This window comes from Microlunatus speluncae (genome assembly GCF_009299835.1).
Classification (GTDB): Bacteria; Actinomycetota; Actinomycetes; order Propionibacteriales; family Propionibacteriaceae; genus Microlunatus; species Microlunatus speluncae.
In genome coordinates this window covers 1-55,045 of record NZ_VKCZ01000003.1, presented here as the reverse complement: position 1 = coordinate 55,045, position 55,045 = coordinate 1, and the positions used below count along the sequence as shown (strand labels likewise).

At 69.8% G+C, this 55,045-nt stretch carries 59 protein-coding genes, 1 tRNA gene and 1 pseudogene (1 of these 61 cut by a window edge); 30 read left to right on the top strand and 31 right to left on the bottom strand.

Annotated features, from left to right (window positions below):
- Positions 1-2,536 carry the 5' portion of a tubulin-like doman-containing protein gene (locus FNH24_RS03825; protein ID WP_161605972.1) on the bottom strand. 1,040 nt of this gene lie to the left of the window's left edge, so only the first 2,536 of its 3,576 coding nucleotides appear in the window; the start codon lies at positions 2,534-2,536; its stop codon lies off the left edge, out of view.
- Between the two features lie 255 nt (positions 2,537-2,791).
- Between FNH24_RS03825 and FNH24_RS03820 the strand changes: the two genes are divergently transcribed.
- Both FNH24_RS03820 and FNH24_RS03815 read left to right on the top strand, forming a co-directional pair.
- Positions 2,792-3,184: a helix-turn-helix transcriptional regulator gene (locus FNH24_RS03820; protein ID WP_152360826.1), complete on the top strand. Its 393-nt coding sequence runs from the start codon at positions 2,792-2,794 to the stop codon at positions 3,182-3,184.
- A 32-nt stretch (positions 3,185-3,216) separates the two neighbouring features.
- A complete protein-coding gene (locus FNH24_RS03815; protein WP_152360825.1) occupies positions 3,217-3,663 on the top strand; it encodes a hypothetical protein in 447 nt (148 codons plus the stop codon).
- A 91-nt stretch (positions 3,664-3,754) separates the two neighbouring features.
- Here FNH24_RS03815 and FNH24_RS03810 read toward each other — a convergent pair whose 3' ends face one another.
- A complete protein-coding gene (locus FNH24_RS03810) occupies positions 3,755-6,676 on the bottom strand; it encodes a vWA domain-containing protein (RefSeq protein WP_152360824.1) in 2,922 nt (973 codons plus the stop codon).
- Positions 6,673-7,227 (bottom strand): hypothetical protein, encoded by a 555-nt coding sequence (locus FNH24_RS03805; protein ID WP_152360823.1) that lies wholly within the window; start codon positions 7,225-7,227, stop codon positions 6,673-6,675. Before FNH24_RS03805 ends, FNH24_RS03810 begins: the two co-directional genes overlap by 4 nt.
- Before the next feature lie 180 nt (positions 7,228-7,407).
- Here FNH24_RS03805 and FNH24_RS03800 point away from each other — a divergent pair, with 180 nt between their 5' ends.
- The 4 genes from FNH24_RS03800 (at position 7,408) to FNH24_RS31330 (ending at position 10,808) form a co-directional block, all read left to right on the top strand.
- Positions 7,408-7,857 carry a hypothetical protein gene (locus tag FNH24_RS03800; protein ID WP_152360822.1) on the top strand — a complete coding sequence of 150 codons (450 nt, stop codon included), beginning with the start codon at positions 7,408-7,410 and terminating at the stop codon, positions 7,855-7,857.
- A 111-nt stretch (positions 7,858-7,968) separates the two neighbouring features.
- The gene (locus FNH24_RS03795; RefSeq protein WP_152360821.1) at positions 7,969-9,087 is read left to right on the top strand and encodes a lipid II:glycine glycyltransferase FemX; all 1,119 of its coding nucleotides are present in this window, start codon (positions 7,969-7,971) and stop codon (positions 9,085-9,087) included.
- 10 nt (positions 9,088-9,097) lie between these two features.
- Entirely contained in the window at positions 9,098-10,153 is a 1,056-nt protein-coding gene (locus FNH24_RS03790; protein WP_246186738.1) for an alanine racemase, read from the top strand.
- 124 nt (positions 10,154-10,277) lie between these two features.
- A complete protein-coding gene (locus tag FNH24_RS31330; RefSeq protein WP_161605971.1) occupies positions 10,278-10,808 on the top strand; it encodes a DUF4190 domain-containing protein in 531 nt (176 codons plus the stop codon).
- A 2-nt stretch (positions 10,809-10,810) separates the two neighbouring features.
- On the opposite strand, the gene FNH24_RS03775 is transcribed toward FNH24_RS31330, so the two are convergent.
- From FNH24_RS03775 to FNH24_RS03745, 7 genes are all read right to left on the bottom strand, one after another.
- Positions 10,811-11,614, bottom strand: coding sequence for a tyrosine-protein phosphatase (locus FNH24_RS03775; protein ID WP_152360818.1), 804 nt, complete (start codon positions 11,612-11,614; stop codon positions 10,811-10,813).
- 428 nt (positions 11,615-12,042) lie between these two features.
- The gene (locus tag FNH24_RS03770) at positions 12,043-12,756 is read right to left on the bottom strand and encodes a GAF and ANTAR domain-containing protein (protein WP_175047859.1); all 714 of its coding nucleotides are present in this window, start codon (positions 12,754-12,756) and stop codon (positions 12,043-12,045) included.
- Positions 12,757-12,837: 81 nt separating this feature from the next.
- Positions 12,838-13,479 (bottom strand): GAF and ANTAR domain-containing protein, encoded by a 642-nt coding sequence (locus FNH24_RS03765; RefSeq protein ID WP_161605970.1) that lies wholly within the window; start codon positions 13,477-13,479, stop codon positions 12,838-12,840.
- 214 nt (positions 13,480-13,693) lie between these two features.
- Complete coding sequence (locus FNH24_RS03760) at positions 13,694-14,806, bottom strand: mannosyltransferase family protein (protein WP_152360816.1); 1,113 nt, start codon at positions 14,804-14,806, stop codon at positions 13,694-13,696.
- Positions 14,799-16,253, bottom strand: coding sequence for a glycosyltransferase family 87 protein (locus FNH24_RS03755; protein ID WP_152360815.1), 1,455 nt, complete (start codon positions 16,251-16,253; stop codon positions 14,799-14,801). The genes FNH24_RS03760 and FNH24_RS03755 overlap by 8 nt, the downstream gene beginning before the upstream one ends.
- A gap of 181 nt (positions 16,254-16,434) precedes the next feature.
- Entirely contained in the window at positions 16,435-18,963 is a 2,529-nt protein-coding gene (locus FNH24_RS03750) for a transglycosylase domain-containing protein (RefSeq protein ID WP_152360814.1), read from the bottom strand.
- Complete coding sequence (locus FNH24_RS03745; RefSeq protein WP_152360813.1) at positions 18,956-19,375, bottom strand: DUF5318 family protein; 420 nt, start codon at positions 19,373-19,375, stop codon at positions 18,956-18,958. The genes FNH24_RS03750 and FNH24_RS03745 overlap by 8 nt, the downstream gene beginning before the upstream one ends.
- Before the next feature lie 334 nt (positions 19,376-19,709).
- Between FNH24_RS03745 and FNH24_RS03740 the strand changes: the two genes are divergently transcribed.
- Genes FNH24_RS03740 through FNH24_RS03725 form a run of 4 tightly spaced genes read left to right on the top strand, consistent with a single transcriptional unit; the run spans position 19,710 to position 22,736 of the window.
- On the top strand, positions 19,710-20,504 hold the full coding sequence (locus tag FNH24_RS03740) for a CPBP family intramembrane glutamic endopeptidase (protein WP_161605969.1): 795 nt from the start codon (positions 19,710-19,712) through the stop codon (positions 20,502-20,504).
- A gap of 17 nt (positions 20,505-20,521) precedes the next feature.
- Complete coding sequence (locus tag FNH24_RS03735; RefSeq protein WP_152360811.1) at positions 20,522-21,646, top strand: L-talarate/galactarate dehydratase; 1,125 nt, start codon at positions 20,522-20,524, stop codon at positions 21,644-21,646.
- Positions 21,639-22,310 carry a FadR/GntR family transcriptional regulator gene (locus tag FNH24_RS03730; protein ID WP_152360810.1) on the top strand — a complete coding sequence of 224 codons (672 nt, stop codon included), beginning with the start codon at positions 21,639-21,641 and terminating at the stop codon, positions 22,308-22,310. Before FNH24_RS03735 ends, FNH24_RS03730 begins: the two co-directional genes overlap by 8 nt.
- A 39-nt stretch (positions 22,311-22,349) precedes the next feature.
- Positions 22,350-22,736, top strand: coding sequence for a nuclear transport factor 2 family protein (locus FNH24_RS03725; protein WP_152360809.1), 387 nt, complete (start codon positions 22,350-22,352; stop codon positions 22,734-22,736).
- Here the strand turns inward: FNH24_RS03725 and FNH24_RS03720 are convergent, their stop codons facing one another.
- On the bottom strand, positions 22,737-23,255 hold the full coding sequence (locus tag FNH24_RS03720; protein WP_152360808.1) for a CGNR zinc finger domain-containing protein: 519 nt from the start codon (positions 23,253-23,255) through the stop codon (positions 22,737-22,739).
- Positions 23,256-23,280: 25 nt separating this feature from the next.
- Between FNH24_RS03720 and FNH24_RS31690 the strand changes: the two genes are divergently transcribed.
- Together FNH24_RS31690 and FNH24_RS03715 are read left to right on the top strand one after the other, a co-directional pair.
- Positions 23,281-23,433, top strand: coding sequence for a hypothetical protein (locus FNH24_RS31690; RefSeq protein WP_170304473.1), 153 nt, complete (start codon positions 23,281-23,283; stop codon positions 23,431-23,433).
- A gap of 86 nt (positions 23,434-23,519) precedes the next feature.
- Positions 23,520-23,592 (top strand) — tRNA-Ala (locus FNH24_RS03715).
- 55 nt (positions 23,593-23,647) lie between these two features.
- Here FNH24_RS03715 and FNH24_RS03710 read toward each other — a convergent pair.
- The 3 genes from FNH24_RS03710 to FNH24_RS03700 form a co-directional block, all read right to left on the bottom strand.
- On the bottom strand, positions 23,648-24,160 hold the full coding sequence (locus tag FNH24_RS03710) for a hypothetical protein (protein WP_152360807.1): 513 nt from the start codon (positions 24,158-24,160) through the stop codon (positions 23,648-23,650).
- Positions 24,157-24,489 (bottom strand): hypothetical protein, encoded by a 333-nt coding sequence (locus FNH24_RS03705; protein WP_152360806.1) that lies wholly within the window; start codon positions 24,487-24,489, stop codon positions 24,157-24,159. Before FNH24_RS03705 ends, FNH24_RS03710 begins: the two co-directional genes overlap by 4 nt.
- A gap of 87 nt (positions 24,490-24,576) precedes the next feature.
- Positions 24,577-25,551 (bottom strand): helix-turn-helix transcriptional regulator, encoded by a 975-nt coding sequence (locus FNH24_RS03700; RefSeq protein ID WP_152360805.1) that lies wholly within the window; start codon positions 25,549-25,551, stop codon positions 24,577-24,579.
- A gap of 96 nt (positions 25,552-25,647) precedes the next feature.
- Here FNH24_RS03700 and FNH24_RS03695 point away from each other — a divergent pair, with 96 nt between their 5' ends.
- From FNH24_RS03695 to FNH24_RS03680, 4 genes are all read left to right on the top strand, one after another.
- A complete protein-coding gene (locus FNH24_RS03695) occupies positions 25,648-26,043 on the top strand; it encodes a RidA family protein (RefSeq protein ID WP_152360804.1) in 396 nt (131 codons plus the stop codon).
- A 37-nt stretch (positions 26,044-26,080) separates the two neighbouring features.
- Positions 26,081-26,557, top strand: a complete 477-nt coding sequence (locus FNH24_RS03690) for a DUF488 domain-containing protein (protein ID WP_246186773.1) — start codon at positions 26,081-26,083, stop codon at positions 26,555-26,557.
- Between the two features lie 90 nt (positions 26,558-26,647).
- Positions 26,648-27,424, top strand: a complete 777-nt coding sequence (locus FNH24_RS03685; protein ID WP_152360802.1) for an SDR family oxidoreductase — start codon at positions 26,648-26,650, stop codon at positions 27,422-27,424.
- Positions 27,421-28,053, top strand: a complete 633-nt coding sequence (locus FNH24_RS03680; protein ID WP_152360801.1) for a histidine phosphatase family protein — start codon at positions 27,421-27,423, stop codon at positions 28,051-28,053. The genes FNH24_RS03685 and FNH24_RS03680 overlap by 4 nt, the downstream gene beginning before the upstream one ends.
- Here the strand turns inward: FNH24_RS03680 and FNH24_RS03675 are convergent.
- The 3 genes from FNH24_RS03675 to FNH24_RS03665 all read right to left on the bottom strand — a co-directional run bounded on the left by FNH24_RS03675 (position 28,037) and on the right by FNH24_RS03665 (position 30,348).
- The gene (locus tag FNH24_RS03675; RefSeq protein ID WP_152360800.1) at positions 28,037-28,873 is read right to left on the bottom strand and encodes a class I SAM-dependent methyltransferase; all 837 of its coding nucleotides are present in this window, start codon (positions 28,871-28,873) and stop codon (positions 28,037-28,039) included. The genes FNH24_RS03680 and FNH24_RS03675 overlap by 17 nt on opposite strands.
- 65 nt (positions 28,874-28,938) lie before the next feature.
- Positions 28,939-29,550, bottom strand: coding sequence for a TetR/AcrR family transcriptional regulator (locus FNH24_RS03670; protein WP_152360799.1), 612 nt, complete (start codon positions 29,548-29,550; stop codon positions 28,939-28,941).
- Between the two features lie 54 nt (positions 29,551-29,604).
- Positions 29,605-30,348 carry an SDR family oxidoreductase gene (locus tag FNH24_RS03665; protein ID WP_152360798.1) on the bottom strand — a complete coding sequence of 248 codons (744 nt, stop codon included), beginning with the start codon at positions 30,346-30,348 and terminating at the stop codon, positions 29,605-29,607.
- Between the two features lie 139 nt (positions 30,349-30,487).
- On the opposite strand from FNH24_RS03665, the gene FNH24_RS03660 reads away from it, so the two are divergent.
- Positions 30,488-30,877, top strand: a complete 390-nt coding sequence (locus FNH24_RS03660) for a VOC family protein (protein ID WP_152360797.1) — start codon at positions 30,488-30,490, stop codon at positions 30,875-30,877.
- Between the two features lie 16 nt (positions 30,878-30,893).
- Here FNH24_RS03660 and FNH24_RS03655 read toward each other — a convergent pair whose 3' ends face one another.
- The 3 genes from FNH24_RS03655 to FNH24_RS03645 are packed head-to-tail and all read right to left on the bottom strand — an operon-like array spanning position 30,894 to position 32,637.
- The gene (locus FNH24_RS03655; protein ID WP_152360796.1) at positions 30,894-31,184 is read right to left on the bottom strand and encodes a hypothetical protein; all 291 of its coding nucleotides are present in this window, start codon (positions 31,182-31,184) and stop codon (positions 30,894-30,896) included.
- Positions 31,185-31,204: 20 nt separating this feature from the next.
- Complete coding sequence (locus FNH24_RS03650; protein ID WP_152360795.1) at positions 31,205-31,918, bottom strand: CPBP family intramembrane glutamic endopeptidase; 714 nt, start codon at positions 31,916-31,918, stop codon at positions 31,205-31,207.
- A 32-nt stretch (positions 31,919-31,950) separates the two neighbouring features.
- Positions 31,951-32,637 carry a GOLPH3/VPS74 family protein gene (locus FNH24_RS03645; protein WP_152360794.1) on the bottom strand — a complete coding sequence of 229 codons (687 nt, stop codon included), beginning with the start codon at positions 32,635-32,637 and terminating at the stop codon, positions 31,951-31,953.
- Positions 32,638-32,763: 126 nt separating this feature from the next.
- On the opposite strand from FNH24_RS03645, the gene FNH24_RS03640 reads away from it, so the two are divergent.
- Positions 32,764-33,390, top strand: coding sequence for an FMN-binding negative transcriptional regulator (locus FNH24_RS03640; protein ID WP_152360793.1), 627 nt, complete (start codon positions 32,764-32,766; stop codon positions 33,388-33,390).
- A 95-nt stretch (positions 33,391-33,485) separates the two neighbouring features.
- Here the strand turns inward: FNH24_RS03640 and FNH24_RS03635 are convergent, their stop codons facing one another.
- A complete protein-coding gene (locus tag FNH24_RS03635) occupies positions 33,486-34,226 on the bottom strand; it encodes a helix-turn-helix domain-containing protein (RefSeq protein WP_152360792.1) in 741 nt (246 codons plus the stop codon).
- 145 nt (positions 34,227-34,371) lie between these two features.
- Between FNH24_RS03635 and FNH24_RS03630 the strand changes: the two genes are divergently transcribed.
- The gene (locus tag FNH24_RS03630; RefSeq protein WP_152360791.1) at positions 34,372-35,358 is read left to right on the top strand and encodes an ABC transporter substrate-binding protein; all 987 of its coding nucleotides are present in this window, start codon (positions 34,372-34,374) and stop codon (positions 35,356-35,358) included.
- Between the two features lie 20 nt (positions 35,359-35,378).
- Entirely contained in the window at positions 35,379-37,148 is a 1,770-nt protein-coding gene (locus tag FNH24_RS03625) for a siderophore-interacting protein (RefSeq protein ID WP_152360790.1), read from the top strand.
- A 60-nt stretch (positions 37,149-37,208) separates the two neighbouring features.
- On the opposite strand, the gene FNH24_RS03620 is transcribed toward FNH24_RS03625, so the two are convergent.
- Together FNH24_RS03620 and FNH24_RS03615 are read right to left on the bottom strand one after the other, a co-directional pair.
- Positions 37,209-37,412 carry a cold-shock protein gene (locus FNH24_RS03620; RefSeq protein ID WP_152360789.1) on the bottom strand — a complete coding sequence of 68 codons (204 nt, stop codon included), beginning with the start codon at positions 37,410-37,412 and terminating at the stop codon, positions 37,209-37,211.
- 268 nt (positions 37,413-37,680) lie between these two features.
- Positions 37,681-38,307: a hypothetical protein gene (locus FNH24_RS03615; protein WP_152360788.1), complete on the bottom strand. Its 627-nt coding sequence runs from the start codon at positions 38,305-38,307 to the stop codon at positions 37,681-37,683.
- Between the two features lie 200 nt (positions 38,308-38,507).
- Between FNH24_RS03615 and FNH24_RS03610 the strand changes: the two are divergent.
- The 3 genes and pseudogenes from FNH24_RS03610 to FNH24_RS03605 form a co-directional block, all read left to right on the top strand.
- A pseudogene (locus tag FNH24_RS03610) lies at positions 38,508-39,485 on the top strand (SulP family inorganic anion transporter); the annotation flags it as partial.
- Positions 39,486-39,588: 103 nt separating this feature from the next.
- Entirely contained in the window at positions 39,589-40,020 is a 432-nt protein-coding gene (locus FNH24_RS31905; protein ID WP_217428028.1) for an STAS domain-containing protein, read from the top strand.
- A 10-nt stretch (positions 40,021-40,030) separates the two neighbouring features.
- The gene (locus FNH24_RS03605) at positions 40,031-40,621 is read left to right on the top strand and encodes a DinB family protein (RefSeq protein ID WP_152360787.1); all 591 of its coding nucleotides are present in this window, start codon (positions 40,031-40,033) and stop codon (positions 40,619-40,621) included.
- A 452-nt stretch (positions 40,622-41,073) separates the two neighbouring features.
- On the opposite strand, the gene FNH24_RS03600 is transcribed toward FNH24_RS03605, so the two are convergent.
- Entirely contained in the window at positions 41,074-41,586 is a 513-nt protein-coding gene (locus FNH24_RS03600; protein ID WP_161605968.1) for a GNAT family N-acetyltransferase, read from the bottom strand.
- A gap of 121 nt (positions 41,587-41,707) precedes the next feature.
- On the opposite strand from FNH24_RS03600, the gene FNH24_RS03595 reads away from it, so the two are divergent.
- Positions 41,708-42,328 carry an AAA family ATPase gene (locus tag FNH24_RS03595; RefSeq protein WP_161605967.1) on the top strand — a complete coding sequence of 207 codons (621 nt, stop codon included), beginning with the start codon at positions 41,708-41,710 and terminating at the stop codon, positions 42,326-42,328.
- A gap of 94 nt (positions 42,329-42,422) precedes the next feature.
- Here the strand turns inward: FNH24_RS03595 and FNH24_RS03590 are convergent, their stop codons facing one another.
- Together FNH24_RS03590 and FNH24_RS03585 are read right to left on the bottom strand one after the other, a co-directional pair.
- Positions 42,423-42,845 (bottom strand): organic hydroperoxide resistance protein, encoded by a 423-nt coding sequence (locus FNH24_RS03590; protein WP_152360784.1) that lies wholly within the window; start codon positions 42,843-42,845, stop codon positions 42,423-42,425.
- A gap of 71 nt (positions 42,846-42,916) precedes the next feature.
- Positions 42,917-43,351 carry a MarR family winged helix-turn-helix transcriptional regulator gene (locus FNH24_RS03585; protein WP_217428027.1) on the bottom strand — a complete coding sequence of 145 codons (435 nt, stop codon included), beginning with the start codon at positions 43,349-43,351 and terminating at the stop codon, positions 42,917-42,919.
- A 189-nt stretch (positions 43,352-43,540) separates the two neighbouring features.
- Between FNH24_RS03585 and FNH24_RS03580 the strand changes: the two genes are divergently transcribed.
- The 6 genes from FNH24_RS03580 (at position 43,541) to FNH24_RS03555 (ending at position 50,126) form a co-directional block, all read left to right on the top strand.
- Positions 43,541-44,755: a sensor histidine kinase gene (locus FNH24_RS03580; protein ID WP_152360783.1), complete on the top strand. Its 1,215-nt coding sequence runs from the start codon at positions 43,541-43,543 to the stop codon at positions 44,753-44,755.
- Complete coding sequence (locus tag FNH24_RS03575; RefSeq protein WP_152360782.1) at positions 44,752-45,432, top strand: response regulator transcription factor; 681 nt, start codon at positions 44,752-44,754, stop codon at positions 45,430-45,432. Before FNH24_RS03580 ends, FNH24_RS03575 begins: the two co-directional genes overlap by 4 nt.
- A gap of 52 nt (positions 45,433-45,484) precedes the next feature.
- Entirely contained in the window at positions 45,485-47,254 is a 1,770-nt protein-coding gene (locus FNH24_RS03570) for an RNA-binding domain-containing protein (RefSeq protein ID WP_152360781.1), read from the top strand.
- 195 nt (positions 47,255-47,449) lie between these two features.
- On the top strand, positions 47,450-48,334 hold the full coding sequence (locus tag FNH24_RS03565; protein ID WP_152360780.1) for an ABC transporter permease: 885 nt from the start codon (positions 47,450-47,452) through the stop codon (positions 48,332-48,334).
- On the top strand, positions 48,309-49,178 hold the full coding sequence (locus FNH24_RS03560; RefSeq protein WP_246186737.1) for an ABC transporter ATP-binding protein: 870 nt from the start codon (positions 48,309-48,311) through the stop codon (positions 49,176-49,178). Before FNH24_RS03565 ends, FNH24_RS03560 begins: the two co-directional genes overlap by 26 nt.
- Positions 49,179-49,190: 12 nt before the next feature.
- A complete protein-coding gene (locus tag FNH24_RS03555; protein ID WP_152360779.1) occupies positions 49,191-50,126 on the top strand; it encodes a phosphotransferase enzyme family protein in 936 nt (311 codons plus the stop codon).
- 30 nt (positions 50,127-50,156) lie between these two features.
- Here FNH24_RS03555 and lysA read toward each other — a convergent pair whose 3' ends face one another.
- The 5 genes from lysA to FNH24_RS03530 form a co-directional block, all read right to left on the bottom strand.
- Entirely contained in the window at positions 50,157-51,485 is a 1,329-nt protein-coding gene (gene lysA, locus FNH24_RS03550; RefSeq protein ID WP_217428026.1) for a diaminopimelate decarboxylase, read from the bottom strand.
- The gene (locus FNH24_RS03545) at positions 51,478-51,819 is read right to left on the bottom strand and encodes an SAV_915 family protein (RefSeq protein WP_152360777.1); all 342 of its coding nucleotides are present in this window, start codon (positions 51,817-51,819) and stop codon (positions 51,478-51,480) included. The genes lysA and FNH24_RS03545 overlap by 8 nt, the downstream gene beginning before the upstream one ends.
- Before the next feature lie 170 nt (positions 51,820-51,989).
- Positions 51,990-53,627, bottom strand: coding sequence for a glycoside hydrolase family 13 protein (locus FNH24_RS03540; RefSeq protein ID WP_152360776.1), 1,638 nt, complete (start codon positions 53,625-53,627; stop codon positions 51,990-51,992).
- Positions 53,628-53,749: 122 nt separating this feature from the next.
- On the bottom strand, positions 53,750-54,370 hold the full coding sequence (locus FNH24_RS03535) for an IMPACT family protein (protein WP_152360775.1): 621 nt from the start codon (positions 54,368-54,370) through the stop codon (positions 53,750-53,752).
- A complete protein-coding gene (locus FNH24_RS03530; protein ID WP_425486877.1) occupies positions 54,370-54,774 on the bottom strand; it encodes a hypothetical protein in 405 nt (134 codons plus the stop codon). Before FNH24_RS03530 ends, FNH24_RS03535 begins: the two co-directional genes overlap by 1 nt.
- Between the last annotated feature and the right edge of the window lie 271 nt (positions 54,775-55,045).

Genomic DNA, 55,045 nt, shown 5'->3' with positions numbered 1-55,045 from the left:
ACTTGTAGCGATACTCCACGCCCTGGCCGCCGTGCAGCAGTTGCACCACTTGATCATCGACGCCGATCAAGGGCATGGCCAGTGACAGCGCCTCGGTGAACTTGGTCGTGATGTCGCGGATCCGCTGCGCTCGTTCGGATTCGGCGACCTCGGGGCCGTTGATGAAGTCGCGCAGCGAGACGGCGCAGAACCGCTGGAACGACTGCTCGGAGCGAGCCACGAACGCCCGCGACCGCTCCAGCACCTCGGCCGGCTTCACGTGCACGGCGAACCGGGCCCGGCTCGGGATCAGCGCGTCGCCGGTGGCCGGGTTGGTCGGGAACACCCGGGACCGCCACGGCGCCGTCTGCTCGATCAGGTTGTGCTGACGGGGATCCAGGGCGGGCGGCCGCTCGCCGCCGGTGGTCTCCCAGATCCCCTCGATCACCTGGGTCGGCACCAACTGCGCCGGGACGTTGCCGGCCTCGTCGACCGGCACGGCCCGACCAAGATCAGCGGCGTACTGCGCGGCGAAGTCGCGGGCCGGGGTGAGCAGCACCTCGTTGCCGGCCTCGTCGAACCGGCTCGGCACCCGCACGTCGGCATCGGACGGCCAGGCCGCGTACTGATCGGTGGCCAACCGGGCCAGCCCGTCGTGCTTCACCTGCGAGCCACGGGCCTGCTCCAGCACCCGCTGCGACTCCCGGATCGCCTCGATCAAGGGCGTCAGCACGTCGGGGATGAAGGTGGCCAGAGCGTCGGCGGTCAGAGCCGAGGCGCGGGTGTAGAGCTGGGTGCGGACCTTGATCCGGACCCCGTCGACCAGCCGCTCGACCAGCGTGTCGCCGCCGGTGATGGCGCCCTTGATCGCGGCCACCGCCTGCTGCAACTCGGTCGGCAGCTCCGAAAGGCTCCCCGGATCGGTGCGGCCGAGCGCCTCGGTGCCGGGGATGACGACGCCGCGCAGGTGCGCGTCGAGGCGTTCCAGCACGGCGGCCGCGTACGGCAGCCCGAGCCGGCTGATCCCCTCGGTCAGCACGCCGGTCAGCCGCTCCAACAGACCTTGCTGCCAGGCGAAGGCCCAGTCGTAGGCGGCCTTGCCGGCGGCCTCGGCCAGCGCATGCCCGCGGGACCGGGAGCGCTGCTGCACGGCCTCCAACCACTGCCGGGCCTGCTGCCCGCCGGGCGACGGCAGATGCGGTACGTATTCGGCGTCCACCACCCGCCGGGCGGCCGCGTCGGCGTCGGCCCGCGGCAGCGCGACGGTGGTCATCCAGCTGCCCAGCTCGGCGCCGGCCTGTTGCCCGGAGCCGATCCCGGCCGGCAACTGCAGCCGGGCGCAGATCCGGGCCCACTGGCTGTCCACCAGCGCCTTGACCTGCTCGGTGCCGGAGGCGGAATTGCCGGCCTGCAGGTGGCCGTCGAGCAGCCGGTCGACGCTGCCGCGGGCGACCCGCTGCGCGGCGTACTCGGCGTAGCGTTCCCGGCCCATGCTCAGGCTGGCGAACCCGTACGACCCCCACGGAATGGGATCGAGCTGCGCACCCCAGGCGAGATAGTCGCTGTCCGGCGGCACGGAGCCGGTGTTGCCGAGATCGAACGAGACGAACTGGGTGCTGGCCACCTCGCTGATCATCATCCCGCCCAGGCCCCGGGCCAGGCCGCGATAGATCGCCTTCGGCGACCCGTCGCCGAACATCGTCCGCTGTGACCCGATGAACCGCCCGATCGGGAAGACCCGGGCGAACGGGATCTCGGTGCCCTGCCCGTCGCCGTACCCGAGGCCGGACAGGATCTCCACGTCGTGCCGACGGGCGGCGCCGGTCTGGCCGGCGACGATCTCACCGAGCATGGCCAGGGCGTTGGCCCGGACCCCGCTGCGGGCGGACGGCGGCAGCGAGTCGAAGATGTCCGGCGCGACCATGAAGACCGCGGTCAGCTTCGGATTGACGCCGGGGATCAGGGTCAGCAGCCGGCACACGTCCAGCGCCATCGAGGCTCCGGAGCCGCCGGCCATCGAGGTCACGACCAGCACGATCGGGGTCTCGTTGGCGTTGAACGTGGAGCCGACCGTCTGAGCCAGGTGACCCATCTCGGTGATCGTCTCCACCCGGGCCAGCTGATCCCAGGCCGACTGCAGGCCCTGGTGCACCTCGCCGGCGCGGGCCAGCGTGATCATCCGGCCGATCGAACGGTATTGCCCGGCGCCGACGTCGATCGGGGTGGCGACCGACTGCGGCTGCCGCGGCGCCCAGCCGGCCACCGCGTCGAGGGTGCGGGCGCCGAGCAGTTTCTGCGATACGGCGTAGTCGAGGTCGGAGTACGAGCCACCCTTGGGTCCGAGGCCGAGGTAGCGGCCGCCCTGCTGCGGCACGTTGCCCAGCCCGTCCGGGCCGGGCTCGGGGCCGGACGGCACGTCCAGGTGCACGAACTGCCAGCCCGCCGGCAGCGCGAGCCGCCGATCGATCGCGGCCAGGTCGGAGGCCAGTTGGTCCATCAGGTAGGCCAGCGTCGCGCCGCCCGAGCCGCCACAGCCCACCACCAGAAACCGTCTCACGCCGATCGCGCCCCTCTCGTGCCAACCACCCCACGGAACCACCCCCACGGAGATCTTCTCCTCCGCTGCGCTCCCCCGAACAACTCCGCGGGGACCCCGGCGCATGGGCCCCAAGTTTTTCACGCCGGGGAAAGCGGCGCGGTCAGGCGTGACCCGGAGTCGGCCCCCAGCCTGGCGATCCCGAGGCTACGCGACCGGCCGCACTCCGGTGCGCAGACCGGCGGTCGACTCACGGCCTGTGCCAATCTGATCGCCATGGACCCCTCGATCCGCCTGCACCAGTTGCTGCCGTTGGTCGAGCGGCAGCACGCCGTGATCGAGCAGCTGCGAGCCCGGCACCCGAAGCTGACGACAGCAGCCCAGCTGGCCGAGCTCGTCGGCGTCAGCTCGCGCACGATCGAGCGGGATACCGTCCGGCTGCGCGAGGCCGGGATCCCGCTCGAGGTCGTCACCGGCGCTCACGGGGGCTACCGGATCGCGTCCCGCGACCGGGACTGCCAGGTCCGGCTCACGCCCGGTGAGGTATCGGCGCTGCTCGCGGCCCTGGTCGCCATCGGCCCGTACAGCTCGGCCACGGCCCAGAGCGTCTTCGCCAAACTCACCGTGGCACTCGGCCCGGAGGATCTCCCCGGGCTAACGCCGCCATAGCCGTGTCGGGCTTCGCTCCTAGGGTCGAAGACATGAATCAATTCGATCCTGAGATCGAGGCCTACCTGACCGCGTACGCCGCCACCCTGTCGGCCTTCGATTCCGAAGCCGCCGCGGGTCTGTGGGCGACCCCCGGCATGATCATCGACGACCGGTTCCACGGCGTGCTCGAGGACCGCGAGTCCATGGCTCAAGGACTCGAACAGTCCTACCCCCTCTATCGCAAGCTCGGGCTCGCCTCCGTCGGCCACGAATGTCTCGCGGTCGACGCGCTGACCGACCGGATCAAGGTCGTCCATGTGCGCTGGCTCTTCTACGACGCCGATGGCGAGCCACTCACCGACAGTTTTGCCTATTACATCGTCCGCCGCGACGACGACGGCCTGCACGCCTGCGTCTGCATCCAGACCGACGACGCGGAGAAGCTCCAGGCCCTCGCCACCGACCGCGGCATCGACCTCTCGACCTTCACCCGGTAGCCGATCCAGTAGCTGCGTCACGACCTGAATCGGCAGCGCACCGCGTCGGTGCCTCGCTCGGACAGTGCCGATCGAGGCACGAAAAGATCTGTCAGGGCCGGCGGCCGGGCCCCTCGTCAAGATCATCGAAGTCGAACGACCAGTCGGTGTCCTGCCGGTCACCGGATTCGGCGCCGGGCTCGGTGCCGGCGGCCGGCCGCGGCGGTGGTTGATCCTGACCGGCCGGTCGCGCCGGTTGATCATGACCGGCCGGTCGGGCCGGTTTATCTTGACCGGGGCCGGGCACCGGTGGCATGGCCGTCGGACCGGGTGGTGGTTGTTGATCTTGGAACGGCGACGGAGCCACGGTGGCCGCGCCCCCGTCGGGATCGTCGAACGGGTGTGCCGCCGACCAGTCCGGAGCGTCTTGGGCCGGCCCGGAGGCGTGCAGGCGCTGCACCAGGTCCGGGGCCCGGCGGTCGATGTCCTCGGCCAAGGTCCGCAACCGGTCCGCGGTCAGGTCGGCACCGATGAAGATCAACAACTGCGCCTGATCGGCCGGGCCGGCGGGGTCGTGCTGCACCACCCAGGTGTTGTGGACGGCCAGCGGCAGCCGGGCCTGGCGCTCCGGCCCGTACGGATCCGGATCGGTCGACGAAGCGCCGACCAGACCCGGTGAGTCGACCAGCACGAACCCGGCCCCGAACGGTGACCGGCCGATCGAGGTGCGCAGCGTCGCACCCTCGGCCGCGGCGGTCCGGGAGCCGGAGTTGGACAGCCGGACCATGTCGGTGAAGTCGCGCTCGGTCAACGTCAACGGTTCCGGCTGACCGCGCTCGAGCCGGAGCACCCGGCCGGCACCGCCGGGCGGACCGGCGGTGATCATGATCGGGATCCGGCGGGCCAGCAGGGCCCGGCTCGGGATGGTCGCCGTCAGCCATTTGCCCAGGTAGAGCAGGGCGATCGGGATGCCCGGGCCGAGGATCAGGGCGGCCAGCAGCACCGCGACGAAGTTGACCGGGTTCAGCGGCCGGCTCAGGTCGGCGGTGAAGTCGATCATGACCTTGGTCGCGCGGTCCGGCGCCTCGGCCGGCGCGACCATGATCGCCATCGTGCCGTTGAGGCTGCCGTTGCCGGCCTCGGCGGTGGTCAACCGCAGCGCCAGCTCCGCCTGCTGCCCCTCGGCGATCCGGACGCAGCTGTCGGCCGAGTCGGCCGACGAGCTGATCTTGGTCTCACCGATCGTGTCCGGCCCGGAGTTGATCTCCGGCTTACTGCCGGCGTCGAGCCAGATGCAGCCCGGGCCGTTGACCGGCAGCGCGGCGGTCAGATCGGCCGGCCCCTCGGCCGACCCGAAGTTGATCGAGGACGCCGGGGTCGGAAAGCCGAGCGGCGGGCCGATCGCGACCGGGATGTCGATCACCCGCGGCGCCAACGGGGTGCCGGCGACCCGCTTGCCCTGGGCGTCGGTGGTCGCGGCCGTGGTGACCGCGACGCTGAGCCGGAGGGTGGCCCGCCCCGGCCGGACGTCGGTCAGGTCCAGGGTCCGGGCGGCGGCGATGTCCTTGGCGCCGACGCCGTCGGCCAGCACCAGTTCCTGGCCGCCGGGCACGGTCAGGGTGGCGCCGAACTTCGCGCTGCCGAGCAGCGACCGCGGGTTGATCGCCTTGCCGGCGGCGTCGGCCAGCCCGAACGTGACGCCCTTGACCTGCTCACCGGCCCGCAGGGTCGTCTTCTTCGCATCCGGCCAGGCCGGGAAGACGTCGCCGGAGACATGGATGTTGGTCCGTGACCGGGCCTTCGGCGAGTTGGCCTTCGGGTCGACGAACACCACCGCCCACTGCCCGGTCCAGTCGGCGTTGCCGGAGCGCTTGAGGTCGATGCTGACGGTGCGGGCCGACTGCCAGGCGTAGCCGATCGCGACGCCGCCGGACTCCGCCTCGGCCGACCGGCCCGGATCGAGCCGCTTCAGGGTGATCGTCTTCCCGTCCGGCCGGACCAGGACGACGGTCAGCCCGTTGACGTTGGCCGAGCCGAGGATGTGCACCGAGCTGAGCGAGTTGTCCAGCACGATGTTGTGCCGCTGCTGGCAGACCTTGCCCTGGCAGACGCCGGCCTCGGTCTCGGTCGGCTCCCGGGACGGATCCCGCATCCGGTCCAGTGCGAACAGCAGGTCGTCGATGTTGCTGGCCAGGGTGAACTCCCCCGGCGTCGGCTTGGTGATCTTGCCGCACTTCTCGTCGCCGGAGGCGCCGGTCGCGATCGCCCGCATCGTGTCGAAGTCGGACGCCTTCGCATCCGAGCCGCGCAGGCCGATCGCGAACAGGGTGACCCGGTTGCCGCGCAGCTGGTCGGCCAGGCCACCCGCCCGGCAGAGATCGCGGCGGGCGGCGGTCTCGGCCTGCCGGACCCGGTCCTCGGTGTCCAGGTCGAGGTCCGGGGCGTACGCCTTGTGCTCGCCGTACCGCTCCCGGTCCTCGGCGTTGCGGCGCAGGTCCAGGTCGAGGGTGCCGTCGGTGAACCAGACGATCGCCTGGCACCGGTCCGGGTCGGCCTTGGATCGCTCGGCCAGCTGCTGCCGGGCACCGTTCAGCCCGTTCCAATAGTCGGTCTCGTACCCGTCGGTCCGGTCCCGGAAGCTGTCCAGCGTCTGGTCCAGGGTCCGCGCGCCGTCGCCGCCGAGCCGGGTCCAGCCGACGGCCTCGGCGTAGTCGGAGGCGAAGCCGGCGACGGTCACGTCCAGCGCGACCTTGCCCTCGGCGGCGAAACCGGCCAGCTGGTTGAGCAGATAGCCGGCCGCGGTGACCCGGGCGCCGTCGGGATCGGTGTCGCGCAGGCTGGCCGACTCGTCGATCAGCAGCACCAGGTCGCCCTTCTTCTGTGCCGACAGGCAGCCGCCGAAGACCTCGATCGCCGACCGTTCCTCGGCCGCGGCCGGAGTCGGCGGCAGGATCAACAGGCCCAGCAGCCCGAGGGCGAAGGCGAGGACAGCGGGGGCGACCCGGCCCGGGCGGCGGCGAATCGAAGCGGTCACAGCCGGCCCACCCAGAACGCGATCCGCAGCGCGGCCACCACGACGGCGACGCCGCAGAGCACCAGCACCGCGACGTAGCCGGGCCGCAGCCAGCTCGGCGCGGCATAGATCGGCCGGGCCCGCTCGGTGGTGTCGGCTTTGATGAAGTACGCCAGGACGAAGATCGCGACCGGTCCGGCCAGCACCCAGGCGGTGATCGCGATCCCGGGCGTCGCGCCGAGCAGCGCGCCGAGCAGCAGCGCGAGCAGGGCGATCCCGGCGGCCGCGCCCAGGTACGGCAGCGGCGGCCGGGCGATCTCCAGCGCGGCCGACTCCCCGCCCAGGGCCGGCCCGCTGGTCCAGTCGGCCGCGGTCAGCCCGGCACCGGAATCCCGGCCCGCCGCGAACGGATCCGCCGCGGTGCCGTCGCCGGGCCGGCCACCCTGGCCCCCGGTCGAGGTCCCGGACGTGCCGAACGGACCGTCCGTGCCGGTGTCACCGGACCGCGGGCGAGACTGCCGTGGGTCCGGGTCGGCGTACTCGGAGAAATCCCACGGGTCGGGGTCAGGCACTCCGACACCTCCAGCTCTCGGGCTTCAGGGGAGAAAAGCTACCCGAGTCCGGAAATGCCTCTCGTCTGGATACGGCCCTGGAATTCCGCCGCCAGTTGCGGACCGGAGCCCGATCGACCGGCGTGTCGCGACGATCCAGACCGATCGCGGTCGAATTCCAGGGGTCGTAGGCTCCACCGCATGAGTCACGACCCGGCCGGATCGCCGCGACCCTTCGACTTCGGCGACGAGGCGTCGTCCTCGGCGGAGCCAGGCGGGGCCGCAGCCAATCCCTTCGTCGATGCGCCGATCGCCGGGCCTGACAACCGCCGGTTCAGCTGGATCGCGCTGGCGATAGCGATCGGGATGTCGTTGCTGGTCGGTCTCGGCGGCTATGCCCGCGCCGCCGCGTACGCCGACGGTTTCGATGTCGACCGCGGCGTGCGCTGGGTCGCGCTGACCGTGCTCTGCGTGGTCGGCGCCCTGGCCGCCGTGGTGGTTGCTGTGGTCGCGGTCGTCCGCGCCCGCGCCGCTCGGTCCACCGTCTCGCTGATCATCGCGGTGATCGCGCTGGTCTGTGCCCTGTCCCTGCCCTGGCTCGCCCTCTGGCTCGGCACCGGCCTGGCCCCGCAACCGCCGCCGCCCGCCTGAGCGGAGGTTGCGGCGTAGCCACTTCGGCCGGTGGATCACCGGTCTCACTGGCCGTACCACCGGCCTCGGAGGTTCGGCGTCGGCGCGGAAACGCCAGTATGGTCTTTCCCCGTGGCCATCACCGTGCGCACGATCACGACCGAGGAGCATGTCGCGTTCATTCGCGAGCAGCCCAGCGTGAGCTTTCTGCAGACCCCGGCCTGGGCGAAGGTCAAACCGGAGTGGCGGGCCGAGTCGCTCGGCTGGTTCGACGAGGGCGGCAAGCAGATCGGGGCCGGGCTGGTGTTGTTCCGCCAGCTGCCCCGGATCAAGCGCTACCTGGCCTATCTGCCCGAGGGGCCGGTGATCGACTGGGAGTCCGACGACATCGGCGCCTGGCTGAAGCCGCTGGCCGACCACCTGCGCAAGGCCAAGGCGTTCGGGATCCGGATCGGCTGCCCGCTGGTCGCCCGCCGCTGGCACGCCGACACGGTCAAGGCGGCGATCGCCGACGAGAAGCTGGCCCGGCTGAGCCAGGCGATGCCGGACGTGGTCAACCACGCCGCGACCCGGACCCGCAACCAGTTGCGCAGCCTGGGCTGGCACCCGCCGGACAACGAGCAGGGCTTCGCCGCCGGCCAGCCGCAGTACGTGTTCCAGCTGCCGATCGGCGACCGCACCACCGACGAGGTGCTGAAGGGCATGAACCAGCTCTGGCGGCGCAACATCAAGAAGGCCGACAAGGCCGGCGTCACCGTCACCCGCGGCACTGTGGACGATCTGCCGGCGTTCCACGAGCTGTACGTGGAGACGGCCAAGCGGGATCATTTCGGGCCGCGGCCGGTGAGCTACTTCAAGACCATGTTCGACGCCTTGCTGGCCGAGGACCCGGACCGGATCCGGCTCTATCTGGCCCACCACGAGGGCGATCTGGTCGCGGCCACCACCTGGGTCCGGGTCGGTGATCACGCCTGGTATTCGTACGGCGCCAGCTCGACGGCGAAGCGCGAGGTCCGCGGCTCCAACGCGGTGCAGTGGCGGATGATCACCGACGCGATGATCGCCGGCGCCCGGGTGTACGACCTGCGCGGGATCACCGAGAGCGTCGACAGCGCCGACCCGCACCTCGGCCTGATCCAGTTCAAGGTGGGCACCGGCGGCGAGGCGGTCGAATATCTGGGCGAGTGGGATCTGCCGCTCAATCCCGTGCTCTACAAGGCGTTCGACCTGTACCTCAAGCGGCGCAGGTAACCTGTTCGCCGTGACGGGTCTTACGCTGCGGCTGGATGCCGCCCGCTGGCGGATGCATCTGCAGACCGTGGCCGGTGCGACGCCCGGCCTGGTGCCGGTGGCCAAGGGCAACGGGTACGGCTACGGGCTGCGGCGGCTCGCGCTCGAAGCCGACACTCTCGGGGTCGACACGATCGCGGTCGGCACCGCCGACGAGGTGGCCGAGGTCCGCGACGTGTTCGGCGGCAGCATCGTGATCTTGACGCCGTGGCGACCCGGCGACGAGCTGGCGACCGAGCTGGCCGAGGATCCGCGGATCATCACCACCGTCTCCCGGGTGGCCGACCTGGAGGCGCTGACCGACCTCAATTCCGATCCGCGGGTGCTGCTCGAGGTGCTCACCTCGATGTGCCGGCACGGGATCTTCCCGGACGAGCTGCGCCGGGTCCGGCCGCACCTGGAGCATGTCCGGTTCGAGGGCTGGACCATCCACCTGCCGCTGCTCGACGACGGCCGCTACGCCGAGGCGGAGCGGCTCGGCCGGGCCGCGCTGGAGGCGGCGCAGGGCACCCTGTGGTTCTCCCACCTGCCGCCGGAGGACGTCATCGCGGTCGGCCGGCAGCTCGGCGGCGCCGGCTCGGCGGCGGTGCCGACCCGGCTCCGGCTCGGCACCCGGCTCTGGCTGGGCGATCCGTCCAGCCGCGCCTCGACCGCGACCGTGCTCGATGTGCACCGGGTCAAGCGCGGGCAGCGGACCGGCTACCGGCAGCGGCCGGTCTGGGCCGACGGCTGGATCCTGGTGATCGCCGGCGGCACCTCGCACGGGATCGGGATGGAGGCGCCGACCCCGGCCAGCTCGGTCCGGCAGCGCGCGATCTCGGTCGCCACCGGCTCCCTGGCCGCGGCCGGGCGGGCGCTGAGTCCGTACACGGTGAACGGGAAGAAGCGCTGGTTCCTCGAGCCGCCGCACATGCAGTCCAGCCTGGTCTTCCTGCCGTCGAAGGAGACCCCGCCGGCGGTCGGCGAGGAGGTCCCGGTCGAGCTCCGGCTGACCACGGCCACCGCCGACCGGATCATCGAGGACTGACCGGCGTCACGGTCGGCTCGGGAGCGACCCGACCAGCACCTGCCCGATCCGCAACCCACCTCCCACGGTGGCGCGCGTTCCTGTGCCAGGCTGATCCGGCCGTCAACCTGCGGGAAGGAACACCATGACCCAGCCTCCGGATCCGCAACCGGATCCGACCCGACCCACGCCGCCGGACCAGCCGGTTCAGCCGCCGACCGAGCCGACCGGACCCGCTCCGATCCCGACCGAACCGTCGGTCGAGCCGACCGGCCCGGTCGATCCGGCGCCGCCGACCCCGTCCGGACCGCCGGCCGAACCGGTCGCCACCGGTCTGACGCCCACCGGTCCGGTCGATCCGCTGGGCGCCCAACCGGCGTACGGCCAGCAGCCGCCCCAGCCGGCGAACGATCCGGGCAAGATCCTCGGCATCGTCGGCCTGATCCTGGCCTTCTTCTGCGCCGTCGTCGGCCTGGTGATCAGCATCATCGCGTTCGTGAAGTCGCGCGGCGCCGGTGTCACCAACATTCCGGCGATCATCGGCATGATCATCGGCGTCCTGGTCACGATCGGCTGGATCATCGGCGGCGTGGCGATCGGCAACGTGGCGGCCAAGTGCGCCGAGCTCGGCCCCGGCGTCCACCAGCAGGGCGGCACCACCTACACCTGCGGTTGACCTCAGTCGGCCAGCAGTTTGGCCCGCAGCCGTTCCGTGTCGGCGTCGGTCCAGCCGATCGAGCGCAGGTACGGCAGCACGCCGCCGTGCTCGCGGTCGAGATAGTCGAGCACGCCCTGCATCGTCTCCGGCAACGTGTGATGGGAGGACAGCGGCCGGCCGCGCAGATTCTCGGCGTAGGTCGGGGACTGCTTCAGCCGGTTCACGATCTCTTCGATCCGCTCGGTGCTGGCTGCATAGTCGGCGATGATCTCGGACCGATCGGCCCCGGCGACGGACAGAGCCAGCGCCACGATGGTGCCGGTGCGGTCCTTGCCGGCGGCGCAGTGCACCAGTGCCGCCCCCGGAGCCTCGGCGATGTCGCGGAGCGCGGCCAGCACCGAGTCGGGCCGATCGACCAGATAGGACAGGTAGAACGAGGCCGACCGGTCGTCGATCCGGACGCTGGGCTCGAGATCGATCCACGGCAGCGCCTCGCTCGGCGCCGCCTCGACCTCACCGTCCGGATGATCCTCGGTGACGTCGGGCTCGCCCTCGCGAAACATCGAGTGGTGGTGGATCCGCACCTCGTCCCGCGCGGTCAGCGGGCCCGGACCCTCGGAGGTGACCTCGAGGGTCGACCGGAGATCGATCACATCGGTCAGGCCGAGCCGGAGCAGGCCGATGATGTCGGAGTCGCTGAGCGACTGCAGGTTGTCCGAGCGGAGCAACCGCCCGGTCTTGATCTTGTCCCCGTCGACGGTGCCGATGCCACCGACGTCTCGCAGATTCACCAGGCCATCGAGCTCAATCCAGTTCGGACTCACGGACCAAGCCTATGACCCGGATGTTGCCGCGTCCTGACGGTCCCGGGTCGGCGCGGTGAATCCGTGGCGCGGGTGAGCTCGGTGGCCGGGTCTGTGAGGACCCGGCCACCGGCCTCGAAGCGGGACCCGATCAGGGGGCGCCGTAGGGTCCGCTCGAGTTCGTGGCAGCCCGGCCGGTCAGTCCGAATCCTCGAGATGGATCGTGCTCGACAGGCAACCCGGTACGAAGATCATCGGGGTGGGTCGAATCGGTCGCGCTCGCGACCGCCGACGACGTATGCGCCATTCACCCCGCCTCTCAGCGCGACGATCAGGTCGCTGCCGAGGGCTGGGACAGCTGCATCTCTGCTCTGACCGTACCTCCAAAAGGCGGCCGGCGACAGCTTCCCGCGATCACATTCCGTACGTCAGCCGTGACCGTACCGTCGTCAGAGATCGGCGATGTCGACGGCTCCGGTGACGACTCGGTGGGCGAGGTCGGTGAGTCGCAGTTCGTTGCGCCGGGCCCGGGTCCGGAGCACCTCGAACGCTTGATCGACGCTGAGGCCGAGGGCCTGGGCGATCGATCCCTTGGCCTGCTCGATCACGATCCGGCTGTTCAGGGCGCCCTGGAGTTGCTCGGTCAGGGTCTCGGCGCGCGCGATCGACCGTTCCTGGATGATCGCGATCGTGGCGACGTCGGCCAGCGCCTGGATCACCTGGACGTCTCGCGGCTCGAGCGGTTGGGCGACCGCGCCGAAGATGTTCATCGCACCGATCGTCCGATCCCGGAGTCGCATCGGAAAGGCATGCACGGCATTCAGTCCGGCCGCCATCGCCAGCGGCGCGAACTTCGGCCACCGCTCAAGCGCCGCACTCAGGTCGCTGACGATCACCGGCGTCCGGTTGCGGAAGCAGTCCAGGCACGGGCCCTCGTCGTTCTGCAGCTGGATCAACTCCAGATGCTGCGCCGCCGCGCTGGAGCTGGCGACGAAGCTCAGCTGGTCCGTGTGGTCGGCCAGCATCAGGCCGACCGAAGCCGCACCGCTGATCGCGGCGGCATGATCGGCCAGCTTGTGGAGGAAGTCGATCAAATCGAAATCGTCCACCAGCGTGTCCGCGACGTCGACGAAGACGTCGGCGAGTTGCTCGGTGGAAATCATCGCTCTACCCCTTCTCGTGGGCGGATCGCGGGACGCATGTCGCGCCCGCGCCGGCCCATTGGTCCTGTTCTCAATTTCACCTCAAAGACCCCGATCCAGGCGATGGCGATCACGAATGATTTCCCGCGCCAGGTCGATCAGTGGTTGATCATGGCTGAATGCGTACGCCCGCATCCGGGCCAGCGCCTCGCGGAGGTCGACGTCGAGCGCGACCTTCACCATGCCCTGGGCCTGGTAGATCTCGGCCCGGTGACCGAGGGCGGACTCGAGCCCCGGATCGATCCGTCCATCCGAGCCGCCGGACTGGTCCAGCAGCAGGTCGGTCGCGATCTCGGCGAACGTCAGCGCCATCGACACCTGGTCCACGGTCAGCGACCCGGCCCGCTCGGAGAACACGGACAGCACGCCGAACCCGATCGCGCCGACATACAGGGGGAAGGCGAAGATCGCGCCGACGCCGGCGTCCGTCGCGGCCGAGACATAGCCGGGCCACCGCCCGATCTCGGTGCCGAGGTCCGGGGTCAGGATCGGTCGGCGGCTGCGGAACGCGTCGTGGCAGGGGCCTTCGCCGGTGGTGAACTGGAGCTCGTCCAACTCCCGGCAGTGGGCGTCCGACGCCGCGGCCACGCCGCCGCTCTGGTTCGCCGACATCAGACTGACCACCACCCCGCGCACGGTCAGGCTCGCGGTCAGTCCCAGGCAGAGGCGACGCAGCTCGCCCACCACCCCGACCTCGCCGACGACCGGGACGCGAGCGATCAGCTCGCGGGCGTGGGCGTGCCGGTCACGGGCCGCGCCGTTGGCCTCGAACTCAGAGATCTCGCTCCCACCTCGCTGAACGCATCCGTCAGCTCCGGGACGATCCTCCCTCATTGAGGCCGCAGCGGGAAGGGAGCCGCGCGCAACCGGGCCGGAATGCCGGCAGCTCGGGGAGAGCTCAGCTGGCCCAGTGGCCGGTGAAGTAGAGCCAGGACCACCAGAGCATGATCAACACCGACAGGGTGAAGGCGGTGATGACCAGGATCCGGTGCGCGATCTCCGGCAGCCGACGTTTCGGTCGCCAGGTGCCCCAACTGGCCACCATGATCCACAGCGGGAACCAGAGCAGCACCGCCCGGTTCACCGAGAAGAACCAGTAGGACAAGGAGAACGCGAGCACCTGGACCCCGACCCAGGCCGCCTCGGCCCACATTCGCCGAAACAGACACCAGCCGGTGACCACCAGGCCGAGCGCCATCGACGCCATCTCGAACCGGAACACCTCGGCCCAGCCCGGATGATCCGCGTACGCCCCGGGCTGGATCGCCGGCAGGGTGTTCAGGAACGACTCCCACGGCCAGGTGAAGCCACGGGCCCAGCCGGCGGACTGCGCCGAGAACCAGGCCGTCCAGCTGCCGGTCAGCAGATAGAGGAAGATCACGAAGCCGGCCAGCACCGCCGCCGGGATGAGCAGCGTCGCGGCGCGGCGCAGCCGGGTGGCCCAGTCGATCTTGACGCTGGTGATGATCATGACGAACAGGGCGCCGATCAGAAACAGCCCGGACACCCGCAGCGTGCAGGCCAGCGCGGTCAGCAGGGCCGCGGCGAGCCAGCGGTCCGACCGGGCCCGTTCCCAGGCCCAGAAGGCGGCGGCACAGAACAGGGATTCGGTGTACGGGACGGTGGTGAAGACCGCGGTCGGCGCAAACAGCCAGGCGATCGCCGCCCAGTTCCCGACGCCGTGCGGGCGCCCCAGCCGGGTCAGGGCGACGGCTGCGCAGGCCGAGCCGATCGCGGACAGGATCGCGCCGGTGATCGGGACCGGCACTCCGAGCGCCAGGCCGGCCGACAGCAGCCCCGGCAGGCCGGGGAAGAAGGCCATCAGGTTGGGCGCCGCCAGATAGCCGCCGGCCGCGAGCCGGCCGAAGTGCTCGACGTCCCAGTTGCTCAGCATCGAGGTCAGGGTCCGGCCCTGGGTCAGCGCCAGCAGCAGCGCGACGGCCGCGATCAGGCCGCGGCTGAGCAGCCAAGCCTGCACCACCGCCCGGCCGGACCGGACCCGCTCAGCCATGGGTGGGCGCGCGGGGGCCGGGCCGGATCAACGACCAGCCGCGGTCGGCGGCCCGGTCCAGCACACCGCCGGTCGGATCGTCGATCCCGTCGGCCCGGACCAGATCCCGGTCCGGGCGCAGCGCGTCGATCACCACCTGGACGCACAGATAGACCTGGACGCCGATCCGGACGATCACCGCCAGCCAGTAGAGCCGGTCGGGCGAGCCGTCGGCCGGGGTCAGCACACCGGCCAGGTGCCACCAGATCGCCGCGAAATAGAACAGCTCGGCCGCGCTGAAGATCAGCCAGTCCCGCCACCGGGGCCGGGCCAAGATCAGGAACGGCAGCAGCCAGAGCACGTACTGCGGCGAATAGACCTTGTTGGTGATCAGGAACGCGGCCACCACCAGGAAGGCGACCGCGCCGAATCTCGGCCGGCGCGGCGCCGCCATGATCAACAACCCGATGCCGAGACAGGCGGCGATCAACAGCAGCGCGTTGATCAGGTTCAGCGCCGGCACTCGCTGACCGGCGAGCTCGAACACGTACCAGATCGAGCCGAGATCACCGCCGCGGTCGGAGTTGAAGGTCCAGAAGGCCAACCAGGAATCGGGGGCGAGCATCACGACCGGCAGATTGACCAACGACCAGCTGATCAAGAAGCCGCCGATGGTGGCGGCCAGCGCGTTCAGTTTGCGGGTCCGCAGGCAGAGCAGGATCAGCGGGCCGAGCAGCAGCACCGGATAGAGCTTCGCCGCGGTCGCCAGCCCGATCAGCAGCCCGGCCAGCGCCGGTCGGCGCCGGGCCCAGAACATGCAGCCGAGCGCGGTCAGCGCCACCGCCAGCAGATCCCAGTTGACCTGCGCGGCGGCCGCGACACAGGGCGACGCCGCGAGCATCATCGCGTCCCACGGCCGGCCCTCGACGGTCCGCAACTGGGCCCACACCGCGACCAGGAACAGCAACCCGAGCAGCACCTGGTTCACGTCGACGAACAGCAACGTGGAGCTGACCTGCTGCTGGTCGCTCAGCTCCAGCCCCTGGGCCCCGCCGAGCGCGTGCGTGATCAACCGCTCGAATTCGAGGAACCAACCGGTGAGCACCGGATACTCCAGCACCGGGAAGTCCGGGCTGCGGTCCAGATACGGGGTCAGGCCGGCCAGCAGCCCGCGCCCGGAGTAGAGCAGCCCGATGTCGGAGTAGCACATCAGCCGGAAGTGGTCCGGCGCCTGCCCGAACACGGTGATCCGGCACGGGATCCGGAAGATCATCCCGATCAGGTACGTCAGCGTCGCGATCGCCAGCGTGACCCGGACCGGGCTCCACCAGGCCCGGCCGGCGGCGGCGCGGCGACCGATCGGCCCGCCGAGTCGCTGGGTCAGCAGCCGGACGAACCCGTCCTCCGCAGACGGCTCGCGCACCGCGACCGGACGCCGGCGGGCCCGAGGTTCGGGGTCGACACTCACTCGGAGTCCCCGCGGCGTCGTTCGGGGGCGCGCAGCGGTGGAGAGGAACGTCGTGGGGTGACCTTCACCGGGGCGACTCTACTCAGCGCTCCCGGCCGCGACGGCCGGGATATCGTCGATCGGATGCGAGCGTTGTTCATCGGGCTTGCCCCCTTCGACAAGCTCGCGAAGATCATCGCGACTATCCGCTGCCCCGGTTCACGGGACCGGTAGCGGAGTCGCCGGAGTCGGAGGCACTGCCCGAGGCGTCCGGGTCGGAGCCGCTGCCGTCGGCGCTCGCGTCCGCGCTCTCGTTGTCCGCGCTGCCATTGGCCGAATCACCGCTGTTGGAGCCGTCGTTGTCGGCGCCGGGATCCGACCCGCTGTCGTTGGACCCGGAGCTGGCCGAGTCGCTGTCGTTTCCATTGGCGTCCGACGCGCCACTGTCGGAGTTCGCGGCCCCGCTGTCGGACTCACCGGAGTTCTCGTCATTGTCCGCGGACCCGGAGTTGTCGTTCGACCCGGAATTGTCGGCGGAGCCGTTCTGGCCGTTGGAGCCAGGATCCTCGCTCGGGTCCTCGGACGGGTCCTCGCTCGGATCCTGCGACGGGTCCTCACTCGGATCCTCGCTCGGGTCTTCCGACGGGTCCTCGCTGGGATCCTCCGACGGCTCCTCGCTCGGCGTCTCCGACGGCTTCTCGGTGGGCTTCTCGGTCTCCCGCGGCGGCCGGCTCTGCTCCTCCTCCGGGTCGTCGTCGCGGACCCGATCCACGTTGACCCAGGCCGGTTCGCCGAAGTCCTCCTCCGGCTGGCCCTTGGTCGCCTTCTCCATGTAGTCCTCCCAGGTCAGCGCCGGATAGGTGCCGCCGAAGAAGGTCCGATCGCCCGGCCGGGCGTAGTCGTCGAGGTTCTCGTTGCCGCCGTCACCCGCGACGTACATCACCGCCGTCGAGATCTGCTTGGTGTAGGCGACGAACCACGCCGAGGTGATGTCGTCCTTGACGCCGTCCTTGGTGCCGGTCTTGCCGGCCACCGGTCGGTCCAGCGTCTGCACGGACTGGCCGGTGCCCTCCTCGACCACACTGGACAGGGCGTAGTTGACGTCGCTGGCGATGTCCTTGCTGACGGCCCGCTTCTCCGCCGGCTCGGCCTCGTAGAGCACGTTGCCGGCCGCGTCGGTGACCGAGTCGACCACGTGGTTGGCGACGTGCACCCCGTCGTTGGCATAGGTGGCATAGCTGCCGGCCTGGTCCAACGGGCTGACCTCGGCGGAGCCGAGCGCGAGCCGGGTGTTCTCGTCCCAGCCGGCGCCCTTCGGCGCCCCGGCCGCCTGGGCGGCCTCGCTGATCTTGCGCGGGCCGTCGTCCATGCTCACGGTCAGGTCGACGAACGCGGTGTTGATCGAGTCGGCCGTGGCCCGGCGCAGACTGACGTTGCCGTACTCGTGGTTGAACTCGTTGCGCACCCGGACCGGGTCACCTTCGGGAGTGAAGGTGTTGCCGTTGAGGTACGAGCGCAGGCTGAAGCCGTCCTGCAGGCCGGCGGCGAGCGCATAGGTCTTGAACGTCGAGGCGGTCGGCCGGGCGGTGGTGGCCCAGTTCCGGGAACTGGTGACGTAGTCCGGCCCGCCGTAGAGCGCGAGCACGCGGCCGGTGCCGACCTCGACCGAGGCGATCGCGGCGTGCAGATCGGACTTCTTCTCATCCGCCGCGTCGGCCGCCTTCTTGGTCCACTTCTGCGCCGACTTCACCGCGGCGGTCTGGGCGGCCTTGTCGAAGGTGGTGGTGATCTTGAGCCCGCCGCCGTTGATCTGGCTGGAGTCGAAGCCGGCGGCCAGCAGCTCGGCCTCGACCTGCTTGAGCAGGAAGCCCTTCGGACCGCCGTAGCGCTGGTTCTTCTCGATCTCGGGGAACTTCGGCAGCGCCTTGGCGTACTTGTACGACTCCTCGGAGGTGATCGCACCGGTGTCGGCCATCGACCTGATCACGTAGCGGTAGCGCTCCAGCAGCCGCTCGTTCTTGCCGTCGTCGGCGTCCGGATCGAAGACGGTCGGGTTGTTCAAGATCGCGGTCAGCGCCGCCGCCTGGGGGACGGTCAGCTCTTTCGCGTCGACGTCGAAGTACGCCTTGGCCGCCGCCTGGATGCCGTACGCGCCACGGCCGAAGTAGATCGTGTTCAGGTAGCCCTCGAGGATCTGTTCCTTGGTCAGGTCCTTGTTGAGCTTGTAGGCCAGGAAGACTTCCTTGAACTTCCGGGTCACGGTCTGTTCCGACGTCAGGTACATGATCTTGATGTACTGCTGCGTGATCGTCGACCCGCCCTGCAGCGACTCACCCCGCAGGATCGACCAGGCGGCTCTGATCATGCCGGTCAGCGAGATCCCCGGATCGGTCCAGAAGTCCTGATTCTCGGCCGAGACGACCGAGTCCTTGATCGTTTGCGGCATCTCGTCGAACGTCAGCGGCTGCCGATTCTGGGTGGCGAAGCTCCCCAGCTGGGTCTTGCCGTCGTTGTAGTAGACGAAGGTGGTCGCGGTCTGGAAGTCGGCGTTCGGGTCCGGCAGGTCGGTGGTCTGATAGCCGACGATCACGATCGCGGTCGCGCCGATCAGCCCGATCAAGATCAAACCGACGAAAGCCTTGATCACCCGGCCGGCCCAGATCCGGCCCCTGGAGCGTTGCTTCCCCGACTTCTTGACAGCCTTCTGCGACCCCTGGAGGGGTTCAGCCATAAATGTCCTCGACGGTAAGCTGTCGACGCGGCGGCTTGCGCTTCACCCCGTCCCCGAGCAGGTACGACATGATCATGAAATTCCAGCTACAGCTGAGGCACACCTCGACCACGACGACCTTGAACTCGCCGTACTCGTGCGCCATCTCCTCCAACTCGGCGGTCCGCTTGATCCGGCCCGAATACTGGCCGAGCTGCTCACCGAAAACGTGGCGCAGCTGGGTGAAATCAGGCGAGTCGCAGACCGGGCAGTTGTCCCCGGTCGACTCGCCGTGGTGCTTGGCCGCCCGGATCAACATCGGGTCGGCGTCACAGGCCTCCCGCCGCGCCAGGCGGCCACCGGGCCGCCGCAGCGACGCCAGGGTCGACCGGCGCTGCAGCGCGTAATCGACGACCTCGCGCTGGGACCACATGGGCACCAGGGTACGTGCCGATTTCGGCGAAGGCGACCTTGGCGGAGTCCTCGGACGGGTGGGCTGCACAAGGAAACAACACGGACGAATCCCTGTCGGAGTTCCCCACCAGCAGGATCTTCCGGCCCGACGGCGCGGCGTGTCGCACCCGATCCACGGCGCCGGTCCGGTAGGGAAACCGCGCCCCGGCCGTGAGATCGGGGAATCCTCCGCCGGGTGTACCCGGTGGGAAATTCCCCGATCCCGGACCGGCAACCGGGACCGACGGATTCCGGGGTCTCGATCATCCCTTCGGCGGACTCGCCGGCCGTCGTCCGCCGCTAGACCTGGAGTCATGAGACGACGGGTGCTCGGAATGCTGCTGATCTTCGCGACCGCCTGCGTGCTGCTGACGGTGCTGATGAGCCGGTCCGAGTTGCTGTTCGGTCCGTACACGCTCGCCAACCACGCGGTCCGCGCCGTGCTGATGACCGTCCTGGTTGTCGGCGCGGTGCTGCTGGTCTGCCGGCTGGTGACGCGGCGGCCGATCGGCTCGCTCGGGCTGCCGCCGCAGCGCGCGGCCGGCCAACTCGGCCTCGGCGTGCTGCTCTGGCTCGTCCCGGCCGGGGTGACGACGGCGATCCTGCTCGCCGCCGGACTGGTGACCTTCACGCCGCAGCAGCCGGCCGGCGACATCGTGATCCGGCTGCTCGGCCTGATCGTGCTGGTGGCCCTGTTCGAGGCGATCCCGGAAGAGGTGGTGTTCCGCGGCTTCCTCTACGGCGGGCTGGCCGAGATCTGGCCGCGGTGGGCAGCGGCGATCGGGCAGGCCGTGCTGTTCACCGCGGCCGGGGCGATCTCCGGCGCCGCCGCGACGCCGGACCGGGTGCTGATGTTCGCCGTGTTCTCGCTCACCCTCGGCTGCCTGCGGGTGCTGTGCGGCACGGCCTGGGTGACGATGGGCTTCCATCTGGCCTTCCAGACCGCGGCCCAGGGGCTGATCGGCAACGAGGGTTTGCGGCCGTTCGGCATCGCCGGCGAGGACTGGCTGGCCGGGGTGGCCTTCGTCCTGGTGCCCTTCGTGGTGGCGATCGCCGGTGCGGTGGCGCTGCACCATCGCCGCCCGGCTCTTGTCATGACCAATTCGTGATTCGTACGATGTCTTAGGTGACTTCCGATCGAATCAAGGGCCTGACCCTGTCGCTGGCGTACCTCCCGTTGGCAACCCCGATCAGCGACGCCAAGGTGTTGACCGGCCGGCAGCGGCCGCTGACCCGGGTGGCGATGCTGTTCGCCGAGCTGACCACCGAGGCCGGGCACAGCGGCCTGGGCTTCAGCTATTCGAAGCGGGCCGGCGGGCCGGGGCTGTTCGCCCATGCGCGGGAGATCGGGGCCGACGTGATCGGCGAGGATCCGAGCGACATCGCCAAGCTGGGCACCAAGCTGGTCTGGGCCGGTGCCTCCGTCGGTCGGAGCGGCCTGGCGACACAGGCGATCGCCGCCATCGACGTCGCCCTGTGGGACCTGAAGGCCAAGCGGGCCGGGCTGCCGCTGGCCAAGCTGCTCGGCGCGCACCGGGACGCGGTCCCCTGCTACAACACGTCGGGCGGCTTCCTGTCCGCGCCGCTGCCGGAGGTGATCGACAACGCCCGCGCCGCGGCCGAGCGGGGCATCGGCGGGATCAAGATCAAGGTCGGCCAGCCCGATCGCCGGGCCGACCTGGAGCGGGTGGAGGCGGTCCGAACCGCACTGCCGGATCCGGTGGCGCTGATGGTGGATGCCAATCAGCAGTGGGATCGGACGACGGCGCTGCGGATCGGTCGCGGCCTGGAGTCGTACGGGCTGGTCTGGATCGAGGAGCCGCTGGACGCCTACGACGCGGTCGGTCACGCGATGCTCGGCGAGCGGCTGGACACCCCGATCGCCAGCGGCGAGATGCTGACCAGCGTGGCCGAGCACCGGTCCTTGATCGAGAACCGCTCGGTCACGTTCCTGCAGCCCGACGCGCCGCGGGTCGGCGGGATCACGTCCTTCCTGCGGATCCTCGCGCTGGCCGACGAGGCCGGGCTGAAGGTGGCGCCGCACTTCGCGATGGAGCTGCACCTGCATCTGGCCGCGGCCTATCCGGGCGAGGTGTGGGTCGAACACTTCGACTGGCTGGAACCCTTGTTCAACGAGCGGCTGGAGATCACCGACGGGCGGATGATCGTGCCGGACCGGCCGGGTCTTGGCGTCTCCTTGAGCGACCGGGCCCGGGCGTGGACGGTCGAGACGGCGACCTTCGGTGGCTGAGACCCTCACCGGTCGGGTGGTCGACCGGCTGACCGCGGAGATCAGGAACGGCGACGTCGCCGCCGGCCAGCGGTTGCCGACGGAATCCGAACTGATGCAGCGATTCGGCGTCAGCCGGACCGTGATCAGGGAGGCGATCGCCCGGCTCCGCGCGGCCGGGCTGGTCGAGTCGCAGCAGGGCCGCGGCACCTTCGTGCTGACCCGGCCGAGTCAGCTACGGTTCGAGTTCGGTGATCGAGCGGTACGCAGCGTGCCGGAGATCATCGAGCTGGTCGAGTTCCGGACCGGGATCGAGTGCGAGGCCGCCGCCCTGGCCGCTCGGCGACGCAGTGATCATGATCTTGGTCGGATCCGCGGCGCCGGCGAGCGGACCCACGAGGAGCGTGCCGTGCCGGCCCGGTCGATCAAGGCCGACTTCGAGTTCCACCATGCCATCGCCCGCGCCTCCGGCAACCACTACTACCCGGAACTGATCGCCGCCCTCGGCCCGATGATGATCTTGATCCCCAAGGGCCGGCGCGCCGCCGGCCGGACGGCCGACCCGGTGCACGCCGAACACCTGGCCGTCCTCGCCGCGATCACCGACCGCGATCCGTTGGCCGCCGCGGCGGCGATGCGGACACACCTGATCAACTCCGCCGAGCGGGTCCGCCGGGAGCTCTGAGCCGGCATCGTTGTCGGAGGTGAGGGTTAGCGTGCCGGCATGACTGCTACCGCTGAGATCGCGCGACGGTTTCTGGAGACCCTCGAGGCCCGGGACTGGGCCGCCTGGGAGGGACTGCTGGCCGAGGCGGTGGTGTATGAGTTGCCGCAGTCGCGGGAGCGGATTCGCGGCCGCTCGGCGTACCGGAGGTTCAACGAGACCTACCCCGGCGAGTGGCATCTGACTCCGAAGGTGATCATCGGCGACGAACATCGTGCCGTGGTCTGGTTCGCCTGGACACTCAGTGACGGCGGCGGCGAGGACGACGGCGATGCCCAGGCCTTCTTCGAGTTCGACGACGCCGGACTGATCAGCAAGGTCACCGACTTCTGGCCCGAGCCGTACGAGCCGCCGGCCCGGCCGGACGGCCTGGTCGAGCGCTGGTGATCACCGCTGCCGGGCTCGGTGCCGGCGCACCGCATCCCGGTTGGCGCAGGCCGGGCTGCAGTAGCGCTGCCGGCCATTGCGGGTCAGGTCGACGTAGACCCGGTCACAATCGGTGACATCGCACCGGCCCAGCCGGGTGATCCCGCGGCCCGCCAGGTGCAACGCCGTCCCGGCCGCCATCATCGCGCCCACCTGATGCCCGACACTGATCCCGTCCGGCCGGTAGTGCAGATGCCAGCCCGTCCTGGCGTGATCGGTCAGCGTCGGGAAGGAGCAGTAGGCCGCCGTCATCGCATTGACCCGCTGTGATCTTTCATCGTGATCCGGAGCATCGACGACCGCCAACCACTCCTTGATCGCCAGGGCGACCAGCTCGAGATCGTCCTGGGTGATCGGCCGCTCCCGGATCAGCCCATGATCATCACAGATCGCCCGCAGCTCGGCCTCGGTCGCCGGCGGCCGGTTGGCGAGATCCTGCGCCATCACCACCCCGTCGACACCGTAAGGGTTGAGTTGCATAAGACCATTACAGCACGATGGAGGCATGAGCGCGACCCCCGACCACGAACACCAGTGGCAGACCAACTCCGAGCACTCCACCAGCGAAGGCCGGATCAGCTACCAATCCTGCCCCTGTGGCCGCTGGCGCGTCCTCCGCCACCACGACCTGACCACCGTCCTCGCCGCCGCCCGCTGACCCCGGCGAGCGCGGGGCGATTCGCGGTGGCCCGTCCCGCCCGCGATGCCGTACCATCGAGCGTCGGTGCGGCCTCCGGTCGCCCCGGGGCCATGGCGCAATTGGTAGCGCATCTGCTTTGCAAGCAGAGGGTTAGGGGTTCGAGTCCCCTTGGCTCCACCGAACGCGTCTGCCGGAGCTGGCTCGCTTGCCACCGGCGCACTCGCAAGATCGGTTAGCGACGGTAGCCGCCGGCCTCCTCATGGGCGATGGTCTTGCCATTCAGTTTCCGCACCTTCCACGACCCGTACTCGGTGTGGATGATCTCGATCGACACCGTCAGCGTCGTCGCCGGGCTGATCTTCTCGTTGGTGATCACGGCCCTGTTGCCGTCCCGGTTGATGCCGGTCACGGTCAGATCCGGGTCCAGCTCGGCCAAGGCCTTCCAGTCCTTCCTCGGCCCCAGATCGTCCTCGCACGGATTCAGGATCCCGCCGTTGTCGATCACCATCAGGCAGGCCTCAACCGGCTTGCCCTTCGCCCCATAGCGGAGGAAGTCCCGAGCGACACCCATGATCGTCTCCTCGTCGGACTCCGTTGTTTCCGTCGGGGGCGGACCGCCCTCGTCGCCGTGCCGGTCCGGCGAGCTGATCGGAGCCTGGGCGTTGGTGACGAAGGCCACGACCGCAACCCCCAGAACGGAGATCGCAGCCGCGACCACGACACCCACCCAGAATCTCTTGCTCAATTGAAGATCCTGGCACCGTAGTCACGAGGCTTGGTCGGACATCCGCCAACCGTCCAAGCGGTGATTCCCGTCGTCGGGAACTCCGCGCTGTACCGGCTGTAGCCCTCACGGCACTGCATGAACGTCTGGAATGTGTGCCGCCCAGACTTGGAGCACTTCGACCAGGCCTTATAGCCGGTCACTCCGCCGGACCAGTAGAGACCTTTGGTGCAGCCGTCGTAGCCAGTGGTGCCGACCGCCGGGTCCTCCGCTGCTGCCGGTCCCGCTGCCATTCCTACGAACATCAGCGCCGCAGCTCCCATCGCCAGCCCGAGTCGTCGAATGATCATGATCCTGACCTCCCCCGTAGTTGCTCTTGGATATCCCGTCGGACGGCCGACGGTCAAGGTGTGAGCGTCCACGGCTGGTCGTACGGGTCAGGTGGCGTCTTCGTAGCGGGCGGCGAGTGCGGTCGCGCGGAGGCGGAGGGCGTCGCGGAGGGACTGCGGAGTCAGGGCTTCGGCGTCGAGGCCTAGTTGCCAGAGGGCCCATTCGGCGTGGCGGGAGTCCTGGAAGTCGACCTCCAGGCGGAGCCAGCCGGCCGGGTCGGGGGCTTCGGGGCGGACGGCGAGGGCGGTGTTCAGGAGTTCCTCCTGCCGGGTCGGTTTCACCCGGAGCAGCACGGTGATCAGGTCGCCGCCGGTCCGGAAGCGGGTGCTGCGTTCGCGCCAGATCCGGTCCAGATCCACTTCGCTCGGTCGTTCCGCGAGGTCGGGCAGAGCCTCGGCGGCCTGGACCCGGGACAGCCGATAGGTGCGGTCCTCGCCGGCTCGGGTCGCCAGCAGGTAGGCACGATCGCGCACGGTGACCAGGCCGATCGGATCGATCGTGCGCCACTCCGGCGTTTGGCCCGTGGCCGCGTACTGGATCCGCAGCCGGTGGCCGGTGAGCACCGCGCGCCGGACCTCGATCATCGTGCTGTCCGGTACGTCCTCCGTGACCAGCCGCCGGGACAGCAGGTCGGTCGGCGGCTCGACCAGGAAGCGCTGGGCGGCGTCGTTGGCGGTGACCCGGTGGCCCTCGGGCAGGGCGTCGACCACCTTGCGCATGGCCGAGGCGAGGGCGGAGCCGAGGCCGAAGACCTGCTCGCCGCGACCCGATCCGGCGGTCAGCAGGGCCAGGGCCTCGTCGTGATTCAGGCCGGTGAGCTCGGTCCGGAAGCCGGGCAGCAGCGCGAACCCACCGTGCCGGCCGCGTTCGGCGTAGACCGGGACGCCGGCCGCGGATAGCGCCTCAATGTCGCGCAGCACGGTCCGGGTGGAGACCTCGAGCTCGCGGGCCAGGGTGTCGGCGGTCAGCCGACCGCGCTGGCGGAGCAGCAGGACCAGCGAAACCAGCCGGTCGGCGCGCATCCGTCGACTTTAGCGGAATACCTGACCAAGGATGTCGTGATTTGCCGAGACGCTCGTCGTACGCACAACCGAGCAGCGAATGGAGCTGAAGTGGCAATGGAACGAACGGCAGTGAACCCGGTGACGTGGTCGACGGAGCTGGGCTTCAACCAGGGTGAGCTGGTCGCCGGGCACACCCGGACCCTGTTCATCTCGGGGCAGACCGCGATGAGTGACGCGGGCAAGCCGGAGCACGGCGGCGATCTGGCGGCGCAGCTGGCGCTCAGCCTGGACAACCTGGAGGCCGTGCTCGACCGGGCCGACATGTCGCTGGCGAACCTGGTCCGGCTCAACGTCTACACGACCGACGTCGACCTGCTCTTCCAGCACTACGGCGTGCTGGCGGGCCGGCTCGGCGCGGCCGGGGTGACGCCGAGCACGACGATGCTCGGGGTGACCCGGCTCGCGATCCCGGGTCAGCTCGTTGAGCTCGAGGGGACCGCAGTCGCGTGATGCGACCGCCGGACCGAGGTGATCTTCCGTGCTCAGAATGGTGACGATCGGCGTCTACGGCTTCGACGCCGAGTCGTTCCTGCGGCGATTGCGACGAGCGGACGTCGGCCTGGTGTTCGACGTACGCCAACGCCGTGGGGTCCGCGGTCCCGAGTACGCGTGGGCCAACTCGGTCCGGCTGCAGGCGGCTCTGGCCCGAACCAAGATCGGGTACGAGCACCATCGGGAGCTCGCCCCGACGACCGAGCTCCGCCGGCTGCAGTATGCCGAGGATGATCGGCAAGGGGTGGGCAAGCGGTCACGGCGCGAGCTGGCCGCCGAATACTGCCGTCGCTACACCGCCGAGATCCTCGCCGGCGTCGACCTCACCCCGGTGGTGTCGGCGCCGGCGAGCGGCACGGTCGCGGCCCTGCTCTGTGTCGAGAGCGATCCCGAAGCCTGCCACCGGTCCTTGATCGCCGGGCGACTGGCGTTGGAGCACGGCATCGCGATCGAGCACCTCCGGCCGCGATGATCTGCCAGCTCGGACGGCTCACGAGCCCGGTGGCTTACCCTTGGTGATCTTGCGGCGGCGGCGTGCGAGCGGGACGGGAGCTACGGAAGCGTGAGCGAACAGGGCGGCAGGGTGGCGCTGGTCACCGGTTCATCGCGTGGCGTCGGGGCCGAGACCGTACGCGGCCTGGTCCGGCGAGGGTTCGCGGCCGTGATCAACTACCGCGACAAGGCCAACCGGGCCGAGGCCCTCGCCGCCGAGCTGCGAGCCGAGGGTGGTTCGGTGCTGACCGTCCGGGCCGACCTCACCGACGGCGCCGCGGTCGGCCGGATGTTCGAGGTGATCACGGAGACGTTCGGTCGCCTCGATCTGGTGATCTTGAACGCGTCGGGCGGGATGGAGCGCGAGGTCGCGGCCGACTATGCGATGACGCTCAACCGTGACGCCCAGCTCGGCGTGGTCGAGGCGGCCGGCAGGCTGATGGGGCCGGGCGGTCGGATCGTGTTCGTCACCAGCCACCAGGCGCATTTCTTCCGCGAGCGCGCGGTGCCCGATGCCTATCGGCCGGTGGCCGAGAGCAAGCTGGCCGGCGAGCTGGCGTTGCGCGAGCTGATCCCGGACCTTGATCATTCCGGGCTCCGGTTGACGGTGGTCTCCGGCGACATGATCACCGACACCATCACCGTGAAGATGCTGGAGCGGGCCCAGCCCGGCACGGTCGCGGCCCGGGAAGCCGGCGCGGGCTCGCTGCTGACCGTCCAGGAGTTCTCCTGCGCGATCATCGCCGCCGCGCTCGATGATCACTCACCGACCGGCCACACCATCTATGTCGGCGGCGCCGACTACCTTCACGGCCCGGGCATCGACGGCACGGAAGGACCGCGATGAAGGACGCCTACGTCGTCACCCATCCGGAGGCGACCCACCACGTCGACGGACTGGTCGGCGGCTGGTTCGACTCCGAGCTCACCGATCGCGGCGTCGCGCAGGCCGGGGCGATCGCCGGGGCGCTGGCCGAGCGGATCGGTGCGGCCGAGGTCCAGGTGTTCAGCTCCGATCTCCGGCGCGCTCGGCGGGCAGCGGAGATCATCACCGAACGTTTCGGCGCCGAGTTGATCATCGATCCGGACCTGCGCGAGCGTTCCTTCGGTGCCGCCGGCGGCCGGCCCGACGCCTGGCTCGCGGAACGGCTCGTCCCGCTTCCCGAGGGCGCCGATCGGATGCAGCACGACGAGGGCATCGACGGCGCCGAGACCCGGATCGAAGCCGCCCGCCGGGCCTACGCCGCGATGCAGCGGATCCACGACTCCCCCGGTGAGCATCAGGTGGTCGTCACCCACGGCGGCGTCGCCAGCTATCTCCTGGCCTCCTGGCTCGGCATGCCCCTGGACTCGCTCCGCCTGGTCCACTTCAAGGTCTCTTCTGGTGGCATCAGTCTGCTCCGTGATCAGGACGACTTCCGCTGTCATCAGCTCACGTTCCTGAACGAGACAAGCCACCTCAGTCAGCACCCCTGATCCGAGGTTGATCAGCTTCTGATCCGCTCGGGGACTCCGGCTTGCCCCCTTCGACAAGCTCAGGACATGCTTCGGCAGGCTCAGGGAACGGACCCGCAGGGACGCAGATCAGGTCGCCGCCTTGCTGGCCCTCCTGACGCAGGACGCGGAACCCCGCGGAGATCAACTCGGCGCGCAGGGCGGGCGCGGTGAGGTGGCGGCGGTGGGGCTGGTGCCAGCGGCCGTTGATCATGGTCGCGCCGTCGACGGTTGCGTCGCCCTCGGGGAGTTCCTGGTAGTTGATGCCGGTGGCGACGTCGTAGGTCCCGGGGTCGTAGCCGCGGTCCGGGTCGTGGGTCGCGGTCGAGATCACGTAGTAGCCGGTCGGCTTCAACCGATCCCGTACGGCAGCGAAGACGGCCCGGCGATCCTCGTCGAGAACGATCGACTGCAGGCAGAAGCTGTCGAGCACGAGGTCGTAGCGTCGGGCCGATGACTCGGCGGCGAGGGCGCAGACATCCTGGACTTCGAAGTCGACCTCGAGACCGCGTTCGGCGGCCAGGCGGCGGGCGATCATGATCGCGTCGGGGATCAGGTCGATCGCGTGCACCCGGAAGCCGCGGGCGGCGAGGAAGCAGGCGGCGGGGCCGGTGCCGCAGCCGTACTCCAGCACCTCGGCCGCGGCCGGCAGCTCGAGCTCGGGCAGGATCCGCTCCAGGAACGGCCGGTTCGGGAACTGCTCGAACCCGCCGGAGGCTTCGAACAGGTCGTTCCACTGGGTGTGACCGGCCTGCCGGATCCGCCGATACGCGGCTTCGTGCTCGGCTTGGTAGTACCGCATCGAGCGCTCCTGGAAAGATAGCGGTCAGCTTGGCCGCGTAGTCGCGGCACGATTGACCGCCATGATCACGGGCGGTGGCCGATCCCGTCGAGCAGATTTCCCACCAGGCCGAGCAGGAAGGCGTCGGTGACGGGCTCGTCCGGGATCAGCAGCCGGTGATAGACCGCGCCCCAGAGCTGGTCCACGACGACCTGGACGTCGACCTCCCCGCGCAGTTGGCCCACCTCCTGCGCCCGGCTCAGCCGCTCACCGGCCAGCCGACGGCGCTCGGCGGAGTAGAGCTGGCGATAGGCCGCGGCGAGGTCGGCGTCGGTCTGGGCCTGACCGATCAGCTCGGCCAGCACCCGGCCGCCAGGCGTCTCGGTCATCAACTGGGCGAAGGCGCGCAACTGGCTGATCAGGTCGGCCCGAAGGTCGCCGGTGTCGGGGAAGGCGAGGGTCGGCTCGACGGCGTGGAAATACCCGTCCAACGCGAGCGCGCCCTTCGACGGCCACCACTTGTACAAGGTGGTCTTGCTGACGCCGGACATCTTCGCCACCCGCTCGAAGGTCAGGTCGGCGATGCCCTCGGCCAGCACCAGCTTCCCGACGGCGCGCAGCACATCCGCCCGGACCTCGTCCGCCGGCCGCCGGCCACGCCCGCGCCGCGCGGCCCCGGCGCTCGACTGCTGAGTCACAGTGCTTCCTCCCGTTCCGCGGGTCGCGTCAGTTTCCGCTGTTGATGATCAAGGTCAGGCCAGGCCGCCGTTGACGTAGAGGATCTGGCCGTTGACCCAGCGGGCCGGGCCGGCGAGGAAGGCGACCGCCTCGGCGATGTCGTCGGGCTCGCCCAGTCGCTCCAGCGGCGCGGCCTGGGCCAGCCGGTCGATCGTCGCCTCGTCCTTGCCGTTCAGGAACAGCGGCGTTGCGGTCGGGCCGGGACCGACGGCGTTGACGGTGATGTCCCGGCCGCGCAGCTCGCGGGCCAAGATCAACGTCAGGCCCTCGACCGCGGCCTTGCTGGCCACGTAGGGCGCGTAGGTCGGCATTTGCAGCCGGCGCTGCGAGGTGGAGATGTTGATGATCGCGCCGCCGGCCCGCAGCCGCCGGGCCGCCAACTGGGCGACGACGAAGCTGCCGCGGATGTTGGTCCGGTGCATCCGGTCGAGATCGTCCAGGTCGAGCGTCTCGACCGTCGACAAGATCATGATCCCGGCAGTGTTGATCACGACATCGATGCCACCGAACGCTGACTCCACCGCGTCGAAGGCGGCGGCCATGGCCTGCTCGTCGGCGACGTCGCCGCCGACCGCGATCGCCCGGCCACCGTGGCCGGTCACCTCGGCCACCAGCTCGTCGGCCCGGGCCTGGTTGCCGGCGAAGTGAACCGCGACGGCGAACCCGTCGGCGACGAGCTTCCGGACGACCGCGCGACCGATGCCGCCGGATCCGCCGGTGACCAGGGCAACGCGGTCGGGGGTTGAGGCGATGGACATGAGGTGCTCCTTGAAATTGAACGACACGTCCATATAACCACTAAATGTACGGTTAGTCCATATCGTGCCTCGATCGAGTTCTCGGCAGTGTCACCGGACCGCCGTAGCGTCAGCGACACCGACGACGGCAGGAGAGTCGATGACGACCGCAGAGCAGGCCGGGCCCTCGTTCACCCTGCGCGGGATCACCCTGGATTGCGAGGACCCGCAGGCCCTCGCCGGGTTCTACCGCGAGCTGCTCGGGGCGACCGGGACCGGCGACGACAGCCCCGATTGGGTGACCATCAGCGAGCCGAAGAGCGGGGTGCTGATCTCGTTCCAGCGCGCCCGGCACTATCGGCCGCCGATCTGGCCACCCGAGGAGCAGGGTCAGCAGATGATGCTGCACTTCGACGTCCAGGTCGACGACCTGGCCGCGGCGGCGGCCCGGGCCGAGAGTCTCGGCGCGACCCGGATGGAGTTCCAGCCGCAGGACGACGTCCGGGTGTACGCCGATCCGGCCGGCCACCCGTTCTGCCTCTTCGTCTGACCGACGCCGCGGTCGATCAGGCGACCTTGGCCACCCGCATGAGCTCGGTCCGGGCGACCGTGCGGTCCCGCCACTCGCTCAGGGCGGCCCGGTCCGGATCCTGCAGGTACGACTCCAGGGCGGCTTCATCGGGCAGGTCGATGACCTGCACCTCGTACGGCAACTGGTCGGTGTACTGCGGATTCGACACCCGGGAGATCAGGGTCGCTCCGTGCCGGCCGAGCACCGCGAGCACCTCGGTCTCGTAGTCGGCCAGTCCTTGCTCCTGGCCGGGCAGGGGCCAGAGCAGGACGCAGAGAGTGATCATGGAACCACGGTAGGCCCTGATCAGGTTGCCGCGGCGACGACCAGCGGCACCAGGGTCGCGGTCAGGTTGTTGAAGCCGTGCAGGACGATGCCGGGCCAGATGGAGCCGGACCAGCGGAACAGCAGCGCGGCGAGCACCCCGACGACGAACGCCGTCGGCAGCACCGGGTTGATGCCGTGCGCGACGGCGAAGACGGCCGCGCTGGCCAGGATCGCGATCCAGGCCGGGAACCGGGCGAGCAGTCCGTTGGCGAGCACGCCGCGGAAGAACGACTCCTCGCCCAGCGGCGTGATCATGGAGCCCGCGACGATGGTGATCGCGAGGGACAGCCAGCCGGCGGCCGCGGCCGCCTGGTAGCTGCCCTGGATGACCTGGGTGTCCCCGCTCAGCGTGATGTAGACGACCGACAGCACGGTGCCGATCAGATAGGCGGCCACGCCCAGCCCCGCACCGGCCAGCAGGTGCCGGACCGCGGCCCGGCGGAAGCCGAAGGCGGCCAGCCCGCGGATCCGGATCAGCACCGCGACCACGAGCGCGAGCAGGCCCATCGCGCCGGAGACGAACAGTCCGACGATGCCCTTGACGGCCTGGTCCTGGATCAGCGGCAACAGCACGAACACCAGCGCGATGGCGACCAGATAGGTCGCGGCACTGGCCAGGATCTCGGGCCACCCCGGCACGGACGGCCGGGCCGCCCGGTCGGTGGTCGGGTCGGTCGCGGGGGCGTCGGTCATGTCACTCCTCGGGATCGTGGATCGGTGTCGGGTCAGTTCTGGGGCAGCACGGCCAGGGCCACGACGACGTTGTTGACGATCGTCGCAGTGACCGTACGGGTGACGGCTTCGCTCGCCGCCGCGGCTCCCCACTGACCCTGCTCGAGCTCCTTCGCCCGGGTGATCACCGGCGAACTCCAGGGAATCTCGCGGTGGAACTGTGGCAGCGTCCCGCTCGCGGAGATCAGCGCCGCGAGCGCGGCGACCCGCGGCTCCGGCTCGGCCGGGGTGGTGAGTGCGTCACGAACCCGGTCCAGCAGGCCGGCCCGCCGGCCGGTGCCGCCGGCCACGAGGGCGGTCGTCCTGATCAGTCCCAGCGCCTTGCGCTCCTCGCGGCCGATGTCGCCTCGCTCGATCAACCGCTCCAGCAGCGGGGCGCGCAACGACGGCCCGATCGCCGCCAGCGTGGCCTGAACACCGCGCGGTTTCTCCGCGACGTAGTCCCAGGCGGGCCGCAGCACGGCATCGCCGGGTGGCCGATCCGCCACGGCGGCGACCAACGTCTCGCCGAGCGTGGTCTCGGTCGTGGTCACCCGGCCGGCGAGGGCGAGCTCGGCGAGCACGGCCCCGGCGAGCGGGTAGAAGAGCGTGCCCTCGCCGGCGATCGTGCCCGAATCGGACTGGAACAGGAGGAGCAGGAGATCCTCGGCCAGAGTCGCGTCCGCTGGTTGTCGGGTCATTGAAGCCCGCCCTTCTGCCGGTCCATCAGGCGTTCCGCCGAGAGTGGCGGCCTGCACGACCAGTACAAACCATGCCCTCGGGGCACGGTCAAAGGCAGACACCGGACGGGCCGCGACAATGGAGCCATGTATGTCCCACCGGCCAACCAGGTCACCGACGAGACCGAGCTCCGGGCGATGGTCGAGGCGGCCAGCACCGCCTGGCTGATCACCGCCGGCGACGACGGCGTCCCGGATGCGACCTTGCTGCCGATCAGCTGGCGCGGGTCGACCGTGATCGCCCACCTGGCGATCGCCAACCAGCACTGGCGCCGGATCCGCCCGGAGATGCCGTGCCTGCTGGTCTGCGCCGGGCCGGACGCGTACATCTCGCCGTCCTGGTATGCCGCGAAGGCCGAGCACGGCCGGGTGGTCCCGACCTGGAACTACACCGCCGTCCAGCTGACCGGCACCGTGCGGGTGCACCAGGATCCCGAGTGGCTGCGCCGGGCGGTGACCGAGCTGACCGAGACCCACGAGGGGCAGCGGGAGCAGCCGTGGGCCGTCACCGATGCGCCGGACCAGTTCGTCACCGGTCAGCTGCGCGGCATCGTCGGGATCGAGATCACCGTGACCTCCGTCGAGGGCAAGGCCAAACTGAGTCAGAATCGCTCCGCGGCCGACCGGGCGGGCGTCATCGACGGGCTGGAATCCGGGTCGGACCGCGACGCGAACGCGGTCGCCGCGGCGATGCGACGAGCAGACCTACCCTGAGTTTGTTCTGTTCCCTGAGCCTGTCGAAGGGGCCAGGGTGATTCCGGCCCGCCCTTCGACAAGCTCAGGGAACGGAACGAACGGCCGGGGTTCGGTCACACCTGCAGGGCACCGAGCGGGTCGGCGGCCAGGTCGCGTTCGGAACGGCCGGTTTCGCGGCTGAGGGCGCGGAGCAGGCCGGTGCGGGTGGCGTAGTCGGCGGCGCGGCGGGCGGCGTCGAGGGATTCGCCGGCGCGCAGGGCGGCGACGGCGCGGTTCAGCCGAGTCCTGGTCCGCCACCGGGTGAACGGCAGGCCGGTCTCGTCCAGAAACATCCGCTGCGCCTGCCGGACGCTGAGGTAGTTGCGCGCGGCGATCCGGTCCAGCGTGTCCGTGCCGGCCGCCGCCTCGTCGGCCAGCCGCCGGACGATCGGATCAACCGGCTGCCGGACCGCGAAGTGCTCGGCGTCCAGCCCGCCGAGCAACTCCTCGAGAGCCCGACGAAAGGGCAGCACCTCGGCCGGGGTCTCCGGGGCCGCGCCGAGGATCGTGGTGATCAGCGTGGTGAGCGCGGGCAGCACGCCGAGCCGCCGGACCCGAGTGCCCGCCGGCGCGCTGCCCGGCGACAGCATCGGGCCGATCGCCAGGCTGCCCGGGGTCAACCGCATCGCGTGCGGCACCTCCGCCGCGAGCCAGACACTCTCCCCCTGCCGCAGCCGGATCGGCTCGCCGTCGACGGTCAGCCGCGCCGAGCCGCGGACCAGATGCACCAGGTGCGGCACCTCGTGGCTGTGCTCGTCGTGGCCGAGAAACCGGATCGAGTGCCTGGGCACGACGGTTTCCAGCAGTTCGGTCATCCGCACCCCCGTCCCGGCGATCCTGTCGGCCCTGTCGCGGCACCTGGCGCCTCCGTCGCGCCCGTACCCCTCACCACACTTTAGGTTAGGGTGCGCTAACTTGTCCCGGGGTTGCGGGCCCCGATCCGCCGATCGCCGAGGTCCCATGCCCAGATTCACACCGTCCTTTCGTTGGCTGCTCGCCGCCGCGCTGTCCCTGGCGCTCGTCGGTTGCGCGGCCGCCGGCCCCGAGCCCGCCGCCGAGTCACAGCCGACCCGGGTCGTGGCCACCGACCAGGGCGACGTCACGATCCCGGCCGACGCGCAGCGGATCGTGGTGCTCAACTTCGCCCTGGCCGGTTATCTGTACGCGCTCGACGTACCGGTCCTGGCGACGGTCTCGGAGGATGCGGACACCAAGGAGGGCACCTATTCGCCGCTGTGGGCCGAGGACGCGAAGGCCGACGGCACCACCTTCCTGCCGTGGAGCGCCGACGGCTTCGGCATCGAGGCGATCCTGGCCCTGGAGCCGGATCTGATCATCGGCGGCGGCCAGGGCTTCCCGCTGGCCCTTGCCGTGAAGGCGTACGACCAGCTCAGCACGATCGCCCCGACCGTGCTGGTCGGCAACGGCCTGCGCTCCTGGCAGGACCAGTTCTCGTTCCTGGCCGAGCAGGTCTTCGACCGGCCCGACCGCTACGCCGAGCTGGTCGCCGGTTACGAGGCCCGGGCGGCTGAGGTGCGGACCAAGATCACGCCGCCACCCGGCCCGGTCGGCTATCTGTCCTACACCGGCCGGCAGACCGTGTTCGGGATCGTCGAGGACTTCGGGCTGCCGCAGGAGCTGGCCAAGGTCGGGCTCGAGCCGGCGCCGTTCTTCGCCGACAACGACTTCGAGACGTACGGCGGCGCCGGTGACATGTTCGAGATCTCGCCGGAGTTGATCGACCAAGCGGTGACCATGCCGACCGTGTTCGTGATGGGGTTCAACGCCGAGACCGTCGATCTCGAGGCGCTGAAGAAGGATCCGATCTACGCCCGACTGACCGCGTTCAAGGGCGGCCACGCCTATCACCTGCCGTACTGGGCGTTGCGCGCCGACTACCACGAGACGATGGCGTTGCTGGACGAGATCGAAACGCAGTTCGGCTGATCCCGGGAGTCCTCGAAACCATGGCCCAGCACCGGATCCAGACCCATCCGATCATCCTCCGCCGGGTCCAGCTGGCCCGCGTGGTCGACGTCACACCGACCACCCGGCGGGTCACCCTGACCGGTGATCAACTCGGCGCGTTCAGCCGCGACGGTCTTGACCTGCCGGCGTTCCACTCGCCCGGCTTCGATGATCATCTGAAGTTGATCTTCGCCGCCGACGGCGACCTGGCCGCCGCGCTGCCGCGCCAGCTGGCGCACGGGATCGAGTGGGGGCCGGCGCCGAACCGGCAGGGCCGCGACTACACCCCCCGGCGGTTCGACCCGGCGGCCGGCGAGCTCGACCTGGACTTCGTGTTGCACGGCGACGGACCCGCCGCCCGCTGGGCCGCCACCGCCCGGCCGGGCGACGACCTCTGGTTCGCCGGGCCCAAGTCGTCGACCCTGCTGCCCGACGCCCTGGACTGGATCCTGCTCGCCGGCGACGAGACCGCGCTGCCGGCGATCGGCCGGTTCCTGGACGAGCGGCCGACCGACGTCCCGGCCCGGGTCGTCGTCGTGATCACCGACCCGGCCTCGGAGCAGCCGTTGGCACTGCGGGACGGCGACACGATCCGGTGGGTGATCGCGCCGCGGCCCGACGGTCCGGAACTGGAACGGGCGATCCGCGAGCTCGACTGGTGGCCCGGCACCGGCTATGCCTGGTGCGCCGGGGAGAGCCGGGCCCTGCTGCCGATCCGCCGCCACCTCGGCCGTGAACGTGGCGTACCGAAGACGCATCTGGACGTGACCGGCTACTGGCACGCCGACACCGCCGAGGCGAAGCAGTCCGGCGGTGCCGCGCCGAGTGGGCCGGCCCGGACTCCGGCCGACCTCACCGGCGCGACGGTGACCTGGTTCGCCGTGCGGGCGGCCGTCGAGCTCGGGCTGTTGGAGCGGTTGGCCGCCGGCCCGGTCGCCCGGTCGGCGCTGGCGGTCGCGGTCGAGGTGCCGGAGTCGCGGCTGGCCGTACTGCTCGACGTCCTGGCCCGGGCCGAAGTGGTCGACCCGGCCGATCCGGAGCAGGTGACCCTGGGCCGGCTCGGCGACATCCTGCTGGACGATGAGCACGCCCAGGAGCAGTTCCTCGGCCCGGACGCCGACCTGGTGCTCACCCTGAGCGAGTTGGCTCCGGCGCTGCGGACCGGCGGGTCGCCGTGGCGGCGGCAACACGGCCGGTCGCTGCGGACCGAGCTCGATCACGATCGGGATCGGTACGAGGAGCTGGTCGAGCACGCCGGCCGGCTGCGCTATCTGATCACCGGGCTGGCCGAGCTGGGGGTCTGGCGGTCCGCGGCGCGGATCGGGATCACCGGCCCCGGCAGCGTGATCGTGGCCGATCGGCTGCGACAGGACGGTGCGGTCGGGGCGGTGACGATCGTCGAGCAGCCGGATCCGCTGGCGGTGCTGATCGGCCAGCCGGCCGACCACCGGCACGAATTCGCGGCGGCATGGCCGCCGGTCGAGGTCGCGGTCAGCGTGTTCGCGCTGGCGCAGCGTACCGACGAGGAATTGGTCGACCACCTGCGGGAGTTGGCCGCGGCCGCACCCCGGGCCGTCGTGATCGAGGGCCTGCGACCGGACGCGCTCAGCCCCGGGGCCGCCCAGCAGGCGCTGCTCGGCTACGCGGGGATCGGCGTCGAGCCGCGGTCACCGGAGGGATTCCGGGACCAGGCCGGCCGCGCCGGTTGGAGCCGAATCACGCAGCGCACCCTCGGCTGGGGCGTCGAACTCTTCGAACTGGACCGCTGAAAAGAGTGACTCCCCGCCGGACCGAAGTCCGACGGGGAGCCACAACGGTTCTCGAGAACCTCAGATCACGCGGACCTTGTCGGCCTGCGGACCCTTCGGGCCCTGGGTGGTATCGAACTCCACCCGCTGACCCTCGTCGAGGGAGCGGAAGCCGGTCGCCTCAATCGCGCTGTAATGCACGAACACGTCCGCGCCACCGCCGTCGACCTCGATGAACCCGAAGCCCTTTTCCCCGTTGAACCACTTAACGGTTCCCTGTGCCATGACTATTCTCCTAGCGATCTCGAAACCGCACCTCGCGGTCTCGGACTGCTGTCGGACGCCAGTACTGCTCCTCGTCCACGCAAATCCCAGGAACGCAGTACCGACCACGGCTCAAGAAATTGCAACAGCAGGAAGAGTCTTGCACAGTGGCGGCCGTTGTGGGGAGTCGCAATGCCGCGAATCCTGTCGGACCGGCGGCGCGCAGCACCGGAGCGGCGCCGTTGGCCGGGATCGCCCGTTGTCCGGGTGAAGGTCGTTCCATCCCTGGTCAGGCCGCGATGATGGCGCGAGCCTGGGTGATGCGATGCTCGGTGCGGACGACGTCGTCGTGTGTAGAGCGAACGCCGTGGCGAAGAAGTTCCCGGTACGTCTGAATCGCGGACTCGCCGATCCGGTCGACCACCTCGGTCGGGTCGGTGAGGCCGTCCAGGGCGCCGCCGCCGACATCGATCCGGAGCGCCCGCGGCCCGAACTCCCGGACCAGGCCGGCGCTCAGCAGCACGTACCGGGAGCGCGCATCGGCGGTCTGGCCGATCCGCTCCTCGACCTTTCGTACCGCCGGGCCGGCAGACCGGAGGCAGGACTCGACCCGGCCGGGGACGCCGCCCGACGGGTCCAACGCCTGATAGACCTGGCAGGCCTGGAGCGCGCACAGCCAGGCCATCGAGACGTCGCCGGCCATCACGTGCAGCTCGGCCAGGTTGTAGTAGATCGAGCCCAGCACCGCCTGGTCCTGGTCGCTCTCGCCGGCTGCGGCCACCGTGACGGCGTGCCGGTTGGCCTTCAGGTAGTGCCGGATCCCGCTGGCCCATTGACGCCCGGCGATCGCCTGGTCGCCGGCCCGGACCGCCCTCGTGACCACCGACCGCTCGCCCTTGATCGAACGCCAGCCCATCGTTCCTCCCCGCGTCGTCGAGCTGAGATCGACGAGCCTTTCAGACCCTCACCGCCCTGGACGAGTGCGCGTCCGTACCGCGAGCCGGCGAGGTCGGACTCCGGGTGCGGCGCCGGCCCGTACCGATAAAATCGTCGGATCTCCTCCTGTTCGCGCACCGGGGCGCGGAACTCCTTCCGACGATCGCGAACGGATCACCGATGACCGCAGTCGAGCCCGCCCGTGCCCCGGCGACCCCGGATCCGTATTCGGTCCGGGCCGCCTTCCGGTCGCCCCGCCGGCTCCGGATCGAGGTGCTCGGCGGCCTGGTGGTCGCGCTGGCGCTGATCCCCGAGGCGATCTCGTTCTCGCTGATCGCCGGCGTCGATCCGCGGGTCGGCCTGTTCGCCTCGTTCACGATGGCGGTGACGATCGCGATCACCGGCGGCCGCCGGGCGATGATCTCCGCGGCCACCGGCGCGGTCGCCCTGGTGATCGCGCCGCTGGTGCACGAGCACGGCCTGGACTACCTGATCGTCACCGTGTTGCTGGCCGGCTTGATCCAGATCGGGCTCAGCCTGCTCGGCGTGGCCAAGCTGATGCGGTTCATCCCACGCAGCGTGATGGTCGGCTTCGTCAACGCGCTGGCGATCCTGATCTTCACCGCCCAGTTGCCGCACCTGCTCGGCCAGTCCTGGCAGGTCTACCTGTTGATCGCGGTCGGGATCGGGATCATCGTCGGCTTCCCGAAGCTGACCCGGGTGGTGCCGGCGCCGCTGATCGCGATCATCGTGATCACCGTGTTCGTCGTCCTGATCGGCTGGGGCGTGCCGACCGTCGGCGACGAGGGCCAACTGCCGGACAGCCTGCCCGGACTCTTTCTGCCGCAGGTGCCGCTGACCCTGGAGACGCTGCAGATCGTCGCGCCGACCGCCTTCGGGATGGCCCTGGTCGGCCTGCTCGAGTCGCTGATGACGGCCAAGCTGGTCGACGGCATCACCGACACCCGGTCGAACAAGACCCGGGAGGGGATCGGCCAGGGCATCGCCAACGTGGTCACCGGGATCTTCGGCGGGATGGGCGGCTGCGCCATGATCGGCCAGACCATGATCAACGTGAAGCAGTCCGGCGCCCGGACCCGGATCTCCACCTTCCTGGCCGGCGTCTTCCTGTTGATCCTGGTCGTGGTGCTCGGCGATGTGGTGGCGATCATGCCGATGGCCGCGCTGACCGCGGTGATGATCATGGTCTCGGTCGGCACCTTCGACTGGCACAGCATCCGACCGGGGGACGCTGCGCCGGATGCCGTTGAGCGCGACGGCGATCATGTTCGCCACGGTCGTCGCGACCGTGATCACGCACAATCTCGCGGTCGGAGTCGTGCTGGGGGTGATCGTCGCCGCCCTGTTCTTCGCGGCCCGGGTGGCGCACTTCACCGAGGTGGTCGACGTGGCCCATCCGGACGAGAACACCCGGGTGTACGCCGTCCGCGGCGTCCTCTTCTTCGCCTCCAGCAACGATCTGGTCTACCAGTTCGACTATGTCGGCGACCCGGCGAAGGTGATCATCGACCTGTCCGGATCGCAGATCTTCGACGCCTCCACCGTGGCGGCGCTGGACGCGATCGAGGTCAAATACCGGGAGAAGGGCAAGGAGGTCGAGATCATCGGCCTGAACGAGCCCAGCCTGGCCTGGCACAGCCGGCTCAGCGGGAAGCTCGGCTCCGGGCATTAGGGTGCGGCAGATGGATGCCGAAGCGAAGGAGACGCTGCACCGCTATCTGCGGGTGCAGCGGGAGGCCCTGCGGTGGAAGCTGGACGGGCTCGGCGAGCGTGAATCCCGGCTCCCCGGCACCCCGACCGGCACCAACCTGCTCGGCCTGGTGAAGCACGTGGCCAGCATGGAATACGACTACTTCGGCCTGGTCTTCGATCGGCCGGCGCCGGAGCCGCTGCCCTGGCTGGCCGACGACGCCGAACCCAACGCCGACCTCTGGGCGACCGCCGAGCAGAGCCGGGAGTGGGTGCTCTCCTTCTACGACCGGGCCTGTGCCCACGCCGACGGCACCATCGCGGAACTGGACCTGGACGCCCGCGGCTGCGTGCCATGGTGGAGCCCGGACACCCGGGAGGTCACCCTGCACCGGATCCTGGTGCACGTGATCGCCGAGACCGCCCGGCACGCCGGCCACGCCGACATCGTGCGCGAGCAACTGGACGGCCTCTCCGGGATGCGCATCGACAGCACCAACCTGCCCGACCAGGACGCCGCCTGGTGGTCGGCCTACCATGATCGACTGCAACGGCTGGCCGAATCCTTTCCCGCGTCATCCTGATCTTGGTCGGTTGGGAGTTCGTTCCCTGAGCTTGGATCCGGGGAATCCCGGCGGAGCTCTTGAAACTACGAAAGATGCGCCGAGGACGGGCGGCTGAGCTGGGCTCAAGCCTCCGCTGCCGGCCGCCGCTGTCGGCCCTGGACCGTTCGGCACGGCTCGCTCATCGAGTGGACGCGTTGGCCAGGCCGCAAGGCCAACCCTGCGGCGAAAGCGTCCACTCGCACACTGTGCACGTCCGACGCGGCACCCAAGGCCCGTCGGGAGCTAGCCACCGCGTCGCCGGGACTGATCGCTTCTCTACCTGTGGCGACTTCCGCACGCCCAACCAGCCGCCCACCGGACCATTTCTCTACCTGTGGCGACTTTCGCAGACCGGGCTTGCCCTTCGACGGGCTCAGGGAACGAACACGGACCGCCGGCCCGGGTCGGGGGCCGGCATGTGGGTGATCGGGTCAGCGCAGCCGGAGGGTGTAGCGGCGGCCGAGCTCGGTCTCCTCACCCGGCACGAAGCCCAGTGATTCGAAGAGTCGCCGGGAGGGTTCGTTGTCCCGGTAGATGTCGCTCACCCGCACGGCGGGCCAGCCCAGGTCGCGGGCCCGGGTGATCATGGTCGTGATCACGGCGCGGCCGATGCCCTGGTTGCGGGCGGCGCGGCAGAGCATGATCGGGATCGCGGTGGGCTGCAGGGTTACGTCGCCGATCGGCTGCCAGCCGGCCCGGTCGTCCTGCCGTTCGATCAGATACAGCTCGCCGTGATCACGAAGATGCCGAAACATCCGCAGCAGCCGTTCGCTGTCGTACGCCTCGGCGCCGGGGCCTTCGAGCAACCGCACGGTGTCAAGATCGCGATACCACTGCAGCAGTTCCGCCAGCAGGGCCGAGTCAGCATGATCGGGATCGAATCGCCGCAGCCGCACCGATGCGTTGACCGGCAGGACATCCGGCGAGTGATCAGCAGCGGGCACAGACGCATCCTGACACGACACGGTTGACGGGGCCACGCCTTCGACGTAACGTCGTGATCGCCATTGACCCCTTCCGAGCTTCGGACGTGTCGCTCAAACCGAACCGGAAGGAGTGGTCATCGTGGCTCGACGCTACGGACCCCCGCACTACACCCAAGATCCGTACTCGCAGCTCGTCTCCCCACACGGCATCGCCGTCGACGACCTGGTTTCCGTGCTGCAGAAGGAGATCCGGCGCAGCAACGTCGACAACGCCGTGCTCGCCGCGTACGAGCTTTATCGCACCTCGCCCGACGTGGCCCAGCACCTGTGGCGTCGGCTGCGGATCATCGCCGTCGAGGACATCGGGATGGGCCTGCCGCTCGGCCCGCTGTTGATCGAGACCCTGCATCGCAACTTCGACGCAACGCCGGGCGGGGACTGGATGATGGCCTGCCACGCGGTGCGCCTGCTGGCCACCGCGCAGAAGGACCGCACCTCCTCCGAGCACGCGGACTGGACGGCCACCATGGTCGAACTGGGCCAAGCATTGGTCGAGGTCCCGGACTACGCCCACTGCGTGCACACCAAATCCGGCCAGCAATTGGGCCACGGGCTGATGCAGTGGTGGCACCACGGCGCCCAGGTGCCGGATGAGCACCCGGCTGCTGATCACCGATACCGCGACGAGTTGATCACGATCCACCAGGTCGACGAGGACGCCAACGGCACTGCCCCGGCCGAGCCGTCATCCCGACCCTGATCGGATGTGACCAGGGCGCCGAGTGGGACGTTCCCGTCCGCGGGCTCGATTCCGAGCCGGGATTCGTCCCACTCGACGAGGCAACCCGAATTGTCTACTCGTCGACGACGTTGATCGTCACGTCGATGTTGCCGCGGGTGGCGTTGGAGTACGGGCACACCTGGTGGGCCGCGTCGGCCAGCTCCTGGGCGTCGTCCCGGGACAGGCCGGGGAGGGCGACCTCGAGGAGCACCTCGAGTTGGAAGCCGCCCTGGTCGTTCGGGCCGATGCCGACCCGTCCGCCGACGCTGGAGTCGGCCACGGTGAGCTTGCGCGAACGGGCCACGGCCTGCAGCGCGGAGTGGAAGCAGGCGGCGTAGCCGGCGGCGAAGAGTTGCTCCGGGTTGGCGCCGTCGCCGGAGCCGCCCATCTCCTTCGGGATGGCGAGGTCGAGATCGACCCGACCGTCTGTGGTCCGGACATGGCCGTCCCGGCCACTTCCGGTGGAGAGGGCCTCGGCGGTGTAGACGACGTCCATCAGGGTTTCCTTTCGTCGGTGATCCAGCAGTGTTCCCGCGCGATCGGCCGCACGGGGTCGATCCGTCACAGTCAGTTTGTGGTGGTGATCGCGCGGCTCAGGTCGTGCAGTCGCGCGGTGAAGTCGCCCGCGGTGGCGGCGTCGAGCCGGAGCCGCTCACCCAGGCAGCGCGGCAGGTCGGCGAGTTCGTCCTGCAGGGCGCGGCCGCGCTTCGTCAGCCGTACGGTCACCAGCCGTTCGTCGCCGCCCTCCCGGGTCCGCTCGACCAGGCCGCGGGCCGCCATCCGCTTCAGCAGCGGCGAGACCGTGCCCGAATCCAGCCCGAGTTGCCCGCCAAGGCTGCTCACGGTCAACTGCTCGTCCCGCCAGAGTGCGACCAGCACCAGATATTGGGTATAGGTCAGGTTCCACGGCGCCAGCAGCTCCCGGTACAGCTGGCCGACCTGGCGACTGGCCGTATAGAGCGCGAAGCAGAGCATCTCGTCCAGTTCCGGTCGCTTCCGCATGCCTCGACTATTGCACACAATTCAGTTGTGCACAATCAAAATACCCGGCCTACGATCCCGGCGACCCGTCACTTGTGCGCCGACACGCCGCAAAAGCCGGTGCATTTGTGACGGGTCGGCGGGGGTGGGGGAGGGGGTCCACCCGCGTGGGGGAGCCGGGAGGCGGGGAGGTCCCGGCAGGATGGGGGGATGCGTCTTGTCCGGCGGATCGTGCTGAACGTCGCGTACCTCATGCTCGGGGCCGCGATCTTCGTCGCGTTCGTGTTGCTCCAGGTCGGCGTCGGGCAGCTGCTGGTCACCCTGACCACGATCCCGCTGCCGGCGGTGGTGATCATCGTCGTGCTGCCGATGCTGGCGGTCGGGCTGCTGCCCGGGCTGCGCGAGGTCGAGGTGGCGGCCTGTCGCACCCTGCTCGGCGTCGACCGCGAGTTGATCACGCCCGAGCGGCCGACCTGGGAGCACCGGTGGCGGGCCGCGGCCTGGGTGCTGGTGCACATCTTCGTCGGCGGCGGGATCGGGCTGATGACCGTCGGGGCGCCGACCGCCCTGGCCGGCTGGGTGGCGAACGGCGGCAGCGCGATGACCTCGGACGGCGTGCAGACCAAGCCGGCCTGGGTGGTGCTGGCCGTGCTGGTCGCGACCGCCTGCCTGGCCGCTTCGGTGGTGATCGGCTGGCTGGTCGGGCTGCTGCTGCGCCGGCTGGTGCCGATCTTCCTCGGCCCGACCTGGCGCGACCGGCTGCAGTTGGCCGAGCAGCGGCTGCTGACCGAGACCGAGCATCGCCGGCTGGCCCGCGACCTGCACGACGGGATCGGGCACGCGTTGAGCATCATCTCGCTGCAGGCCAGCGCCGGCCGACGGGTGCTGGAATCCCAACCGGACAAGGCGGCCCGGTCGCTGGAGGTGATCGAGACCACCTCCCGGAGCGCCGCCGATGATCTTGATCGGATGCTGGCCGTGCTCCGCGACCGGGCCGCGCCGCGGGCTCCCGAGCCCGGCCTGGACGCGGTCGAGTCGTTGATCACCGCGCATCGCGAGCTCGGGGTCGAGTTGGCGGCCGACGTCGCCGTCGCTCCCGGGTTGCCGCCGTTGCTCTCCACGACCGCGTACCGGATCGTCTCGGAAGGCCTGACCAACGCGCGCCGGCACGGCCACGGTGACCGGACCCGGCTCGAGTTGTCGGCGACTGCCGACGAGGTGACGATCATGATCAGCAATCCGTACCGGCGACGGCGGCGTTCCGACATCGGCGGCCGGGGGCTGACCGGCATGCGGGAGCGGGCAGCATTGTTCGGCGGGACCGTGTCGGCGGAGGTCGAGGCCGGTGCCGACGGGGACAATGACTGGGTGCTGCGCGTACGGCTGCCGGCGCGATCATCGGCACGCGACGGGAGTGGGGCATGACGTCCGGAACCACTGAACAGGCCGGCACGATCACCGTGGTGCTGGTCGACGACGAGCCGATCGTCCGGCAGGGACTGCAGACGATCATCGAATCCGACCCGCAGCTACGGGTGATCGGCGAGGCCGGCGACGGCGCCGAGGCGGTGTCGGTGGTCCGGGCCAAGCGACCCGACGTGGTCTGCATGGACGTCCGGATGCCGAACGTCGACGGGATCCGGGCCACCGAACTGGTGCTCGGACTGCCCGCACCGCCGCGGGTGCTGGTGATCACCACGTTCGCCAGTGACGAGTACGTGTTCGACGCGATGCGGGCCGGCGCGTCGGGGTTCCTGCTCAAGCGGGCCGACGCCGACCAGGTGATCTCCGCCGTACGCACCGTCGCTCGCGGCGACAGCCTGGTCTTCCCGGAGTCGATCCGGCAGCTGGTCGGCCAGCACAAGCGGGAGCGGACCGGCTACGACGGCCCGGCCCTGACCCCGCGGGAGGCCGAGGTGCTCAGCCTGATCGCCCAGGGGCTGACCAACGCCGAGATCGCCGACCGGCTGGTGCTCGGCGTCGAAACCATCCGGACCCACGTCAGCGGCCTGCTCGGCAAGCTCGGCGCCCGGGACCGGACCCAGGCGGTCGTGATCGCGTTCACCACCGGTCTGGTGCCCACGGAGGGCCCAGAGGTTTGACACGCATTTGGGGATTCCTACAAACTGGAACAATCCCCAAAGGAGGCTCAAAGTGGCCGACGTTCGATCCGTCCTCCGCTCGATCGAGAGACTGGAGACATCGGCAGGAAAGGCCGAGACTCAGTTCCTGGACTTCAAGACCGAGAAGTCGACACCCAAGGAGACCTACCAGGACCTTGCCGAAGCAGCGGTCTGTTTCGCCAACGCCTCGGGCGGCAGCATCGTCCTCGGGGTTCGTAATGGTGGCACCGGCGAGGGCGTGTTTGCTGGAACAGAGCTCGACGCCCACGTGTTGCGCTCGAAGATCTACGAACTCACAGAGCCACATCTGACGGTGATCGTCCGGGAGATCCATTGGGGCGGGTCGAGGCTGCTCGAGATCGAGGTGCCGGAGGGGCTGGATGTCTACTCAACCGGACGTGGCCTGTTCCTGCGCCGCTGGAACGATCAGTGCCGTCCGATGCGTCCGGCGGACGTTGCCAGACTCAGTGACGACCGTAGTGGCGTGGACTGGAGCGCACAGTCGAGCCTTCGATCCATCGACGCCGTGGATCCACAAGCATTTCAGCTACTCCGCACCTTCCTGCGAAGCAGCTCGGACGGCACCAAGGAGAGGCTCGCCCGACTGGCCGAGCACGAGCTGCTTCGGGAGTTGGGTTTGCTGGCATCGGATCAGGCGTTGACGAGGGCAGCTGACTACCTGCTCTGCGAGGCGTCAGGCCCAACCACCCATGACCTCATCGTGTACCAGCATCGACAGACTTCCTCGGGAGAAGCTGACCAGGTGCGCCGCTGGCAAGCACCGATGCTCGTGGCGTTCACGGAGGCCATGGCGGTCATCACAGCTCGCATCGGATCCACCCCGGTCAACACCTCGAACGGCCAGCAGATCGCGATCGAGGACTATCCGTCGGCTGCAGTCCGGGAAGCGCTGGCGAACGCCCTCATCCATGGAGACCTGCGAGAACGTCGTCCGATCCAGATCGAGCACTCCCCCGAGGCTCTCACTGTGCTGTCCCCCGGTCCGTTGGTCAGCGGCATCACGCCGCAGAACATCCTCACCCATGGGTCCAGGCCCAGGTTCCCGCTGCTCGCCGCATCGATGCGGGTGCTCGGCTTGGCCGAGGAACTCGGGCAGGGAGTCGATCGGATGTATCGCGAGATGGTTCGGAGCGGTCGGACGGTTCCCCGCGTCCACGTCGACGAGGGACAAACCATTGAAACCGGGATCGACTTTCGCGGCGGTCCACCGAACGTCCGGCTCGCTCGCTTCGTCGCCGACCTCCCCGAGGCTGAACAGTCCGACACCGACGCGCTGCTCATCACCTTGGCGCTCTGCCAGAAGAGGAGCGTCACCGCGCGCGATGTCGCACCGGTCATCCAGCGGGGTGACACTGAAGCGGAGGGCGTTCTCAGACGCCTAGCACACGGGGACGCGAAGATCATTGAGCCCTCCGCCGGGACCGTGAATCGGCGACACCCGAACTACAAGTTCACCGGCCCGGCGCTGTCGGCCCTTGGGCCCGCCGTCGCCTACAGCCGCCGTACCGCCTCAGAGACCGACCGCAAGGTCATCGACCACATACGGGACTACGGAACGATCAACAATTCAACCCTGCAGCGGATCTTCGATGTCGATGTCTACCAAGCCCGCGACACACTGCGAGACCTTGTCGGCCGTGAGATCCTCGTTCGCGTTTCCGAGCAGACGCGGGGCGTGGCCGTCAGATACGGACCCGGGCCGAAGTTTCCACAGAAGAGGCAGCGACGACGAACGTCTCCCTCAGCCGACGTGCCACCCTTGTACTCCGTCGACGATTAACTGCGATGGTGGGCATCTCGGTCGACCCAATGCGTCTCGTGCCGCGCCGGAATCGGGCGGGAGGGGGTCGGCGTGGCAGACTAGCCATCGCTCGAACGGCCCTGAGATGGTGAGGAGGCCGCTCGGCGAGCAGATCAGGCAGCCGAGACCGGCCCAGGGCAGGCATGGGGAGTGAGGAATGAAGGCGGTGGTGGGATGAGTGCGCCGACGCGTACGGACGACCGCGAATTCAATCCGGTGTATCACTCCTACGGTGTCCACAAGGCCGGCTTGCCGCCCCTGGTGCCGTACTTCAAGGAGTTGTGGCACCGCCGGGGGTTCGCGGCAGAGCTGAGCAAGGCGACCATGCGGGGCGCCAACTCCAACACGTTCTTCGGCCAGGCCTGGCTGGTGCTGAACCCGCTGCTGATGTCCGGGGTCTATTACCTGCTGGTGACAATCGTCCGGGGCCGGCACGACGCCCTGTTCTTCTCCCACCTGACGCTGAGCCTGTTCGCGTTCACGCTGATCCAGACCGCGGTCAGCTCCGGCGCCACCTCGGTCACCGGCTCCGGCAAACTTGTGATGAACACTGCGTTTCCCCGACTGCTGATCCCGCTGTCGGCGGTGCGGACGGCGTTCTTCAGATTCCTGCCGACGCTGGTCGTCTATCTGGCCATCCATGCCATCTTCAGCTTCAGCGGCGGGCTCACCTGGAGCCCACGGATGCTGCTGAGCGTGTATTTCCTGCTCTGCATGGTGATCTTCGGGATGGGGCTGGCGGCGATCTTCGCCACCATGCAGGTCTACTTCCGAGACACCTCGAGCTTCCTGCCGTACTTCCTGCGACTGTGGCTCTATCTGTCGCCGGTGCTGTGGAATCCGGCCATGCTGGGCGGCATGGGCCGGGAGATCCAGACCATCGTGCAGCTCAACCCGGCGTACCACATGCTCACCGGCTACGCGGATCTGATGCAGGGCCGGGACATGCCCGGACCGTTGACGTGGATCGTTTCGGCCGTGGTCGCCCTCGTCGTCCTCGTCATCGGGTTCCTGTTCTTCATGTCGAGGGAGCGTGATTTTGCTGTCCGTCTCGTCTGACCCCGACAACACCGCGACCGAACCCGAGCTCATGGCGATCGGCTCCGACGGCCCCGAGGCAGCGACTCCGACCGGCCCACCGCTCGCGGTGAAGGTCGAGGATCTGTCGATCACCTACAAGACCTCGTTCGAACGGAAGCCGACCCTGCGGCAGGCACTGGTGCGGTTCGGCCGCGGCCAGCGCGCGGTCAAGCTGGTCAAGGCGCTGAAGCACGTCAGCTTCGACGTCCCGACCGGCACCGCGATGGGCATCATCGGTGCCAACGGCGCCGGCAAGTCGACCCTGATGCGCGCGATGGCCGGCATCCTGCCGCCGTCCTCGGGCAAGATCGAGGTCTGGGGCCGGGCCAGCACGCTGCTCGCCCTCGGCGTCGGCTTCAACAAGAACCTGACCGGCCGGGAAAACATCATCCTCGGCGGCCTGGCCGCGGGTCTGTCCCGCAAGGAGGTCGAGGAGCAGGCCGACGACGTCGCGGAATGGACCGAGCTCGGCGACTTCATCGACATGCCGATGCGGACCTACTCCTCCGGGATGTCGGCGCGGCTCGGCTTCTCGGTCGCGGTGCACATGAAGCCGGACATCCTGATGATCGACGAGGCCCTGTCGACCGGCGACGCCCACTTCCGGGAGAAGGCCAACGCCAAGATGGCCGAGCTGCGGCAGAGCGCCCGGGCGATGTTCTTGGTCTCGCACGGCCTGGGCAGCATCAAGGAGATGTGCACCGAGGCGATCTGGCTGGACAAGGGCAAGCTGATGCAGCGCGGCGAGCCGGGAGAGGTTGTCGACGCCTACATGAAGTTCCTGAAGGTGAAAAAGTCCGCGACGACGACGGAAGACATCTGACATTCTGAGCCGGTGCTGTCGACCGCTCGCTCGCTGATCGATCCGGCCGCGCTGGCCGGATTCCTGACCATTCGGTACGGATTCGCCGTCGATGACTGTGTCCTGATCCGGTCCTTCGTCAACGATGTGTACCGGGCGCGGGCCGACTCGGGTGAGTTGTTGATCAAGGTCTATCGGGCCGGCCGGCTGAGCCCGGCCGAGATCGACTGGGAGGCCCGGCTGAGCCGGCACCTCGCCGATCGCGGGATCTCGGTGCCGCCGGTGCACGCCGGCCGGGACGGCGAACTGGTCCAGCTGGCCGACTGCGCCGAGGGTCCGCGGGCGGTGACGATCACCGACTTCGCCCGCGGCGACAAGCCGCGGCCACCGTTCGGCGGTGAGCTCTATCGACGGTTCGGGGTCGCGGTGGCCGAGCTGCATGAGGCGGCGCTGGATTTCCGGTCCGATCGGCCTCGGAGTGCGTACGAACTCGGGGCGGCGATCAGCGCGGCGATGCCGCTGCTGCGATCAGGTCGGCTCGGATCCGCCGACGGCCGGCTGGTCCGTGACGCCGTGGCGATCCTGAAGCGGGCGCGGCCGATGATCACCGGGCTGGAGCCGGGCATCCGGCACGGCGACGTGACGCTGGACAACCTGTTGCTGGACGGCGAACGCTTGATCATCTACGACCTCGACCTGGCCGGTCCCGGCCCGCTGGTGGCCGATCTCACCGGCGTCGGCTCCACCCCGCACTGGCCGGACTTCCTGGCCGGCTATCGCTCCGTCCGCACCTTCGACGATGATCAACTCCGGGCCCTGCCGACCCTCGGGCTGGCCGCGACCCTGGACAACCTGACCTTCCACGTGCTCGACAAGCCGGCCTTCGCCGGCACCGAGTCGCTCGCCGAGGGCTGGGTCGACGGAGCCCTGGCCGCCCTGCGCGCCAGCGTCGCAGACTCGACGCGGTGAGCCGGATCGGTCGCGGGTCGGGTGCCGGGATCAGGTGCCGACGTCGCGGTGGTTCAGGTCGGCCTGCGTTTCCCGCCGGACCAGGAGGCGGGACCGGCCGCCGGCGACTGCGATCACCGGTGGGCGGCCGACCAGGTTGTAGGCCGAGGCCATGGACAGGTGGTAGGCGCCCGCGACCGGAACGGCGATCAGGTCGCCGGGATGCACGTCACGCGGCAACTCGACGTCGGTGGCGATGATGTCTCCGGCCTCGCAGTGCCGGCCGACCACGGTCGCCGTCAGCCGGCCGGGGGCGGCCGTTCGTCCGACCAGTTCGGGCGCGTAGTGGACCCCGTACAAGGCCGGCCGCGGGTTGTCGCTCATGCCGCCGTCGACCGCGACGAACAGGCCGGAGCCGGTCCGCTTGGTGGCCAGCACCCGATAGAGCGCGACTCCGGCCGGGCCGGCGATGCCCCGGCCCGGCTCGATCGTCAGCCGCGGCAGCGGCACCTCGGCCGCCGTACAGGCCTCGCGCAGCTCGGCCCGGACCCGGTCGGCCAGGTCGGCCAGGTCGAGCGCCGGCTGACCGGGCCGATAGCCGACGCCGTGCCCGCCGCCCAGGTCGAGCTCCGGCAGTACCGCCCCGAACCGGCGCCGGATCCGGCCCAGCAGGCCGACCATCCGCCGCACGGCGAGCACGTACGGCCGGACCGTGGTGATCTGCGAGCCGAGGTGGCAGTGCAGTCCGGTCAGCTCGAGCTCGGGCTGTCGCAGGATCCGCCCGATCGCGTGCTCGGCCGAGCCGTCCGACAGCGGCAGCCCGAACTTCTGCCCGTCCGACCCGGTGCGGATCGCCGGGTGCGCACCGGCGGCGACGTCCGGCGTGACCCGGAGCAGCACCCGCTGCCGCCGGCCCAGCGGGATCCGGGCCGCCAGGGCCGGCAGTTCCGAGCAGCTGTCCAGCACGATCCGGCCGACGCCGAGCCGGACCGCAGCGTCGAGATCGGCCGGGCTCTTGGCGTTGCCGTGTAGCAGGATCCGTTCCGCCGGCATCCCGGCGGCGACCGCCAGCTCCAGTTCGCCGGCCGAGCAGGCGTCCAGCCCCAGCCCCTCGTCGGCGAGCCAGGTCACCAGGCCGCGACAGAGGAACGCCTTGGCCGCGTACGCGATCTCGGTGCCGGGGAAGATCCGCCGGTAGTCCCGGCAGCGACGCCGGATCTCGGCCTCGTCCAGGACGTACGCCGGAGTGCCGAACTCGGCCGCGATCGCCGCCAGTGGAACTCCGCCGACCGAGCGATCGCCGTGGCCGGTGATCTCCGACGATGCCGGCCAGATCGACGACCCGCCCTCGAGCCGCGGCTCGGCGCTGACCCTAGCCACGATGGCCGGCCAGGGTCAGGCTCAGCGGATCGCGATCGAGGTCCGCGGGAAACGGGGCCGTCAGTTGTGGATCAAACGTGATCATGGTGATGCCGAGCGGCATGATCAACTCCCGCAGCACCGGCTCACTCAGGACCTGCCAGAGATGATCATCACCGAGCACCTGGCGCAGGCGGTGGGCGGTGCTGAAGGCTACGGCGGTGCGTCGACCGAACGGCGTACGGAAGAAGCGCAGCGTGGTCCAGCAACTGGACCGATCCGCACTCGCGCGGACGGGGACGCACCAGCGTGCGGCCCGGGGATCGGGGTCGGACAGAAGTCCTGAGCATGCCATGTCATCGACGCTAGGTCTTGGTGGGCGCCGGGCGGGAGGGGTCTTAGCGGGATCTTGATGATCTTCATGTCTTCTTGCGAGCGTTGCACCTCGGCTGCTCCATTGGTCCCTGAGCGAACGGGCTCGGCCCGGCGGTGAGTTCGAAGTCGTTGATCAACTCGGTTCGGTGATCAGCTGGTGCGGAGCCAGGCGGCGTGGTCGGGCGGGAGCGTGGTGGCGTTGGGCAGCGGGGAGCTGGAGAGCAGGAGGTCGGTATGTGAAGGGAGGTCGATCGGGTCGGAGGACTGGTTGAGGATGCAGGTGAAGCCGGGGTCGCGGGAGAAGGCGAGGACGTCGGGTGGTGCGGGCAGCCAGGTCAGGGTGCCGTCGCCGAGGGCCGGGTGATCGCGGCGGAGCCGTAGCGCTTCCCGGTACAAGGTCAGCATCGACGCCGGATCTCCGGTCTGGGCCTCGGCGGTGAGTGATCGCCAGGACTGAGGTTGCGGGAGCCAGGGATCGCCGCTGCTGAAGCCGAACGGGGGTTCGCTGCCGGACCAGGGCAGCGGGACGCGGCAGCCGTCGCGGCCTCGCCGCTGGTGACCGGACCGCTGCCAGATCGGATCCCGCAGCCGCTCGTTCGGGATGTCCTCGATCTCCCACAGACCGAGTTCGTCGCCCTGATAGACGTACGCGCCGCCGGGCAGGGCCAACAGCAGCAACGCCGCGGCCCGGGCCCGACGGGTGCCGAGCTCGAGGTCGACCGGGACGGTTCCGACCTGCGCCAACTCCTGCCCGGGCGGGCGACCGTAGCGGGTGAGGTGCCGGATCATGTCGTGGTTGGAGAGCACCCAGGTGGCCGGCGCGCCGACCGCGGCAAACGCCCGCAGCGTGTCGTCGATGATCTTGCGCATCGCCGCCGCCTCCCAGGGCGCCATCAGGAAGTTGAAGTTGAACGTCTGGTGCAGCTCGTCGGCTCGGGTGTAGCGGGCCAGCCGTTCCGGGTCGAACACCCACGCCTCGCTGATCAGGATCCGCGGCTCGGCGTAGGAGTCGCAGAGCCGGCGCCACCGACGGTAGATCTCGTGCACGCCGTCCTGGTCCCAGGCCGGATGACGGTGCTCGTAGGGGGGAGCGGTCGTCGGCTCCAGATCGGCCGGAAGATCAGGGAACTGTTGATCTTTGACCAACCCGTGCGCGACGTCGATCCGGAAGCCGTCGACGCCACGGTCGAACCAGAACCGGAGGATCTCTTCGAACTCCTGCACGACGCCCGGATCCTGCCAGTTCAGGTCCGGCTGCTCGGGCGTGAACAGGTGCAGATACCACTCACCCGGGGTGCCGTCCGGCTCGGTGACCCTGGTCCAGGCCGAGCCGCTGAACGAGGAGCGCCAGTTCGTCGGCGGCTCCGCACCGCCTCGACCCCGACCCGGCCGGAACACGTAGCGGCCCCGCTCCGCCGAGCCCGGCGCCGCCGCCAGGGCCGCCCGGAACCAGGGATGTTGATCACTGGTGTGATTCGGGACGATGTCGAGAATGATCTTCACGCCGAGGCCGTGCGCCTCGGTGATCAAGGTCTCGGCCTCGGCCAGGGTGCCGAAGTCGGGATCGATGGCCCGGTAGTCGGCGACGTCGTAACCACCGTCGGCCTGGGGCGAGACATACCAGGGGTTGATCCAGATCGCGTCGACCCCGAGCGCCGCGAGATAGGGCAGCCGCTCCCGGAGGCCGGCCAGGTCGCCGACCCCGTCGCCGGAGCCGTCGGCGAACGAGCGGGGATAGACCTGGTAGACGACGGCGGATCGCCACCACGGATCGGACGAAACTGTCATGCTGGAATGCTGACACAGGCGACCGACCCATGGTCCGTTCCCTGAGCTTGTCGAAGGGCAAGACAGTTGCACCGGGCTTGCCCTTCGACAGGCTCAGGGAACGGAACGAGTGATCGCCCAGGTCAGGTGTCGGTCCAGGCCTGGCCGATGATGATCATCGTGGCGGCTCCGGCGGTGTGTTCGGCGACGGTCCGGGCCAGTCCGTCGGGATCCCGTACGGCAGCGGAGATGATCACCGGGTCGGCCCAGTGGACCTCACGAACGTCGGCGCCGGCATGCCGGACCGCGTTCTCCAGGCGACCGGCGAGGGAGGCCGGGACCGAGATCTCGACCAGCTGCCGGCGCTCGCGGACCAGGATCCCGGCGTCGTCGAGGCCGGCCCGGGCGGCGGCCGTGTAGGCCCGGACCAGGCCGCCGGCGCCGAGCAGGGTGCCGCCGAACCAGCGGGTCACCACCGCAACGACATCGGTCAGCCCGGCGCCGAGCAGCACCTGCAGGATCGGCGCGCCGGCGGTGCCGGACGGCTCGCCGTCGTCGCTGCTGCGGGTGAGCTCGGCCTGCGGCCCGAGCACGAAAGCCGAGCAGTGGTGGCCGGCGTCGTGGTGCTCCCGCCGGGCCGCCGCGATCACGTCCCGGGCGGCGGCCTCGTCCTCGACCCGCGCCACCCGGCAGGCGAACACCGAGTTCTTGATCTCGATGGTGGCCCGGCCGGGGCCGGCCACGGTGCGGTATCGCTCGACCATCACCCCTGGTCCAGGCGCCGATGGAGGAACTCGGCCAGATCGCCGGACTCCCCGTCCGGCCCGCCGCGACCCACCACCAGCGGCGGCGGGGACCCGGTCAGCCGGGCACCGCGGAGCCGTTCGGCCAGGCCGCCGGGCACGATCAGCACGTAATACTCGCCGCCCTCGCCGATCGCCACCGAACGGTCCTGGCGCAGATACCAGCCGGACTTGTCGGTCTTCACCTCGGCGCCTCCCGGCAGGCGGGCCCGCAACGGCTCCGGCGCCAGGCCGCGCTGCCGGGCGCTGGCGACGAACTCATCGATCAGCCGCTGCGCCTTCACCGACTCGGCCCGCTGCTGACCCTGGGCCAGCGCGGCCCGCCGGGCGGCGCCGGCGATCCGCTCCGAGTCACGTTCCGTCACTCGGCCGACCCTACCGCCGGCGCCATGATCATCTCCGGTGTGCATCTGGTCCGCCCTTCGACAAGGCTCAGCCTGGATCCACCGATCGGGCGCACCAGCTTTGGACAGGGCCCGGTTCGGCCAGGTACGTGGCCAGGCCTTTGCGTCGAGAGTGACCTTATCCACCCGAAACCTGCGGCAAATTCATACGGTCGAGACAACATTCGTGTCGAGAGCGGAGTTGTTGGCGATGGTGAAGTTGTTTCCGGTGGGGACGCGGGATCGGTTCATT

What these genes read in the sequence shown, in the direction of transcription:
- FNH24_RS03625 (WP_152360790.1), top strand. Translation starts at nt 35,379, where the DNA reads ATGGCCCAGCACCGGATCCAGACCCATCCGATCATCCTCCGCCGGGTC.
- FNH24_RS03750 (WP_152360814.1), bottom strand. Translation starts at nt 18,963, where the DNA reads ATGGCTGAACCCCTCCAGGGGTCGCAGAAGGCTGTCAAGAAGTCGGGG.
- FNH24_RS31905 (WP_217428028.1), top strand. Translation starts at nt 39,589, where the DNA reads ATGCCGTTGAGCGCGACGGCGATCATGTTCGCCACGGTCGTCGCGACC.
- FNH24_RS03800 (WP_152360822.1), top strand. Translation starts at nt 7,408, where the DNA reads ATGAGTCACGACCCGGCCGGATCGCCGCGACCCTTCGACTTCGGCGAC.
- FNH24_RS31690 (WP_170304473.1), top strand. Translation starts at nt 23,281, where the DNA reads ATGAGCGCGACCCCCGACCACGAACACCAGTGGCAGACCAACTCCGAG.
- FNH24_RS03660 (WP_152360797.1), top strand. Translation starts at nt 30,488, where the DNA reads ATGACGACCGCAGAGCAGGCCGGGCCCTCGTTCACCCTGCGCGGGATC.
- FNH24_RS03585 (WP_217428027.1), bottom strand. Translation starts at nt 43,351, where the DNA reads ATGCGGAAGCGACCGGAACTGGACGAGATGCTCTGCTTCGCGCTCTAT.
- FNH24_RS03575 (WP_152360782.1), top strand. Translation starts at nt 44,752, where the DNA reads ATGACGTCCGGAACCACTGAACAGGCCGGCACGATCACCGTGGTGCTG.
- FNH24_RS03545 (WP_152360777.1), bottom strand. Translation starts at nt 51,819, where the DNA reads ATGGCATGCTCAGGACTTCTGTCCGACCCCGATCCCCGGGCCGCACGC.
- FNH24_RS03700 (WP_152360805.1), bottom strand. Translation starts at nt 25,551, where the DNA reads ATGCGCGCCGACCGGCTGGTTTCGCTGGTCCTGCTGCTCCGCCAGCGC.
- FNH24_RS03720 (WP_152360808.1), bottom strand. Translation starts at nt 23,255, where the DNA reads ATGCAACTCAACCCTTACGGTGTCGACGGGGTGGTGATGGCGCAGGAT.
- FNH24_RS03650 (WP_152360795.1), bottom strand. Translation starts at nt 31,918, where the DNA reads ATGACCGACGCCCCCGCGACCGACCCGACCACCGACCGGGCGGCCCGG.
- FNH24_RS03655 (WP_152360796.1), bottom strand. Translation starts at nt 31,184, where the DNA reads ATGATCACTCTCTGCGTCCTGCTCTGGCCCCTGCCCGGCCAGGAGCAA.
- FNH24_RS03615 (WP_152360788.1), bottom strand. Translation starts at nt 38,307, where the DNA reads ATGGGCTGGCGTTCGATCAAGGGCGAGCGGTCGGTGGTCACGAGGGCG.
- FNH24_RS03630 (WP_152360791.1), top strand. Translation starts at nt 34,372, where the DNA reads ATGCCCAGATTCACACCGTCCTTTCGTTGGCTGCTCGCCGCCGCGCTG.
- FNH24_RS03740 (WP_161605969.1), top strand. Translation starts at nt 19,710, where the DNA reads ATGAGACGACGGGTGCTCGGAATGCTGCTGATCTTCGCGACCGCCTGC.
- FNH24_RS03535 (WP_152360775.1), bottom strand. Translation starts at nt 54,370, where the DNA reads ATGGTCGAGCGATACCGCACCGTGGCCGGCCCCGGCCGGGCCACCATC.
- FNH24_RS03640 (WP_152360793.1), top strand. Translation starts at nt 32,764, where the DNA reads ATGTATGTCCCACCGGCCAACCAGGTCACCGACGAGACCGAGCTCCGG.
- FNH24_RS03695 (WP_152360804.1), top strand. Translation starts at nt 25,648, where the DNA reads ATGGAACGAACGGCAGTGAACCCGGTGACGTGGTCGACGGAGCTGGGC.
- FNH24_RS03620 (WP_152360789.1), bottom strand. Translation starts at nt 37,412, where the DNA reads ATGGCACAGGGAACCGTTAAGTGGTTCAACGGGGAAAAGGGCTTCGGG.
- FNH24_RS03690 (WP_246186773.1), top strand. Translation starts at nt 26,081, where the DNA reads ATGGTGACGATCGGCGTCTACGGCTTCGACGCCGAGTCGTTCCTGCGG.
- FNH24_RS03580 (WP_152360783.1), top strand. Translation starts at nt 43,541, where the DNA reads ATGCGTCTTGTCCGGCGGATCGTGCTGAACGTCGCGTACCTCATGCTC.
- FNH24_RS03645 (WP_152360794.1), bottom strand. Translation starts at nt 32,637, where the DNA reads ATGACCCGACAACCAGCGGACGCGACTCTGGCCGAGGATCTCCTGCTC.
- FNH24_RS03565 (WP_152360780.1), top strand. Translation starts at nt 47,450, where the DNA reads ATGAGTGCGCCGACGCGTACGGACGACCGCGAATTCAATCCGGTGTAT.
- FNH24_RS03725 (WP_152360809.1), top strand. Translation starts at nt 22,350, where the DNA reads ATGACTGCTACCGCTGAGATCGCGCGACGGTTTCTGGAGACCCTCGAG.
- FNH24_RS03820 (WP_152360826.1), top strand. Translation starts at nt 2,792, where the DNA reads ATGGACCCCTCGATCCGCCTGCACCAGTTGCTGCCGTTGGTCGAGCGG.
- FNH24_RS03665 (WP_152360798.1), bottom strand. Translation starts at nt 30,348, where the DNA reads ATGTCCATCGCCTCAACCCCCGACCGCGTTGCCCTGGTCACCGGCGGA.
- FNH24_RS03590 (WP_152360784.1), bottom strand. Translation starts at nt 42,845, where the DNA reads ATGGACGTCGTCTACACCGCCGAGGCCCTCTCCACCGGAAGTGGCCGG.
- FNH24_RS03675 (WP_152360800.1), bottom strand. Translation starts at nt 28,873, where the DNA reads ATGCGGTACTACCAAGCCGAGCACGAAGCCGCGTATCGGCGGATCCGG.
- FNH24_RS03540 (WP_152360776.1), bottom strand. Translation starts at nt 53,627, where the DNA reads ATGACAGTTTCGTCCGATCCGTGGTGGCGATCCGCCGTCGTCTACCAG.
- FNH24_RS03760 (WP_152360816.1), bottom strand. Translation starts at nt 14,806, where the DNA reads ATGGCTGAGCGGGTCCGGTCCGGCCGGGCGGTGGTGCAGGCTTGGCTG.
- FNH24_RS03705 (WP_152360806.1), bottom strand. Translation starts at nt 24,489, where the DNA reads ATGATCATTCGACGACTCGGGCTGGCGATGGGAGCTGCGGCGCTGATG.
- FNH24_RS03745 (WP_152360813.1), bottom strand. Translation starts at nt 19,375, where the DNA reads ATGTGGTCCCAGCGCGAGGTCGTCGATTACGCGCTGCAGCGCCGGTCG.
- FNH24_RS03605 (WP_152360787.1), top strand. Translation starts at nt 40,031, where the DNA reads ATGGATGCCGAAGCGAAGGAGACGCTGCACCGCTATCTGCGGGTGCAG.
- FNH24_RS03815 (WP_152360825.1), top strand. Translation starts at nt 3,217, where the DNA reads ATGAATCAATTCGATCCTGAGATCGAGGCCTACCTGACCGCGTACGCC.
- FNH24_RS03770 (WP_175047859.1), bottom strand. Translation starts at nt 12,756, where the DNA reads ATGATTTCCACCGAGCAACTCGCCGACGTCTTCGTCGACGTCGCGGAC.
- FNH24_RS03680 (WP_152360801.1), top strand. Translation starts at nt 27,421, where the DNA reads ATGAAGGACGCCTACGTCGTCACCCATCCGGAGGCGACCCACCACGTC.
- FNH24_RS03635 (WP_152360792.1), bottom strand. Translation starts at nt 34,226, where the DNA reads ATGACCGAACTGCTGGAAACCGTCGTGCCCAGGCACTCGATCCGGTTT.
- FNH24_RS31330 (WP_161605971.1), top strand. Translation starts at nt 10,278, where the DNA reads ATGACCCAGCCTCCGGATCCGCAACCGGATCCGACCCGACCCACGCCG.